This window comes from Longimonas haloalkaliphila, from assembly GCF_055379825.1.
In genome coordinates this window covers 2,560,829-2,618,499 of the sequence record NZ_AP043948.1, presented here as the reverse complement: position 1 = coordinate 2,618,499, position 57,671 = coordinate 2,560,829, and the positions used below count along the sequence as shown (strand labels likewise).

Here is a 57,671-nt window from a genome sequence, read left to right as displayed (position 1 = left end):
CGCGAACGGCGGCAGCTTCAATGTTGGTGCCACCGAGGTCAACGCCGATAATCAAAGGAGTAGCCATGAGTGTCGGGGGAGTAGGTGAAAAAGAGAAACGGGTGCCAGAAAAGGAAGCTGCTTGCTTCGATAATGGCAAAAGCAGGGAGAAAGAACAGTTATATGGTACGCACCACGGACGAAAAAAACATCCCGATCCTGCCCGCTTGGGCGTTTTGGGACCGTCGGGTGGTTCAGTCCGAATGTCGTTACGCCTTCATACGTGCAGGATCAACTGCGTCCTGCGGTATCGTATATGACAAAGTGGGGTAACGCTTCGTGCGTTACGGGGTAGCGTAGGGTGTGCGATGTCGAACGGCATCCGCCTGAGCAGCCCATGCCGTCGACTGAGGTAGATGGGACGGGTATCGCCCTCCATACTGCGCCTTGATAGATTACCTTCCGCATCCGCCAGACCCTGACCCCTTTGATGCCTGTCGACGATCTGCGAGAGTGAACTCCGCCCCCTGTGTTTTTCTTCAACATGTGCATTATGAACCTGCTTACGCCACTCGCGTCTGACGTGAGGGTGCCTGGCGCCGCTTCATGTGTATCCTCTTTTTTGTATTCGAAATAAGTCTGTATGTCCGACCCCAACACCGAGCCGCGCCAGTCCACACTTGCTATATTGAAGCGGCTATGGAGCGTGCTGGCTCCCTACAAGGCGCGGGTGCTGGCGCTTGTGGCGCTTATCAGCTTTACGGCTGCGCTTGAGTCTCTCGGGCCGCAGTTTGTGCGCTACGCCTTCGACACGGTCATCCCGGAAGGCGACATGACGCTCTTTCTGTGGTTCGGCGCCGCGTTCGCCGGGTTCTATCTCTTTCGGGCGATTATCGAGTATGCGGGCATGTACTGGAGCTTTGCGCTCACGCAGCACGTGGTGAGCGATGTGCGCATGGATGCGTACAACCATCTCATGAAGCTGCCGGTATCGCGCTTTGCCGACGAGCAGTCCGGGTCGCTCAGCTCACGGGTCGTGAGCGATCCGAATGCGCTGGAGGGGATGATTCAGGCGGCGGCGTCGCGGCTATCGGGGCAGCTGGTCGCGATTATCGTGGTGGCGGTCATTCTGGTGATCATGAACTGGAAGCTTGCGCTGGTGAACCTGGTGGTGCTGCCGCTGCTGGCGGTGATCACCTACTACTACCAGGAGCCGCTTCGTGAAGCCTCGCGCGACATCCGCGAAACGGTGGCGCGCCTCACCGCCACCTCGACCGAAGCCATCTCCAACATCCGCGTGGTCAAGGCCTTTGTGGGGGAAGATCAGGAGCGCAAGCGCTTTGGACGCCAGAACCAGGCCTACGTCGATCTCAACCTCGACCGCCGCAAAGACGTGGGCAAGATGGAGGGCCTTGTAAATATCACGGCGAACTACGGACTCGGCGCGCTGCTTCTGATCGGCGGCTGGATGGTGGTGGGGGAGACGCTCACCCTGGGCGAACTGACGGCGTTCATCATGTATCAGCGGCAGCTTCAGGGGCCGGTTAAGTCGGTGATGTTCTTCAACGATAAGCTGCAGTCGGGCATGGCGGCGCTGGAGCGTCTGTCGAACTTGATGGAGACCGAGCCCGAGTCGGGCGGATCCAAAACCGATGTGCCTGCTGGTACGATTGCACTCAACGACGTCCGTTTCACGTATCCCGATGCGAAAGAACCTGCGCTGCGCGGCGTATCGATGCAGATTCCACACGGTGAAACAGCCGCACTTGTGGGCTCCTCGGGGGCCGGGAAGAGCACCGTAGCCAACCTGATCGGCCGGTTCTGGGACCCGCAGGACGGGAGCGTCACGCTTGGCGGAGAAGACCTGCGCTCGTTCGATCTGAAGGCCCTGCGCCGCAAGATCGCGCTTGTGCCGCAGGATCCCACGCTGTTTTCGGGCACCGTCGCCTCCAACATCTGCTACGCCGAACCCGAGGCGACCGAGGCCGATGTGCGGCGCGCGGCGCGTATGGCAAACGCCCATGCGTTCATCGAGGGGCTGCCCGAGGGCTACGATACGCAGATCGGCGAGCGCGGCATCCGGCTCTCCGGCGGACAGAAACAGCGGGTGGCCATCGCCCGCGCCATTCTGAAGGAGGCGCAGGTCTTGCTCCTGGATGAGGCGACGTCGGACCTCGACAGCGAGTCAGAGGCCGTCATTCAGGATGCGCTCGACGGCCTCTTCGCCCGCGGCGACGGACTCACCTCCGTGGTGATTGCCCATCGCCTCAGCACCATCGAAGCCGCCGACACTATCCTCGTTATGGAAGACGGGCAGCTCGTTGAATCGGGCACGCACGACCGGCTCCTCGCGGAGAACGGACGCTACGCAGAGCTGTGGACGCTGCAGCACCGGCGCCACGACACCGTCTCGACCAAGCAGGCGTAGCGCGCTTCGGGGGGAGCGGATTGGTGTTGCAGACGTACGTATCTGCCGTACTTAATCAATAAACCGGTAGCACCCATTATGAACGGATGGATGTGGGGAAAAGTCCTTGGTATCTGGCTGCTGTGTGCTGTAGCGGCTGCGCTGAATGGAGGCGTGCGCGATGCCGTGCTTGCTCCATGGATTGGTGCACAATGGGCCCTGCCGCTGAGTGGAATCACGCTGTCGGTACTGATTATGCTCATTGCGTGGACGTTTGTGCCGCGTCTCGGACAGCTTCCCCCGCGTGTCTACTGGGTAATCGGCGGCCTGTGGCTACTCCTTACCGTCGGCTTTGAACTGATTTTAGGGCGCGCGACCGGGCAGTCGTGGAGCGAGCTGTTGGCTGTTTTGAATGTGATGGAAGGTAATCTCTACGGGCTCGTGCTCTTCGTTGTGTGCATCGCACCCTATGTAGCAGCACGGATTCGTGGGCTCGTTTAAGAGCAGGAGGTGCGCGGCCTCCGAATAACTCTTGCGTCCTGTCTACAGAAGCAGCTACATGTTAAAGGATATGTAAACTTTGAAAAGAGAGCTACTTACGCACGGTGCGTGTGTCCGCATATAAGGCACGCTTTGCGCATGTACAGATGAGCAACACGTCATAATATCATGCCGTGCGCCAGCATTTTGCCAACGCACAGGTTTTCAGCAGCGTCGTCTGGGTATCCATGTTATACTCCGCGTTGCGGCTTAACTGCGCGTTACTCTTCCTTAGAACCTCTTTGTACTTATGTTCTATGCTAATCTCTCCTCGTTTCTGTCCTTTCGAACGTTCCTGCTACCTGCAGCGCTTGCCTGTGCGCTTGTGCTTGTGGGATGCGACGACGACCCCGTCAGTCCCGGACCGGAACCCGAGCCTGACCCTGACCCTGAAGTGAACGCCTCGTTTACGGTTACGCCTGAAACTCCAGATGTCGGTTCGGAGGTAACACTCGACGGAAGCGGATCGTCGGGTCAGAATACCGGTGCGCTGTCCTTTGACTGGACGCTCACGACGCCCGAGGGCAGCAACGCCGTTGTCGACGATCCTTCAGCGGAAGTAACGACCTTCGAGGCGGATGTCGAAGGGACTTACGACGTGGCCCTCGAAGTCTCAGCCGGTGGAGCGGTAGATACCGCGACCGACGCGATTGAAGCCAGTTCATCCGTATCCATCGTAGAGATCTCTGACGACATCACCGCCAACCGGACGCTCTACTCCGACACGCTATACGTGGTTACCGACGAGGTGGACCTGCGGGCGCTCGTAACCGTGGAGCCGGGTACCACTATCGAGTTTGAGAACGCTACCGGATTTGAACTCCGATCCAGCGGCGGATTGGTTGCCGATGGTACCGAATCCGACCCCATTCTCATGACTGGCACTGAAGAAACACCGGGTTGGTGGAACGGCATCTACGTACGGTCCTCGCAGAACCCGAATAACGTGCTGAATCACGTTACCGTTGAATACGGCGGGGGCGATGATTTTGTGGGGGCTGAATCAGGAAACGTTATTGTGGCTACTGGAGCGAGCGATGGTGCTTCCATCAGCATCACCAACAGTACGCTGCGGCATAGCGGAAGCGATGGACTGTGGGTGCGAAGCAACGGAGACCTGCCGAACTTCGAAGGAAATACCCTTACGCAAAACGAGCAAGCCCCTGCTGCGGTGGGATACAACAATGTTCATCTCTTAGACGACGGCTCCACCTACACCGGCAACAGCAATGATTATGTGTATGCTCGCTCGGGCAACACCATTGAAACTACGAATGTGCAATGGGACAACCTGGACGTGCCGTACCGGGTTGGGACCAGCGAGATCGAAGTGCGCGACGTAGATTTTGTGATTGCACCCGGCACAACGCTTGAGTTTGAGGAAGATAGTCACGTTGAGCTTCGCTCAAACAGCGCGCTCATCGCCGACGGTAGCGAAGCGGCTCCCATTCTCTTTACCGGCACCGAAGAAACACCGGGTTGGTGGAACGGCATCTACGTACGGTCCTCGCAGAACCCGAATAACGTGCTGAATCACGTCACTGTTGAATACGGCGGGGGCGATGACTTCGTCGGGACTGAACCAGGAAACGTTATTGTGGCCACTGGCGCGAGCGATGGCGCTTCCATCAGCATCACCAACAGCGTATTGCGCCATAGCGCCACCGACGGACTCTGGGTACGGCGCAACGGAGATCTGCCCAGCTTTCAGAATAACATCCTGACAAGCAATGGGGCGGTGCCAGTTGACATCGCCTATAACAACGTACACCTGTTAGATAGCGGGTCGAACTATACGGGTAACACCAACGACTACGTTGTAGCGCGCGACCGGGGGGCACGGCTCGACAGCGAAAATGTAACCTGGGAACGCTTGAATGTCCCGTACCGGGTCGAAGCCAGCACGGTTGAGATACAGGACATTACCCTCACAATCGCGCCTGGCACAACGATTGAGTTTGAAGAGGATACCGGTATTGAGATTGGCACCGGTGGCGGTCTCATTGCCGATGGGACCGAAGGTAACCCGATCCTCTTTACGGGGACCGCGGAAACAGCGGGCTGGTGGAACGGCATTTTCGTGGAGTCACGAAACCCCGATAATCTGCTCGACGGAGTCACCGTTGAATACGGCGGCGGCGACGACTTCGTAGGCGCGCCTGCCGGGAACGTCATTATCGGCAGCGGAGCCAACGAAGGCGAGATGAGCGTGATCAACAGCCAGCTACGTAACAGCGCTGCGTTTGGCGTGTGGGTTAATAGCGCCAGCGATGCAAATGATGGTATTTGCGGCGTGAATAACTTCAACAATAATGCAGAAGCAGACTGCGAGGTGAATTAACGCCACCCTCCGTGTGAACAGCTGCGCGCCGTCCTGCGCAAAGGACATCGCCCCGACCAGCGAAAGCAAGCTGGTCGGGGTTTTTCTATGAGCTGCCGCCTGTGATCTACCGTCTGTCTTACTCACCGGGTGCATGGCCCCCGCGTTCTTTTCAGGTGCGACGTGCCCCCCGCGACCTGTGCAGGTCCGATTGTATTCGCCTCGCAGGGTACCGAGGACGCAAGGAATCCCCGGCTATAGATTTCCTTAGCCCGGAACCAGAAGCGAAGTGGACACCCCGAGTGGCCTGAGGATCCCCCCTCTCCACAAAAGTAAGGCAACTCCGGGGGGATGCTACCCTGTTAGCGTCCACTCCCGCGTGTCTATTCCTGCGATTAAGATATGAGGTTCTCATCTCATATCCGGGTTTCGCTGACAAGAATAATCTACCCTGTGTGAATCTATACAAACATAAATGCATACTACCTGGCAGGATATTAGTACATATTGTATTAATGCGTTGTTAATCTCTTGATGTCTTGTTTTACTTAACCCTCTGTAACGTCTATGCTGCGTACTATTGCACCATTGTTCAGTATGCTACTCATTGTCTTGCTGGCATTTCCGTCGAAGGCAGAGGCACAAGATAAGCGAGGGGCGAGAAGCGCTTCGATCTCAGTTTATGAATCGCCAGTTTACGATGATGAGCCTGTCACAGTTGTTTTTGAAGGGGCTGAGAGCGAGTACGACTGGATAGGAATCTACGCATCAGGCGTAACGCCCAGTCGGGACGCGTCAGCAGAGCTGTGGCTGTACGTCAACGGCTCGCGCACTGCTGGCAGGTACATGCCGCGCGGCACGATGCCGCTCCACAATCATAACCTGGAGCCGGGCAACTATGAGGTCTGGCTTCTCTCGAATGATGGTTACACACCGCTTACCACGTCTGCCTCGTTTGCAGTAAAATCTGCGGTCTCGGACCGTGGATCTGTAATTGTTCGGGGCGGAGAAAATCGAGAGCCTGAACTCCTTCCATTGATCAATGAGGCGCGCAGCGAGGCTCGCATGTGCGGCGAGGAGTACTACCAGGCCACAGGCCCCGTGGTATGGAACGAAGATCTGGCTATCGTTGCGCTCAATCACTCCAACGATATGACCACGAATATCTTCCGGGGCCATACCGGAAGCAATGGGGCGTCGCCTCATGAGCGTGTCCGAGAACAGACCCGGATGTTTGTCTCAACAGGCGAGATTCTCTCGTACTTTTACACAGATGTTGAAGGGGCCGTAGAAGGCTGGCTTAACAGTCCGGGACATTGCCGAATTATCATGGGTGATAACTTCACGCACGTGGGAGGGGCCATTCAGCATGGACCACGTTTCGACAACCCTAACAATGAGGGGGCATACCGGACCGCCGTTTTTGGCGGACTGCCCGGTGGACAAGCGGAGTTTGATGCTGAACCCTATGCCGAGTCTAACAACGAATCTAACAACAACCAGCAACAGATTCAGACACAGATGCCTGCTCCGCCGCCTGTACTCTCAGATCCGTTAGAGACGGCCTCCATCACCGTATACGGGCATGAGCAGTGCATGAACACCTCGGCGCTACGACGTGAGCTCGACGAGGAGAGTATCTCATATCAAATGCGTGACATCAATAAGGAGGATGCCTACAACCGCGAGATGTGGAACCGAATCCGTGAAAGCACGGGCGCTATGAACAGCGTGATGCTTCCTGTCGTGGATGTTGACGGTACTGTGGTCAGCGGTACGACGTCTATAGAGCGGCTCGAAAGGGCGCTTGAAGATGCAGAATAAGGACGTCTCCAGCAGTTGGAGACGTTAGCCGTAGACCTGTTCGCCGAGTAATTCTCGTTTGCTTTCCGCCACAGAGTTCCGCCAGAACATGTATCGATTCATCCAGATGTGCGTCTTTGTCCTTGCCAGCATGCTAACCACACTGACTATCACGCCAGGCGAAGCATCCGCATGCAGCTGTGCGCCACCCGTACCGCCACTTGAGTCAGCTCTGATGGCAGATGCGGTTTTCCTGGCTGAAATCAAAACGATTAAAGATGTCAACGAAGCAGACGATGGTCTCAATACGTCTTTCATGACCAGCCTCTGGGCGTGGCTGTCGGGCACATCCGTACAAGACGAGCGCCGTCCCGATCCGTCGCGTGATCTGCAGGTGGAGTTCACGGTTACAGAAGCCTACAAGGGCGTGGAGGGAGGAAATGGACATCTAACCACGAAAGCGTTATCGTCCTTGTGTGGTTATACCCGCTTTGAGGAAGGTAAATCTTTTCTGATCTACGGTTATGTAGATCGCGAGGGAGGATTAAGAACAAACCTGTGTACGCGTACAACCCCTGCATCAAACGCAGAGGAGGAGATAGATACCCTTCGTGCAGAGTACGTCGAGTAGCAAGATAAGAAGCATCGGTCTTTGCAATTGGCCGGTGTGTGTCGTGCTCACAACAAAGTGATGCAACACTACCATGATCTGGCACCACCGCTTGCGGCATAGAACATGCTCGCATCGTGCGCTGCCTGAAGAGAATATCTCCCATGATTATGAGAGTGAACGTGGCATCCGAGTGAAACTCATACTCGCTGCAGGGCTATGGATGCAGGTGTAGAGTCCTCGCTCATCCAGGTCTTGGCCTATCATGATCCAAAGCGCCTTGCTGGCTGCTCTTCCGCTGTTCATCATTGCCGTTCTGCTTGTCGGGTTTCTGTGGCCTTCTGGACGCACCATGCCTATCGCCTGGGCCACGGCCTCGATCGTTGCCTACTTCGCGTGGCAGATGCCACCTGCCTGGATCGCGGCGGCCTCGATCAGTGGGTTCATGACAGCCGTTGAGATTCTCTGGATCGTATTCGGGGCGCTTGTGCTTCTGTACACGCTGATGCGCTCGGGCGCAGTCGACCGCATCAATGCGGGCTTTGCGGCGATCAGCGAGGATCGCCGCGTGCAGGTTGTGGTGCTGGCGTTCTTCCTCGCTACGTTTCTGGAAGGGGTGGCCGGATTCGGAACGCCCGCCGCCGTGGTAGCGCCGCTCCTGCTCGCCCTCGGATTTCCAGCCCTTGCTGCCGTAGTCGCTGCACTGGTGGGCCACGCTATTGCGACGGTCTTTGGCGCGGTGGGTACCCCGGTTGTTGTCGGGTTTAGCGCGCCGCTGGGGGGATTCGAAGAGGCACTCGCCGCCGGCGGATGGACGGTCGCCGATTACGCAATGGCGGCGGGCGGATGGGCAGCGCTGCTCAATGGAATCGTGGGGGTATTCATGCCGCTCATCGCCGTAGGCCTAATCGTATACTTCTTTAGCCCAGCCGAGCAGTCGCCTGCAGCGGCCCTGTGGAGCGTAGCGCCGCTCTGTCTCTTTGCCGGAATTGCGTTTGTCATTCCGTACGTCGCTACCGCATGGTTCATCGGCCCCGAACTGCCTTCGCTCATCGGTGCGATGGTGGGCGGCGCCGTTGTGGTGGGGGCGCTGCGTGCCGGCTACTTCGCGCCGTCGGATACGTGGACCTTTCCGCCGCGTGCGGACTGGCCGCCGTACTGGATCGGCACGATCGAGCCCGGCGGCAACCGATCCGACGTTGCGCTCGACACCCAGCGCTCGATGTCGCTTGTGCGGGCCTGGGCGCCGTATCTGATTCTGGTGGCGCTGCTTGTCGGTACGCGTGTGATCGAGCCCGTTGGGGGCTGGCTCCGCACCACGCCCGGACTCACCCTGCTGTGGGATGACATTCTCAACACGACGCTTGCAGGGGCAGTCGAGTGGGCCTACGTGCCAGGGACCTGGCTGGCGATCAGTGCGCTGCTCGCGGTTCCCATTTTTGGCATGACACGCGAACAGATTGGCGGTGCCTGGCGCGAGGCGGCAGAAACGCTGGTCTCGCCCGCTGTAGCGCTTATCTTCGTGATCGCGATGGTCGAGATTATGCTTGAAACCGGCACCCACCCCGGGGCACCGCGCGGCAGCATGATCGTCGTGCTTGCCGAGGTCACAGCCAGCGCCATTGGACCGGCCTACACGATGGTCGCCCCGGCAGTGGGCGCGCTTGGCTCGTTCATTGCCGGCTCCATCACCGTGAGTAACATTACGTTCGTGGGATTCCAGTTCGAGGTCGCGCAGACGCTTGGGCTGCCCACGCAGCTTATCATTGCCGCTCAGGCCATGGGAGCCGCCATCGGCAACGTCGTGGCAATCCACAACGTGATTGCGGCGCTGGCTACAGTTGGGCTTGTAGGAGAAGCCGGGCGCGTCATCCGGCTCAACCTGCTTCCGCTTGCATATTACCTGCTGGCGGGGGGACTCGTGGTAACGCTCGCAGCGTATGTGGTAGCGCCGCAGGTGTTTTGAGTACAGGCACAGCGGGCGAACACCGTAAAACGGATATCTTTTCGATTTGCGCGACAAAAGGAGCGTTGGACTCCTGGCTCGTATCGCTACCGGGAGCGGTCTGAGCGCGACTCGTCATCCGGTGAGAGCTCATCATCTTCGTTGGCATGGCCGGGCATCTGTCGGCCAGTACCTTTCCACTGGTCGGGCTCTGCGCCCGAGGGGCCGGCAGAATTGTTCGCATCCCCCATAGATGGCCCTGTCGGATCGTTCATCGAGGCATCGTCGAACCCGGCAAAGCCCGATCCGCCATAGAAGCTGCCATACTGGACCTGCATAGAGCCTTCCTCCATCTTTTTCTGAAGGCGCTTCATGATGATCTTGCGCATGACGCGGCGTGAGGGCGGCACGAGCCCCAGAAAGCCGACCACGTCGGTCAGTACGCCGGGTGTAACGAGCAGGGCCCCTGCCACGAGGATGATAACGCCTTCGACGATCTCATCGCCGGGCAGTGCGCCGGTCTGTAGGCGGGCGTTCAGCTTTTTCCAGGTTGATGCGCCTTCGCGACGGGCCAGGTAGCCCCCTACGACGCCGGTTACCAGAATAAGCGCGACCGTAGGCCACAGGCTGATCAGCCGTTCTACCTGAATGAACAGCATGAACTCAACAGCGGGAAGGAGCAGAAAGAGCAGTATAATACGGGCAACCATAGCGCATACAAATCATCAGGTAGAGCAGGCGGCCGGCAGGAAGTGGACAACCATGTCACACTCAGGCCGCGCGTTTCCCCGAACACACAACCGGGGGTAGAGGATTCAACGCGAGCAGCGCATAGCCGGGTTTCGTGTTATGCGCGCGTGCATCTACAACAATATCAAAAGATTAGCGAGATATGAAGCGTATTGCAATCATCGGAGCCGGGGCGGCAGGACTCACCGCAGCCTGGCATCTGCGTACCTCCAACGCCGAGGTGAAGCTATTTGAGAAGAGCAGGGGGTACACCGGCCGCGCCGCTACGCGAAGCCACGGCGCAGTGCGCTACGACTTTGGCGCGAACTACCTGGCGGGGGTGTCGGGCCGGGTGCGTACGCTGATTACCGAGACCCTGCCCACCGACCGGCTGGCCACGATCGAGCGTCCGGTGTGGACGTTCAACGGCGAGGGGGTTGTCTCGCCGCCCAATGAAGAGACGGTGCCGCGGTGGACTTACGACGGCGGTATCAACACGCTGGGTAAGCTGATGGTGCAGGAGGGGGCGCTGGTGGTGGCACGGACCACGCGGATCCAGCATCTGGAAGCGGAAAAAGGCGGGTGGCAGCTTCACTCGACCGAGGGCGAGGTGCACGGACCGTTTGATGCTGTGCTCTGTACCGCGCCGGCTCCGCAGGCGGCTACGATCATGCAGCGCAGCGAAGCAACGGGGGGTGCGGAACGGCATCTGCAGGCCTGTGCGAAGGCGCTCAACGAGGCAGCCTATGCGCCGCAGTTTGCATACGTGCTTGGATGCGAAGCGCCTATTGATCGACTGAATGCCTTCTACGGGCTCCGCAACGTCTCCGGGGACCATCCGATTGCATGGATGAGCTTCGAGGAGGACAAGCCGGGCCGCGTGCCTACGGGGCAGTCGGTGCTGGTGGTGCAGATGAGTGCATCGTGGACCGCCCCACGCGTCGATACGGACCCGGCAGTGCACATTGAGGTGGTGCAGGAGCAGGTGGCCGGGGTGCTTGGCAAGGCGCTCCCGCCGATAGGCTGGACGGATGCGCACCGGTGGCGGTATGCCTTTCCGACTGTGCCGCCAGACGCCACGCCCCTCGACGCTGCCGCTGCATCCGGGCTGTACTTTGCCGGCGACTACCGGATCGGGGCCGGCCGTGTGGGGCGTGCCATGGAGAGCGGATGGGCGCAGGCCGAACGCATCGAGTCGCGCCACACCGCACCGGTTGCGTCGTAGCGCAGCCGCCGACCACGTGCTGGTTGCAGCGAGCTACGTATCAACTGTGCGCCCCTTCCAGCGAACGGCCCCGAACATGCCGTGGAGTCCGGCCCCTACCAGATAGGCGACCTGAAGAAGCGAGGCGGGAATGTAGGAGCGCATGAGGTCGCGATGGTCGACAGCGTGTGAGGCAGGAAGTACAAGGAGCAGGTCGGCCCCCATCTTCGCGAGTAGCCCCGTCATGACGGGTTGAGAGAGCACATTGGGATCGCTCAGGGCAATGGCGAAGGCTGCGAGCAAGACGGCGTGCACTACAAAAGTGCTGGCTGAGAGGAGCCAGGGCACCGGGTGGTACGACCGCGTGGCATGGGCCCAGCGCTTCCGCTGGCTCCAGAATGCACGCCACGACGAAGCCGGACGGGTCGTAACGGTAGCCGACGCATGCCACAGGTAGCGCGCATCGTCGGGCGTACGGTATGCGACATGCTGAAGCAACAGCTCATCGGCAGCCAGATGCGAAGAGAGTTGATCCTGCTCAAGCGTATCGATGAGCGAGCGATGCAGGCCCATATTCCCCCCGTTACAGATAGTGGGTAGTCCCACTCCGGCAGTGCCTGCACCGTAGGCATTTAAGCCCAGAAACTCCAGCGCTTGAAAGCGCTCAAACCACCGCTCATTGTCGATATCGTAGCGCACCGGGCCGCACACGACTGGCGTGCCTGACGAGCAGGCTGTAGCGAGCGTAGCGGCCCACTTGGGGGGAGGGATACAGTCGGCATCGACGACGAGAACAACCTCACCGACAGACTGCTCTATGCCATACGATACGGCCGTCTCCTTTCCGCGTCCGTACCGTAGCGGCAGACGAAGCGCCTCGTGGGGCGTATCCTGCTCCCATGCTTCGCTGCCTGCTACGGCAGCGGAGCGTAGCCGGCGGCGTGCGCGCGCGAGCGTAGCATCGGTGGAATGGTCATCCACTACAATAACTTGCAATTGCGTACCATTGGGCAGAACCTGCTCATGCAGGGCATCAAGGCAGGCGCCAATGGTTGAGGCCTCGTTGCGTGCAGGCACCACAACCGAGATGCACGCAGGAGCCGTATCGCCGGATACAGTTCGGGCGCTTCGCAGGCGTCCGTAAGCGAGAAGTGCCATGCCTACAACGTACAGGCCAAGGGGGAGGCCCACGAAGAGCCAGAGCGAGGAAGGCGTCATGCAGACGAGGAGGGTTGGTCATCGGATGCTGGAGACGTGGCATGCGCTGCCGGAACGGCGGCGTGCTCAAAGGAGAGGCCACGCACGAACAGCACACCTACGAGCGAGGGGGCTGCAATGTTGAGTGCAAATACAGCGAGGGCCGCGTTGAGCGCAGCGGCCGGGTCGGCACCGAACAGCGGCAGGAAAAACACCGCTGCGCCCTCGCGCACGCCGAGGTCCATGAGCGTAACCGCAGGCAGGAGGTACCGGATGTAGTACGCCAGAACGGATCCGGCGAAGGCGCCCGCAAATGCCACCTCGGGATCGAAAGCCTGCACGAGCACAGCCATCTGTGCAATAAAGACCAGGTACCGGAATGCCGACCAGGCAAACGAGGCTGCTACGGATCGCATGGAGAGACGCTCCAGGAACGAGAGATGCGCGCGCCAGGACATCCAGCGATCGGGGAGCCAGCGGGCGATGCCGAGCACCATACGTGGGGCGAGGAGCAGAGCGGTCACGCCTCCGGCAACCCCAATACCTGTAAGTAGAACGACCTCCCAGCCAATGCCCCATCCTACGTTTTCGGGCAGCGATCCGCTTCTCCACACATAGGCAAGAACCAGCGTACCGCCCCACAGCCCGATCACGAGATCGATCAGGCGTTGCAGAAGCACGGTGGCGGTAACCGACCATTTGTTGGGATACGTCACGCTGAAAGCGCGACCCGCGTACTCGCCAACTCGTGCGGGGGTAAAGAACCCGACAGCAAACCCGGCCATGACGGCGCGCCACATGACGCGGGCAGACATGCGCGGCATGAGGGGATGCATCAGCGCGGCCCATGCCCGGGCATTGCCCCACAGATTGGGCAGCACCATAGCCACTGCAAGGGCCAGGAGCCACAGACTGGCGGACCGTGCGGTGGCCCAGATTGCAGCGGGGTTGACGTACAGCACCAGGTAGCCCACGACAAGCACCGCCAGCAGCGCTTTCACCGCGGTGGTAACACGAGAACGAAAGGAGGCCATGGTAGAGCCGTGCTACCGGGCAAATACAAAATCAGGTGACCGTTGGTGAATGCATGTGCTGCAGAGAGTGCAGAGGGGGCTCACTGGCTCCTGCGCTCTTAGTACCTACTCGCCAGCAGTGATCGGCTGGTTTGCAGGAAGCACGGCAACACGTACGCGCCGGTTCTCACTACGTCCTTCGGCTGTTTCGTTGGTGGCGGTGGGCTGGTACTGCCCAAATCCAACAACCTCAAACCGGTTGGGCGAAAGCTCGTGGGTCCATTGCAGGTGGCGTACAACTGCAGAGGCGCGTGCGGCAGAGAGCTCCCAGTTGCTGGCAAAGATGCGGCTGAGCCGGTCGCCGATAGGCTTGTTGTCCGTGTACCCCTCAACGCGCACCACGCGATCCGAGAACTGTCCACGAAGCTTCTGGGCGACGTCTACGAGACGGTCGACGCCCTCCGAAGTAAGCTGAGCGCTGCCACTTTCAAAGAAGAGGTCGGTCGAGAGCACCTCTACAGTCTCACCACGGCGCTGCTCCTGGTCGGAGAGGCGGTTGCGGAGCTGTGAGTTCTCGCGCCGCAGCGCGGCGAGCTCGTTTTCAAGCGATTCGATCTCGCTCTGCAGAGCACTGACCTGCCCCTCCAGGCCTTCAAGCTCTGCAGGATCGATGCCGGGTTCGGACGATTGGCACCCGGTGCCTACGATGAGCAGAAAGACCGCTCCCAGAAGAGCAGTAGAGGTGCGCAGCGTGGAAAAAGAGCGCATAGTTGAGTAAGCGTTTAACGAAAGCATAGGAAGGTACGGCGTGTATTGCCGTTCAAGATGCGCACTGCAACCCGCTTTTGCAACACCTTTACGGGATAAAGGAGGATCGTTTCAATAGAAGTTGGAATGAGAGGCACAAGAGCCCGGATGTGTCGTTAAAATACAATAATCTGCTGAAATCCCAAACAGCACGCTCATCATGGCCAACCAGTCACGCCCTGTACGGCCCACCCACACCGAGTCGGGGCGTCCGCCTCTGCTGCAGACAAGCGATATTATGGATCGGCACATCGGTTCTGTGCTGGCGGCATTTGTCTTTCTTGGACTGTTTATCTTTACAGTGCCCGTGGCGCACATCTTGCCACTGCAGCCGACTACTGAGCTCACGGTGATCTGCCTGCTGTTTGCCGCGTGCCATCTGATGAACTGGCCGATGCTCACCTTGCGATGGCGGCTCTGGTTCCGTGGGGAGCTGTCGAACCGGGCCGCTCTGCTCACCTCGTTTCTGCTGATGGGGACGTTCGGCATCCCCTTCTACATCTTGTTCACGATCCTGATGACGACAACAGCCTAGCTGCTGCCACGCAAACTACTACAGGGACAGCGACCGGCGCTTGCGCGCGTGGAGGCTGCCCCTGTAGCAGGTGACATTTGCAGACAGACGGGGGGGCGCGGTCTGCTCCGGCGGTGCGTTTGGGCGAGGTGCGCTTAGGCGAACTGCGCTTCTTCGGTTGAGCCCTTCATGGCAGCCGTTTCGGATTGGCCGCCGGTGATCGTGTTCTTGATCTCATCGAAGTAGCCCGTGCCGACTTCGCGCTGGTGCTTCGTGGCGGTATAGCCGTCGACTTCGCTTGCGAACTCGGACTGCTGCAGCTCGGAGTAAGCGGCCATGCCGCGCTCGCTGTATCCTTTGGCCAGCGTGAACATGCTGTGGTTCAGGGCATGGAAGCCAGCCAGCGTGATGAACTGGAACGCATATCCCATCTTGCCCAGCTCCTGCTGGAAGGTGGCGATGGTGGCGTCGTCGAGGTGCGCCTTCCAGTTGAAAGAAGGAGAGCAGTTGTACGCCAGCATCTTGCCGGGATACTGCTCATGAATGGCATCGGCAAAGGTCTTGGCCTCCTCCAGATCGGGCTTCGACGTTTCAAACCAGAGCAAGTCGGCATACGGCGCATATGCCAGGCTGCGCGCGGTGGCCATCTCCAGTCCGCCTGAAATGCGGTGAAAGCCTTCGCTGGTACGCGTCTCGCTCGTGATAAACGGACGGTCGCGCTCGTCGACGTCGCTGGTGAGGAGCGTGGCGCTGTCAGCATCGGTGCGGGCTACAATGAGCGTGGGTACGCCCATCACGTCGGCAGCCAGGCGAGCGCTGGTAAGCACTTCCACAAACTGCTGCGTGGGGATAAGCACCTTGCCGCCCAGGTGGCCACACTTCTTCTCGGCAGCCAGCTGGTCTTCGTAGTGCACACCGGCGGCACCTGCTTCGATCATGGACTTCATGAGCTCGTAGGCGTGTAGCACGCCCCCATGTCCGGCTTCGGCATCGGCCATGATGGGGGCCATCCAGTAGGTGTCGTCGCCGTTGCCTTCAGCGTGATGCAGCTCGTCGGCCCGCTTCAGCGTGTTGTTGATGCGGCGCACCACATCGGGGGCACTGTTCGAAGCGTAGAGGCTCTGGTCGGGGTACATCTGGCGCGACAGGTTGGCGTCGGCCGCCACCTGCCAGCCGCTCAGGTAGATGGCCTTTAGTCCGGCCTTCACCTGCTGCATGGCCTGGTTGCCGGTGAGTGCGCCCAGGGCCGCCACGTAGTTTTCGTTGTGAAGGAGGTCCCACAGGCGGTCGGCGCCCCGCTCGGCGAGGGTATACGACATGTCGAAAGAGCCGCGCAGGCGAATTACGTCTTCGGCGGTGTAGGTGCGCTCGATGCCGTTCCAGCGCGGATTGCGGGCCCAGTCTTGCTTCAGCGCTTCGACGCGCGCTTCGTTGGTTGGAGCGTTTGAGTTTATCATAGGAGTACCTCGCGGTAAGGTGATGTCCATTTCTGGACAAGTCGATGATTGGTCGGTGGGGTTCGCTGCTCGGAACCAGAAGGGCTGACAGGCTCAGCCGGGCCGTAGGGAAGTGGGGCACAGAGCCCCTGCGCCTACACGCATGAATCTTCGCGCAGAAGCGCTTCCTTGTGTGCTTCGTCGCCAAAGCGTTCGGAGGCACACGTCAGAAACGCGCGGAACTGATCTTCGAGAAAGATATCCTCGGCGCAGGCACGTGCGGTCCGAAACGAGGCTTTCGTGGATTCAATCGCTTCATCGGAGGCGCCCTCCATGACGTCTTCGACTTCGGATTCAATGACTGCGATCTCCTCGTCAAAGATGTGGGTTACCAGCTCGGGCGTAACATCGGTGCCGTCGTCGAGCGTAACCCCGTGATGCAGCCACTGCCACACCTGGGCACGCGAGATCTCAAAGGTGGCGAGGTCTTCCATGCGGTTGTCCCACGCCACGCATCCATAATCATTCCCCCAGCCCTGCATGTACCCGATGGCCACGCGCACATTCACACGCACGCCGTCGAGGGTTTTTGGACTGGTGGATTTGGGAAGCAAGTCGGGCTGGTCGGGCAGATCGGGAATCACATCGAGCTGATGTGTGGCGCCTTTCTCTTCCAGCTTCTCGTTAAACGGCTTCATGGCCGGGCCGATGAAGTAGGGATGCGACACCCAGCAGCCGTCGTGGCCGATCGATGCCTCAAATTCCTTATCGGCAACAACCTTATCGACCTGCTGCTGACGCATCTCTTCGGTGCGTCCGGGCGTCTGCGGCGCCATACCGCCCATGCCAAAGGCGCCGTGGGTATGGCAGACACGGATAAGCTGCTTCACGTAGTTGGCCATCCACGAGCGGTTCATGCCGATGGAGTTCCGATCGGCCATAATACGGTCGTCATGTGCTTTAAGCACCTTGATATCGCTGAAGATCTTGTCCCAGCGACCGCCATTCAGCCCAGCAGCATGGGTGCGCATCTCGTAGAGGATTTCTTCCATCTGAAAGGCTGCCTCCAGCGTTTCAATCAGGAGCGTTGTCTTGATGGTACCGTCGTCGATACCCAACTCGGCCTCGATAAACGACAGCACCGTATTCCACCAGCGCGCCTCTTTGTAGTGTTCAACCTTCGGGATGTAGTACTTCGGCGTCTTGCCCTGATCAATGAGCGTCTGCGCCGTATGGTAGGCCGTTAGCACGAGGTCCAGCAGTCCGCCCGACACGGGAATATTGTTGACGAGCAGGTTCGATTCGTAGAGATGCAGACCGCGGACCCGTACCATCAGGAGTGGCATGTCGCTGGGATCGATGGCGTACTCCTTGACCGCGTTCCCGTCGGCGTCGGTTTTGGTGAAGCTAAGTGTGCCCTCGGCGGCTTCTCTCACGTTCTGCACGCCCTGCATCACGTTGGGCCAGGTGGGCTTCATCGCGTCCTCGAAGTCGAGCATCGCCGCATCGGCCCGGTGGCCGTCGTCGGTGCGGCTCAGCATATTGATCACCATCTTCGGATCGTTGACGGGCCCGGTGATTTCCACGCGGCGCTGTAGCAGATCCTCAGGAAGCGGATTCACCTGCCAGTTGGTGTGCGCGTCTGGGTGCTCCTCTTGGGGCAAGAAGCCAGGCACGGTGCCGTCGTCATACGCATCCTGACGGGTGCGGCGCGCCGCGAGTAGCGTCTGGCGCTCGTGCTCAAAGCGGCGGTGCGCCTTTGCCAGCAAGGCGACGACGTCATCAGTGAGAAGCGCCCTGGCCTGCGGCGTAAGCGCCGCGTCGTTGATTTCAACGCCGTCGGCGAGCTTGGTCCATGTAGTGGTTGACGGTTGAACGTCGAGCGATGCAGTAGTCATAAGCCCTGTATGGTTTGGCCCCGAGGATGTCGATCGTGAATGCACTATCATGAATACAAACTGCGAAACTACCTGTCAAGCGAAATTTCGCTAACAGAGGATATTCTTGACTCATCCTGAGGCGTATTCACGATTGGTTAAAGAAACTTCGCTGACAGCGAATAATTTGATTGCTGCTAATTTCCTCACTACTTGCCGACCTTCTTCTATGGCCATGCGTCCTGAAAACTTGCGCTTTATCCTCGGACTGAAGCTGCGTACGCTCCGGCAGGAGCAGAATGCTTCGCTGAGAGAGGTATCGGAGCGCTCGGGGCTGTCGGTCTCATATCTCAGCGAAATCGAGAAGGGGAAGAAGTATCCGAATCCGGATAAGCTGCTGGCGCTGGCCGAGGCGTTTAACGTGACGTACGACGACCTCGTATCGCTGAGCGTCGACGATAAGCTTGATCCGCTCAAAGAGATGTTCAGCTCGCCCTTCATCCAGGAGTTTCCGTTCGAGCTGTTTGGACTGGCGCCGCACGACGTATTCGCACTGGTGTCGGATGCGCCCTCGCGGGCCGGCGCGCTCATCCGTACCTTTCTGGAGGTGGGGCGCACCTACGACATGCAGGTAGAGCACTTCCTCTTCGCGGCACTGCGGTCCTACCAGCAGCTGCACGATAACTACTTTCCAGACCTCGAAGACGCTGCCGATACGTTTCGCCGCGCCCACGGCTGGTCGCCCGACGCACCGCTATCAGATACCACGCTGTGCCAGCTGCTAAAGGACGAGTTCAACTACACGATCGACGCCCAGACGCTGCCCGGTCATCCCGAACTGCACCCCTTTCGGTCGGTCTTCGTCAACGGAGGAGCCCCCACGCTCCACGTAAACGGCGATCTGATGCCGATCCAGCGCGCGTTTATCTATGCACGCGAGCTGGGCTACAACGTGCTCGGACTGGAAGAGCGGGCGCGCACGTCATCGTGGATCCGGGCGGAGTCGTTCGAGCAGGTGCTTAACAACTTCAAAGCATCGTACTTCGCGGGCGCGCTCATCTTGAATGAGTCCTCGCTCCTGGCAGCAATACGCACATGGTTTAACCAGCCTACGTGGGATGGCGGCGATTTCTTGCGTGAGCAGATGGACCGCTTCCAGGCGACTCCTGAGATGCTCTACTATCGCCTCACACAGCTCGTGCCGCACCACTTCGACCTGCAGGCGTTCTTCTTCCTGCGCTTTCACCACGAGCAAGAGTCGCCCGACTATCACCTCACCAAAATGCTGAACCTGTCCGGTATTCCGGTTCCCCACGGTATCGGACTTCGCGAGCATTACTGTCAGCGGTGGCCGGCCATACAACTCCTGAAAAACCTTTCCGCAGCGCAGTCGAACGGAAATCGCCCGCACAACCCCGATGCTCCTGCTGTTGTACGCGCTCAACGCTCGTACTTCATCAACACAGACGCCGAGTTCCTGACGCTGTCGACCGCACGTCCGCTTGCGCTGCAAGACACGACCAACTCATGCGTGTCGATCGGCTTTCTGATGGACGACGCCTTTCGTAATCAGGTGCAGTTCTCGCGCGATCCCAACATCCCCCGTGTCGACGTAAACCTGACCTGCGAGCGATGCCCGCTAACGAAGGCGCAGTGCCAGGAGCGCGTGGCTCCGCCCTCGCTCTATGACAAAGAGCAGCGTGAGCAGCGCCAGATCAAGGCCCTTCAGAACCTCACCGAATCGACGCTGGCTGAAAAATAAGCTACTCATCTGCCCCACTATCATGGCAGCCAGCTGTGAATGCAGTAGGAACATAGCAGCACGGGTATAGGGTGGGGGGATGTGAGACGCATGCCTTCGGCCAAGGGCTTTGAATCTGACAGAAAAGTCAGGCTGCCACGGTGGCAGAACAGAACGGCATAAGAGCCTGTTTGGGTTTTGGTTTGTAGGCGAGAGCGAGCGCCGCTGAAGCGAAAATTGGACCACGATGGCGGTTCGTAACCGGGGCTACGGGCCGACATTGGGGGCAATTTGCACCAGGGGCATGCCCTTCGGCCCCAGTCCAGCGCCGCCGCTCGGAGCCCAAATTAAGAAATCAAAACAGGCTCTAAGAAAATAGATGCGCCCACGTGTAGGGGCTGACGCATTGGCGCACATCTCTCAACAAACAGCTTCTCCTGAAGGGTTGTGTGCGATTTGTGTTAAGTGGGTGCGGGCTGTGTCGGGCGGTACCCCGATTGCTATACAGCCCACTGAAGCGCTCAGGGAGTCTGCTGGCCTTATATACGGTCTGCTGCCCGAAGCGCCATACAGTCCAATTATCTACCTCAAACACGTATCCCATCCTTATGTCTACGTTCAAACCTCTGGGCGACCGCGTTGCAATTCGCCCAATTCCTGCTGACGAGCAGACTGCCAGCGGACTGTTCATTCCCGATACGGCCAAAGAGAAGCCGCAGCAAGGCACCGTCGTCGCTGTCGGACCGGGTCGCACCGAAGATGGCAAGCACGTTGAGATGAGCGTGCACGAGGGCGACCGGGTGCTCTATGGCAAGTACGCAGGCACCGATGTCGTAATCGACGACGAGGAACTGCTCATCGTAAAGGAGTCTGACCTCCTGGGTCGTCTTACCAATTAAGCTGTTGGTAACACGCTACACTACGATCTTTTCTGAAGATCTATTTCAACCCCTAAGACACCGTATATCGAACTCCTATGTCTAAACAGATTGTTTTTGACGTTTCAGCACGCAACGCGCTCAAGCGCGGCGTAGATACCCTCGCCAATGCCGTAAAGGTCACGCTCGGACCTAAAGGCCGAAATGTACTCATTGAGAAATCCTTCGGTGCGCCTACTGTCACCAAAGACGGGGTAACCGTTGCTAAGGAAATCGAACTCGAGAATCGCCTCGAAAATATCGGCGCACAGATGCTCAAAGAGGTGGCTTCGAAGACCTCGGACGTAGCCGGCGACGGTACGACCACAGCGACCGTACTCGCACAGGCCATCATGACGCAGGGTCTGAAGAGCGTAACCGCCGGGTCGAACCCGATGGACCTGAAGCGTGGCATCGAGCAGGCCATCCACGAGGTAGTCGCTGAGCTGGGCGTTCTCAGCCGCGAAGTAGACGGCAAGCAAGACATTAGCCAGGTCGCTACGATTTCGGCCAACAACGACACCGTTATCGGCGAGCTCATTGCAGATGCATTCGAGCGCGTTGGCAAAGACGGCGTCATCACGGTAGAGGAAGCCAAAGGCCTCGACACCGAGCTGGATGTCGTGGAAGGCATGCAGTTCGATCGCGGCTACCTGTCGCCCTATTTCGTGACCGATTCCGACAACATGGTCGCAAACCTCGAAGACGCGCGGATCCTGATTCACGACAAGAAGATCTCGTCGATGAACGATCTGCTGCCAATCCTGGAGAAGGTCGCGCAGACGAGCAATCCGCTGCTCATCATCGCGGAGAACATCGAAGGCGAAGCCCTCGCTACGCTCGTGGTGAACAAGCTGCGCGGCACGCTGAAAGTCGCCGCTGTGAAGGCGCCCGGCTTCGGCGATCGCCGTAAGGCCATGCTCGAAGACCTTGCGGTTCTCACGGGTGGCACAGTGATCAGCGAGGAGAAGGGTTACCGCCTTGAAAATGCTACGCTCGACTACCTGGGCACAGCCAGCCGCGTTACGATCGACAAAGATACGACGACCGTCGTCGACGGCGCAGGCGAAGAGTCGCAGATCAAAGCGCGTGTAAACCAGATCCGCCAGCAGGTCGAAAGCGCGACCTCGGACTACGACCGCGACAAGCTGCAGGAGCGCCTTGCGAAGCTCTCTGGCGGCGTAGCGGTGCTCAAGGTCGGTGCAGCTACCGAGCCGGAGCTTAAAGAGAAGAAAGCTCGCGTTGAAGATGCGCTCCACGCCACGCGTGCCGCCATCGAAGAAGGCGTGCTGCCCGGCGGTGGCGTTGCGTACCTGCGTGCGCTGCACGCCCTCGACAACCTCGACGTGGAGAATCAGGATCAGGAGATCGGCATCTCGATCGTGCGCCGCGCGCTCGAAGAGCCGCTCCGCCAGATCGCCTCGAACGCCGGTCTTGAGGGCTCGCTCGTCGTTGAGCACGTGAAAGAAGGCGAAGGCGACTTCGGCTACAACGCGCGCACCGATATCTACGGCCCGCTGCTTGAGCAGGGCGTCCTCGACCCGACGAAGGTGGCGCGCAGTGCCCTCGAAAACGCGGGATCGGTTGCCGGACTGCTGCTCACGACCGAGTCAGTTATCGTGAACCGCCCGTCAAAGAACAAAGGCGGCAACGGCATGCCAGACATGGGCGACATGGACTTTTAGGATGAACAGCCCAAGTGCCAGCTAGCACGACTTAAAAACGGAGCGCCTCCGAGAGGAAGCGCTCCGTTTTTTGTGCCGGGGTGTCAGATAGTTCATACAATAAAGCCCCTACAGATCATTGCTGTAGGGGCTTTGTTGTTATGCGGGGGCTGTACATGCTGACCGTAAGCCAGAGGTACAATCAGTGGAGACTTGGTCCGCTTCGGTGTGTGAGGAAGGTCGTCAGTTCAAGCAGACGACGCCAAACGGCGAGGAAAATACAGGCATGAAGGAAGCGGGCTTCAACCTTGAGTCGCTGTCCTCAAAAGGGGCATCGGATGGAAGATCAGCGGGGTGTTCCTCAGACGATCCATTGGCTACCGCCGAGAGCTCGGGCAGCTGCTCCTCGGTGGGGGCAAAGGTGCCGCGGGCTTCTGCGATGATATCGCTGTCGGCGTCAAGCAGAAGCGAGGTGACAACAGCACGCGGGGGTTCTGTAAGGATAACCTGGGCCATGGCCTGAATAGGGCCGCTGTAGCCGGGGCGCTTCACATCGATCTCAAACTGCTCGGCACTAACCACATGCTCTTTCTGGAGCGATCCAGCAGCCAGCCGGGCGGCGTCGGTGAGCAGCTGTTCGGCAGCGGTCGTGCCTGGCAGTTCGTTACCCATATCGCCGTGAAGCACAGCGCGTCCAAACGAGACGGTAGCCTGCGTGGATGCCGCATGCGAACGTCCGTATAGCTTTTCCAGTCGTCTAAAGTGGTTGTTCATAGAAGTCTACGCTGTATGTTGAATAAAACAACCGAAGCGGGGTAAGACCTGAGAGCTATCAGAAGCTCTCACGTGTTGCCGCATTTCGTTTATTAGGAATTGCCAAAGTGATGCCACCGAATATAGCTACGTGATTCTGTCAGCGTAGCATACAAGTTCGCGAAGTGAACGTAACGAAACAAGAACTGCGGCTGCCAAAGCCGCAGCGCCTGTCAGAACGTCAGTGGTCGGCGCACCGAAGTGACAGGGCCAAGGGCAGGCCCCGCTCCTCGGGTTCTTGTAGAGATGCACAACAAAGATGCAGGATAAGAGCGACGGAGCTGGGGGCCGCCCCCGTCAGGGCATCAACGCCAGTTCTGCTCTGCGCGCGACCTACTCGCCGGAGCTGTACGGGGCCGGTGCATCGGCGCGGAGAGGCTCGTCGAGGAGACGCCCCCACATGGCGTCGTAAGGGTGGACGGCGGTGACGGCTGTTCCGTTGCGTACAACCTCACGGCCCTCGTTTGCCCACATGAAGATAGAGCCGCGCACGTTCACAGCTCGGGTGAACCCGCGCTCCCGCAGGTGCGCTACAACGTCGGCAGAGCGGTGCCCAACCGAGCAATACACCGCGATGGGCTGATCAGAAGAGAGCGTGTCGAGCAGGGCCGTGTCGGGGTTGTTCGGGTCGTACAGATGCGCACCTGCGATATGGCTCACGGCATACTCCTCCGGAGAGCGCGCATCGAGCAGCACGGGGTGCTCCGAGGCCGGACGCTGCAGGCGCTCGGCCAGCTCATCCGTTGTGATGGTGGGCACCGGGCCGTGGGCGCGCTCAATCATGCGATCGACCGCCTGCCAGCGCGCATCGGGCGGACTCTGCGTCCACCACGCCCAGGCGCCGCCGGCAAGTCCGATAAGGAGAATACCAGCGCCGACGCCGATCCACATCCACCGTGAACCGGGAGTGTTGCGTAGGCGATCCCAGACTGCGCTAAGAGACGTTTTCATCTGTACGCGAACATATCGTGGGGAGGATGTAGGCGTTCGCATAAACCCAGACCAACCCCCGTAGATTCATGGAGCGTACGTGCAGGCGGGACGGCGGCGGATCTTTTCGGGGCTGGATTCCTACGAATCTCCCGCTTTCGTTTCTGTCATCCATAACGGCTAATCTTCTGTGAGTGACAACCGCGCCTTGCCGCCTGCTACCAACTTCATCCGCGAAATTATCAACGACGACCTGCGTGCAGATACGCACGACGGCCGGGTTGTTACGCGGTTTCCGCCCGAGCCCAACGGCTACCTGCATCTGGGCCATGCCAAGTCGATCTGCCTCAACTTCGGCATCGCGGAAGACTATGCCGACGTGGCCGATACGCAGTGCCACTTGCGCTTCGACGACACCAACCCGGAGACCGAGAGCGAGGAGTACGCTGAGGCGATCAAGGACGCGGTGCACTGGCTTGGTTACGACTGGGGCGAGCACTGCTACCATGCGGCCGACTACTTCGAGCAGTTCTACGAGTATGCGGTACAGCTGGTAAAACAGGGGGATGCGTACGTAGACAGTCAGACGGAAGAAGAGATTCGCGAAAACCGAGGCACGGTCAACAAGCCCGGCACGCCGAGTCCGTACCGCGACCGTTCGGTAGAGGAGAACCTGGACCTGCTGCAGCGCATGCGTGACGGCGAGTTCGCCGATGGGGCCCATGTGCTGCGCGCCAAGATCGACATGGCGTCGCCGCACATGATCATGCGCGACCCGCCGCTTTTTCGCATCAAGCACGCGCACCACTACCGGCGCGAGGACGACTGGTGCCTCTACCCGATGTACGACTTTGCACATCCCCTCGAAGATGCGATTGAGGACGTTACGCATTCGCTGTGCACGCTGGAGTTCGACAACAACCGCCGCGTGTATGACTGGCTTCTGGAGCGCTGCTTGCCCGAGGAGAAGCTCGCGGCACGCCCGCACCAGTACGAGTTCTCGCGGCTCAACGTGGGCTACACAGTCATGAGTAAGCGGAAGCTCCTGCAGCTGGTTGAGCGCGGCGACGTAGACGGCTGGGACGACCCGCGTCTGCCTACGCTGGCCGGACTGCGGCGGCGGGGCGTGCTGCCGGCCGCCATTCGGGCGTTTTGCGACGATGTGGGCGTAACGCGCACCGAAAGCCGCGTAGAGATCAGCCGCTTCGAGCACGCCATCCGCGACACGCTCAACGACCGCGCCCCGCGCGTGATGGCGGTCATCGATCCGCTGAAGGTGGTGCTAACCAACTACGAGGCCGATGCCACCGAGTGGATGGAGCTCCCGTCGTGGCCACGCGACATCGACCGGGAGGGAAGCCGGTCGGTGCCGTTCTCGCGCACGCTCTACATTGAGCGCGACGACTTCCGTGAGAATCCCCCTGAGGGCTTCCACCGCCTGGCGCCGGGGCGCACGGTGCGGCTACGCAACAGCTACGTGATTACCTGCGAGCGGGTGGTGCGCGACGACGACGGTTCGATCCTTGAACTGCACTGCACCTACGACCCCGACACCAGAGGCAACGTGGATCCGGCCGAGGGGCCTGCGCCGCAGGGGGTGATTCACTGGGTGGATGCGCAGGCAGGGCTCTCGTTTGAAGCGCGTCTCTACGACCGCCTGTTCACCGTGCCGGCGCCCGATGGCGGCGAGGAGGACTTCAAAACGCACCTGAACCCCGATTCACTGCAGGTGCACACCGGCATCATCGAGCCCAGCGTACTTGACGACCCAGCCGAACAGCGCTACCAGTTTGAACGGGTGGGGTACTTCTGGCAGGACCCGGACGACTCGTCGGAAGATGCGCTCGTGTTCAACCAGATTGTGCCGCTGCGTGACCGCTGGACCGAAGATGCGGATGCGGTAGACCTGGAGGCGGAGCGCAAGGCCAAAGAAGAAGCCAAGCGCGAGCAGCGCGAGCGCTCCATGGCCGCACAGCGCGACCCGGTCGACCGGCTCTCTGAGGCTGAACGGGCCGTGTACAAGCAGTACCGTAGCGACTTTGGGCTTACGCGCGACGGCGCCGCCCTGCTGGCGGGCGACGAGCCGCTGCGTGCGTTTTTCCACAACGTGATGGATCGGTACGAGGCGCCGCAGGCGGTAGCAAACTGGATCGTAAATGAGCTGCAGGCCGCCCGCAAAGACCAGTCGCTCGCCGACCTCCCGTTCGATGCCGGGCAGTTTGCCGAGCTGGTGCGTCTGGTCGACACCGATGTGATCACCAATCGCGCCGCGCGTGACGTCTTCGGGCGCATGATGTCTGAAGGTGGCGACCCTGAGGCGATCGTCGAGGCCGAGGGGCTGCAGCAGATCGACGACGCAGGGGCCCTGCGCGAGGCGGCCCGGCAGGTGGCCGACGAGAACCCCGACGAGGCCGCGCGCTTCCGCGACGGCGAGCAGCAGCTCATGGGCTTCTTCATGGGACAGATCATGCGTGCTACCAACGGCTCCGCCGATCCGCAGGAGGCGCAGGCGGCCCTGCGCGAGGTGCTGTCGGACGCGTAACAGGTTGCTTTGCCTGTGTACCATGAACCCTCATGGCGCTTCATGGTATATGCACGCGGACCTGATCAAAATATTCGGCGTGCCATGCCAATCGACACACTGAAAGCTTCAAAGCGGCTCAAGGCACTTGGCTTCACCGAGGAACAAGCTGAGGGCGTTGCTGAACTCCTAAATGAAACGGATGCGGCCTCTGCGACCAAGGACGATCTCTACGCGCTGGAGAGTCGTCTTGATGAGCGCTTCGAGCGCATCGATGAGCAATTCGAGCGCATTGATGACCGATTCGACCGCATTGATGAGCGGTTTGACCGCATTGATGAGCGGTTTGAGCATGTCGATAAACGATTTGGGCGCGTCGATGAACGGTTTGAACAGATTGATTCGCGCTTCAAACAGATTGATGACCGGTTTGACGCGCTTCAAGCAGGTATCAACGAGCGCTTTGAACTTCAGTCCACTCGTATTGATGAGCGCTTCAATGCCCAGCACGCCGAATTCAAAAACTACGTTACCTCGCGTGTGGCATGGGCTGCAGGACTGCTTGCACTGTATATCACGCTTGCGAACTACCTGATGGGATAGACGGCTTCTGTATCTCCAGGTAGCTCCTAAACACACCCCGCCCCGACGGAGGCTCTCCTCCATCGGGGCGGTTGCTTGTTAAGGAGGCGATGCGCATCGCCTCGGACCGAATAAGAACGTCAGCGCACGACCGTGACGCGCTGTGTTTCGCGTACGGAGCTGCCCTGTGTGCGCACGAAATACATGCCGCTGGCCAGTCCGCTGGTGTCGAGCGTTAGGCGCAGCACCTCATTCGGCTGCGCAGGGCCTGCATGCAGCGTCTGCACGCGCTGTCCGAGCACGTTGTAGACCGCGACGGTGATGTCATCCTGCTGGTCGAGCTGCACGGTGAACGACGTGGTAGCACCTGCAGTAACCGGATTGGAGCCGGTCATGCGCATGACCTCGCCCTGACGCACCTGCACAGTGATCGCTTCGTGGATCTCATCCGTGCCGTCCAGGTCAATCTGGCGGAGGCGGAAGGTGTGCGTGCCGGCTGCCAGCGCATCGGTGGTGAAGCGGTAGGACTGCGGCTCGTCGGTTGTACCGCGGCCTTCTACAAAGCCGAGGCTGGAGAAAGCGCTGGACTGCGGCGCCTGGTGCTGGATGTCAAACCCGGCGTTGTTGGTCTCCGACAGCGTCTCCCACTGCAGCTGCGCCCGGTCGCCGCTCAACTGCGCGGTGAAAGAAGCGAGTTCGACCGGAATCGGGTTGGCAGGGTCGGGCGTCACCGATAGATTGTTGAAAGAAAATTCAGGCCGGGCTCCGCTACCGGTATTATCGTCAGTAACAAGTGCAAGGGTGATGAAGCTGCCCTGGTCGAGCGACGTCTCGATAAAAGCGCCTTGCTCATTGCGTTCCCACTCCGTTGGGGATTGCGCGTTCTCGTCAATTTCAAAGGTCAACCCGGTCTCTCGAAAGCTGCTCGCTCGCTCTCCGTCAGTCAAGCAACCACCACCTGTCAGATACTTTAACTCAATGATCTGACCCCGATCTTGATCATTATACACCCACAGGTCATATTCGACATTGAAACCGTCGATGATTGTACTTCCTGTGTCGTTTTGATAGCAGACGTAGATTGTACCCGGAGTCATATCGCTCCCTCCAGGCTGCAGCCCCATAGTATAGATGCCGGGCTCTACCTCAAAGGCATACATTCCCCCTGTACCGACCTGGCCGTCACTAAGCCCGCGAGCAAAGTCACCAGACGTGTTCGTGTTTCCAAAGCCGGTATCACCGTCACTCATGCCAAACATGGCAAAGGCATTCGAATTCAGCTGCCCGGGATCCGGACTCGGGCTGAATCCTTCCCCACGAAAGTCCTGAAAATCCTCAACATCTGGCGTATTAGGGGTCGTGAGCACTTTTTGCCCCTGCACCACAGCCGGACTCAGGCTCCACGCCATCAGTCCGAACATAAGTAGCGCGCTTAGTATCACTTTTCGCATATAAACCACCTCGGTATGTAATATGACTAAGTTATGAACGTGGATCTAAGATGCAGATTATCCGCACAGGATGCAAGAGAGCTTCTGTTATCCATCCATTACCTGTTGACATGCGATGCCCTACTGGCCTGCCTTTGATACCCGTGCCGTTCACGAAGAGGAGATCATGGATGACTTCTCGGTTGTCGACGATCGTCTCGAAACTGCGCTGCGCGACATCCGCATCACCAACCGGTTGCTGGGGGGGTACGGGCCGTCCCATCGGGCGCTGCGAGGGCTCATGGACCCGGCACGTCCGTATCACATCCTTGATCTGGGCAGTGGCAGTGCCGACTATCCGGCCCATCTGGTGCGGTGGGCGGATGCGGAGGGGCTCGACGTGCGCGTCGATGCGCTTGAAGCCAATCCGGTTACCGCCGACCATGCCCGTGCGTATCTCGACCAGGCGCTCCCAGACCGTCTCAGATCCCGCGTGCGGGTGATCACCGACGACGTGTTCACCTACGCGCCCGATCATGGCACACGCTACGACCTGGCCCATGCCGGACTCTTCCTGCATCACTTTCCGGATGGGGAACTCATCGCGCTGCTGAAGCGCATGCGCACGCTCTGTCCGCACGGGCTCGTGATCAACGACCTGCACCGACACCCGGTCGCTTACGCGAGCATCTGGCTGCTGGCACGGCTCCTGCCTACGTCGCCCATGTACCAGCACGATGCACCGCTCTCCGTGCGGCGCGCCTTCACACAAGACGAGCTGATGCGTGTCGTGCACAGGGCCGGCTACGCATCCGCCAAAATTACCTGGCACTGGGCCTTTCGGTGGGTTGTGCAGGCCCACCCTACGCGCCCGACACTGCCGTAGACGTCGCCAAAGCGGCAGTTGAAAGCCTTCGTAACGATGTCGACGGTAGGGAAAGAGGGGATGCTTTATCGGGTATAGTCGTATGTTGTGAATGCTAACACATGTAGTATACACAGCACATCAATGCACGATGTGTCAATAAATGCGAAGTGAGACAGTAGACCAAACCATGACCGATGTAGCTGTAGTTGGCGGAGGGCTGGCCGGATTGAGCGTTGCGGCGCAGATGGCACAGGCCGGACACGCCGTTGAGGTGTTTGAAGCGGGTACGTATCCGCGCCACAAGCTGTGCGGTGAGTTCCTTTCGCCCGAAGCACAGGCCTCGCTCGACCGCCTGGGCGTACGTGAGAAGCTGGAAGCGCACAACCCGCCGCGGATCGCCGAGTCGGTGGTCACCGCACCAGGAGGAGCCACCGACACGGTGGCGCTTCCGGCGGCAGCCTGGGGAATTAGCCGCTACGTGCTCGACGCACTCCTGGCTGATCATGCGCGTGCCATGGGAGCTACGGTGCACACGGGCTGTCGGGTATCGGGCATTGAGGGCACGCTCGACACCGGGTTTATGGTGACGCATGCCGGGGGCACCACCACAGCCCGCGCGGTTGTGGGGGCGTGGGGCAAGCATGGCATCCCCGACCGTACGCTGGGCCGCACCGATCTGACGCAGCCCGACCCGGTGGTTGCGTTCAAGGCACACTACGAGGGCGTTATCCCTGATGTGATCGACATTCATGCCTTCCCAGGTGGATACTGCGGGTGCTCGCCGGTCGAAGAGGGACGCTTCAACGTCTGCTGGATCGGGCGACGCGATCGACTCAAAGAAGCGGGGTCGCCCGAAGTGATGCTCCGCACGGCCGCCGAGGCCAACCCCCATCTGGCCGCCCGGCTGTCGCAGGGCACGCGCTGCACCGACTTTTGCGCGGTGAGTCAGGTCACGCTCGATACAAAGGGCCCGCTCCATCAAGACGTATGCATGGTCGGCGACACTGCCGCTATGATCGCGCCGCTCTGTGGCGATGGCATGGCGATGGCGCTGCACGCGGCCGACCTGCTCGCGCCGCCGCTGCACGCATTTCTGTCGGGAAGGGCCGCGCCTGCTACGCTGCGCACGCAGTACGCCACGCGCTGGCACGACGCCTTCGACCGGCGCCTACAATGGGGACGCCTGGTGCATGGCATCGCGTTCCGGCCCGGCGTAGCACAGGCCGTCACGAAGGCGCTTCGCCTTCTTCCGCCGCTGCATCGCTGGATGTTTCGCCAGACACGTGGCCCGCTGCCCGCGTAAGACGATCCATCAGCGCGCGTCCCAGTCCCACCGGCTCGACCGGCTCGCACACGATGCGCGTAAAGCCTTCGCTGTCGAACTGCCGCAAGGTTGCATACAGCCGCGACGCATAGTCCGACAGATTGCGGCAGAGCACGACACGCCCCCACGTGCCTGCGCGCTTCGGACGATTCAGGCCGAGGTAGCCTGCGTCGCGAGCCGGAGCGGCCGCCTCAGCACCGACAACCTCAACAGCAGCATCAGGCGCGTAGTGGCGATGCCGCGTACCCGGACTGCGCTGCTTCTGCTCTACCGAGTCGGCCAGTTGAAGAGCAGGCACCACGCGCTGCGCCTCCTCAAACGAAATCGCCCCCGGGCGCAGCATCACAGGGGGCTGGGTGGTCGTGTCGATCACTGTCGACTCAATGCCCCGGGGCGACTGCGGGCCAATCAGAATGCCACGGATACGTCCGTCCAGGTCGTGGCGTACGGCCTCCCAGGTCGTTGGGCTGGGGCGCCCCGACCGGTTGGCTGAGGGGGCAGCCACCGGCACCGCGCAGGCCGAAAGAAACGCCTGAGCCACCGGCAGCGACGGAATACGCACGCCCACCGTGTCGAGTCCGGCAGTCGTTACATCGGGTACGGCGTCACGTTTGTGTACCACACAGGTAAGCGGGCCGGGACTGAACGCCTCGAAAAGTGCCCAGGCGGCTGGCGACAGGTCGCGGGCCACACGGTCGATCTGATCAATCGAATGCAAGTGCACGATCAGCGGGTTGTCATCCGGGCGGCCCTTGGCCTCGAAAATCTTCGCAATCGCATCAGCATTCATCGCGTCGGCCCCGAGCCCGTACACCGTCTCTGTAGGAAAGGCCACGCAGTCGCCCAGGCGCAGCCAGCGGGCTGCCTTGATCGGGTCGTCGGTGCGTTGGGTCTTCATAAAATCGGTGGGGGACAATAGAAAACGTCGCGAACTCCAGAGCAGGCTGTGCATCAAAGATAGCATACAGCAGCCCTTGTTTCGTATGACACGTATGGGCTGCACCGTCCGTTCTGTTCGTATGCTCTCATCGATCAACCGCTGGTACACCCATGTCCGAATCCCCACACGAGGCGTCTGAGCAAGCAAACAACCCTGATGCGGCATCGCCCGATGATGCCGCCGAGCAAAATGAAGAAAATGGAACCGCTTCCTCTCAAAATGCAGAACCGAGTCAGGAAGCCAATGAAGACACGTCGACCTCCAACAAGTCGGCTTCCGACACAGAAGACAGCGGCCCCTCTCTCGCCGAGGCCTTTACCGAGGCTGCGCAAGAAGCGCTTGAGAAACGACTGCAGTGGGTCGCGGTGCTCCGCAAGGCCGTACAGCGACTGGGTGAAGACCGATCGGTGCCAGCTGTAATTGCCGATGATGTGGCAACGCTCTTCCGCATGCTGCAGGCCTGGCGTAAAGGGCGCTACCCCAACTTCCCGTGGCGCTCGGTGGGTGTGCTTACGCTGGCGGTGCTCTACTTTGCCTTCCTGCGCGGCCCCAAAGGCAAGTCGCTTGCTGGAATCGGGATCGTCGACGATGCCGCCGTGCTGGCGTTTGTTGTGCGTACCGCTCACAAAGAGCTCAACCGCTTCCGCACCTGGGAGCGCAACCAGTAAGCTACCTCTTGCACGCCCCCCACCGATCTCCCCAATTGCTTATGGAAGCAGCAGACTCCCCGCTCTGGTATCTCCTTATCCTCGCGCTCGGCATCGGCACCGGGCTTGTCATTGCCTGGATGCGCCGCAGCCGCAACGATTAGCGTGCGCTTCATGCGTTACGGGCGAAGCTGCGCTGTCATTGAGCTGCCGGTTCGTGTCATCAACGAATCTGGCTACGGTGGCAGTTGCGCCTCGCCTCCGCTATGTTTACAGGACATCCTTTAAGTAATCCCTGTGCAGTTGATGTATTGAAAGGGATACGGGCATACCGTGTCCTGTTGCTACGCCGCCTCGTGCATCAGCGGCGCCAATGCTCACCTGCCTACTCGCGCTCTTTTTGACCAGTCTCCCCCCTTATGATCGCCTTGTCACAACGCGTATTCGCCGTACTCCTCCTCGCCACCGCACTCGTCTGGGGTGGGGGCATGGGGGCTGAGGCGCATGCGCAGGATCTTCCGCTCGCCATCGACACCCCGGTTGAAGGGGTCACCAGCTACAACCCCGACATTCCCACGCCACAAGAGGTGATCGGCCACGAAATTGGCACGCGCCACACGCGCTCGGCCCAGGCCGTGGCGTACTTCGAAGCCGTGGCCGAAGTCAGCGACCGCGTACAGGTGCAGCACCATGGTACCACGTACGACAATCGCACCCTCGTGCATGCCGTCGTAGCGCCCCCTGAAGACCTTGCGCGCATCGACGAAATCAAAGCGCAGAACCAGGCGCTCTCGTCCGATCCTGAGTCCGTGTCCGACGCCGACCTGGCCGACCTGCCTACGGTTGTCTACATGGGCTACTCCGTACACGGCGACGAGGCCAGCGGCACCGAGGCCAGCATTCTGCTGCTCTACCATCTGGCTGCCGGCAACGGACCGGCCATCGACGCGGTGCTTGACAACGTGGTTACCATCATCGATCCGGTGTTCAACCCTGACGGGCGCGACCGCTTCGTGAACTGGGTCAACGGCAACCGGGGCGGTGCGCCCACCATCGACGGCCAAGATCGCGAGCACAACCAGCCTTGGCCCGGCGGGCGTACCAACCACTACTGGTTCGACCTGAACCGCGACTGGATGCCCGTGCAGCACCCGTCGTCGCAGGCACGCATCGCCCTCTATCAGGACTGGCGCCCGCAGGTGCTCACCGACTTCCACGAGATGGGGTCGGAAGACACCTACTTCTTTCAGCCCGGCATTCCCAGCCGCACCAACCCCAACACGCCCGACATCAACCAGGAGCTAACGGCTGAGCTGGCCGAGTACCACGCTGACTTCCTCGACGACATCGGGTCGCTCTACTATACCCGCGAGCGCTTCGACGATTTCTACTACGGCAAGGGCTCGACCTATCCAGACGTGCAGGGGACGGTCGGTATTCTCTTTGAGCAGGCGTCCTCGCGTGCGCTCCTTAACGATACCCGCACCGGCGTGATGAACTACGCCTACACCGTGCGCAACCAGTTTTTGGCGTCGCTCTCTACGCTCCAGGGCTCCTCTGAAATTCGCGAAGATCTGCTGCGCTACCAGCGCGACTTCTTCGCCAACCGCTCCGAGAACCTGAGTGATGCTCCTATGACGGGCTATCTCATCGACATGGAGCGCTACCCGCAGCGGGCGCAGGCGCTCGGACAACTCCTGTTGCAGCATCGCGTGGAGCTCTTCGATCTCGGGCAGACCGTCGAATCGGACGGGCGTACCTACCGTCCGGGTGCTGCCTACTGGGTGCCGCTCGACCAGGAGCAAGGGCAGTTCGTGAAGGGCGTGATGGAGCGCCAGACCACGTTCCAGGATTCGCTCTTCTACGACGTATCCACCTGGACGCTGCCGCTCGCCTTCGGCACAGACCACAGCGAACTCACGTCGACGCCTTCGGGCGTGCGGGGCGAGCGCATCGATGCAATGCCGTACACAGGCGGCGCAGTCACGGGCGGACAGGCCGAGGTGGCTTACGTGATGCCGTGGGGACGCTACTTTGCTCCGCGTGCGCTCTACCAGCTCCAAGATGCGGACATCACGACGCGTATGATGCCGTCTCCGTTTGAGGCGCTGGTCAACGGAAGCACACGCACGTTCGATCGCGGCGCGATCATCATTCCGCTGCAGCAGCACAACGCTTCAGAGGCCGACGTGCATGAAGCGGTACAGGCAGCGGCTGAGGCTCACCACGTAGAGATTGTCGCGATCAACCGCGGCCTTACACCCACCGGCCCAGACCTTGGCTCAAGCAGCGCATCGGTGCTTGAGAAGCCCGAAGTCGCGGTCGTCTCTGGAACGACCGGTCGCTCGCGATGGGGCGGTGCCAGCGCGGCCAATGCTGGGGAGGTATGGCACCTGCTCAGTGAGCGTTTCGACATTCCCGTGTCAATGATCGACATCAGTTACATGGAGAGCCTCGATCTCTCCGAATACAATACGCTGGTGCTGGCCGGCGGCTCCTATAACGGGATGGATGCCGACCAGGTCAAAGACTGGGTGCGCGAGGGCGGACACCTCATTGCATCGCACACTGGGGCACACTGGGCGACGGCCCATGAGCTGGTCGAGCTCGAAGCCAAAACGCTCGATCTGGACTCGCTCGTTGCCGGGCAGGACTACGCCGACCTTGGCGATGCACGCGGCGCTCATCGCATCGGCGGGTCGATCTTTGAAGCGACGCTCGACACCACGCACCCGCTCACGTTCGGCTACGACGAAACGATTCCTGTCTTTCGTCGCGGAACGCGGTTCTACGAGCCCCACGAGCGTCCTGGACGCACGGTGGCGACTTACACCGACAGCCCGCTCCTCAGCGGCTACATCTCGGAACCGGTCGATGAGATCGCGCGTGAGAGCGCGGCCATCGTGTCCGACCGCCACGGAAGCGGACAGGTTACGCTGATCATGGACAACCCGAACTTCCGTGCCTTCTGGTACGGCACCAACGGGCTGTTCCTGAACGCGCTGTTCTTTGGATCTGCGCTGTAAGGCGATAAAACGAGATCGGTGCGCCATGTGCTGCACGTGATGAACTATAGGTGCGGCAGCATACGCGCCGTTTGCATGACCGCAGGGCCCTCTGTAACAGGAGGGTTCTGCTCTTTTTCTGGGGGGACACTGCTGAAGCAGGCACGAGCGTGCGCATCCCACTGGTTCTACCCTGGTAGCGGACCCACCACGCTCTTGAACCCGCCCTGCTGGCTTTCGTAGGAGCCGCGCAATGACGCCAGTACGTTTTGACTAATCTCCTTAGATATGTTCTCTGACGATACAGTTCAGGCCCTTGAAGCGGCAGTAACCACCTGCGACGCCGCCCGCCGCGACCTGGAGGCGGCCCTTACCCGCGCCGAGAAATCCGACGGCGATGCTGATTACGACGAAGCGCTGCAGGCCATCGCCACCGCTATTCAGGAGTGGGGCGCCGGACAAGAACAGTTCGCTGAAGCCGTGGAGGCCTCGAACGCGCCCGACATTCCGATGGCGGCGCTGCTCCTCAAAAACGAAACGGGCACCGACGCCATGAACGCCCGGCGCGGCGTGCCCGGCGTCTCGGTCGACGGCACCGACCAGCCGTTCGACGTCGACCTCTCCGGCATGCGGGGCAGCGCCCTCACCGATGCGATCACGACGTATGTAGAAGAGGCGTAGCGGAGCTGCTTCGGACTCATGATTGGGGCGGATCGAGGGCCTCGATCGTTAGAGCCTGGTGTGTTGGTTTGCAGGCGGGAGCGAGCGCCGGTGGGGCTTCCCGTCTCCGGTTACAGGTCCATTCCCACCATCCGTAGCATTGAGCCGCTACCACAGAATCTAAGTGTTCTTTTCTTAGAGTTAGGCAAAGAACGGTAGTACGATTCCGCTTTCTCCGGCCACGGCATCCCTCGTGAGGGGCTCGTCGTAGGCCTCGGTGACCTCCGCGAATGTATACTCTCCATTCCCGAGAGAACGCTGATCAATACCTGCCTGCGTCTGGTTGTCCTCCCCTGCATAGATGGCCTGGGGGGCGCCTCCGCTTTGAGCACCTGTAATCCAGGGTTTCAAGGACACCCCCTGTACGGCCCGAAGTCGCCGCACCTCGGCCGCATGGCGAGCCTCTACGGAATGAATCTGGAGAGCGGCGGTCAACAGGTCATTCCCCGCCAGGGTGGGGGCCTGCCCCTTGTATGCGCGGACGCCCGTGTCCTCGAATGCCTGCGAGAGCAAGAGGAACGTAGAATAGTCGTTGAACGGGTCGAAGCTTCCGCCCGCTGTAAAGTCGAAGTCCGAGTCGCTGAACGAAACCGGGGTCCCTCCAAGGTTCTGAATGGTATCTCCCAGAAGCTGGACGTGCGCAGTTTCGTGCTTTGAGATCTGCCCGTAAACGGCACGGCTCCCGTCTGCAGGAATCAGGCCGTCGGCGTCCAGTCCCTGCTGATAGTACGAGTCCTCAAGATATTCGAGCGTGAGGGCATAGTTGAGGACATCGACGATTGCGCCAGTTGACTGTGCAGAGGCGGGCTGGGATCGGCCAAGTAGAGCCAGGGGCATTGAGGCTGCAGCCATGCACAGGCCTGTAGCTTTAAGTTGATTGAGGACGTCTCTACGAGACACGGGTTCTTCGGCATCGGTGGACAGAAAATCAAACAAACGCATGAGATCGACGGATCGGTTGAGCGAAGGCGCGAACAGAAAGGGAGGACCTACCCGAGATTGATGACTTCGAGCGGGGTGGTGACGAGCCCCGTGTCGGCGACGGCGGACAGCACATCGGGCGGAGCGGTTGCCAGGTCAAGCCCGCTGTCCGGGTCAACGACATCGTCGCCTGCAAAGTCGGCCGACCCTGGGTTGATGAGCGAGCGGATCGACGCTGCGTGACGCGCTTCGACGGAAACGATCTTGCCAGCCACAGCCACCAGATCCGGATTCTCCAGATAAATCCCAGCACCGTTGTAGGCAGAGACACCCGTGTCTTCGAGCAGTTGGGCTATATCAAGCACCTCGCCACGACTACTAAAGTCGATGCTACTGAAGTTAAGTAGGCCCACAAAAGAATCTTCGAATATGTCATTGCGAGGAGCGCCAGCGACGCGGCAATCTTGTGCCTTCTAAGCAGAATAAACCGCTCTAACGGGCGCATGAGATCGCCGCGTCGGTCGCACGCTCCCTCCTCGCGATGACAAGGTGTAAATGTATTTTTGCTGACTTACTTAACTTCCAGGTTCGGAATGAGGTTGCCCCCCAATGCGGGAATAGCAGCGGCCAGGAAGTCGCGGTGGATGCTTTCGTGCGCGGCAAGGTCGCGGAAGTACTGCCCTTCAACCGAACTGGAATCTCCGTAGAAGTTGCTGGTGGCTTCGACGTAGAAGGCCGCCTCAAGTTGCTCCAGGGCATAGGCGTAGTTCAGAACGCCAAAGTCGTTTGAGAAATCAAGAGACACAGTCTCGGGGTCGGGCTCCGAACTACCGCCAGTGTCGCACCCGGTGAGGGTGAGTGCAGCCAGCCCGGCAGCACCTCCCACTTGTTGTAAGAACCGGCGACGGGAGGCGCTTTTTGAGAAGGAAACGTCAGACGTAGAAGACATAGTGGGGGCAGTCGTTTGGTGGAGATAGGGGGAAAGCAGTCAAGAGACGTCTATTCCCCTGAAACGTCGGAAGACAACCTACACGCGCCCTTCCCAACCGGAAAAGAACCTTTGGACCGCCTGGAGGTGGGATTTAGGCTCTTTCCCCCCAATATGTCTCTGCTGGTTGATCTGACGTTGATCGCCTCGCTACACCATCGTCCTGATGTCTTCTTGCGGTTGTCGGTCGTTGAGCAGGGATGGGCCTACTGCCGTCAAACGGCGGAGGGGCCGTCAAGACGTTGCGAACTGTTTACGCGAATTAGACCCAGCAAGCCGCATCATTCTGTTTTACAGCACGGCCGCTACGGAGGCCGTCGGACGCTGGAATGACGATTAGCCCCTCTATGAGAATCACAACACGGAATCCAAAAGAGGGACCAGAAGACACCAAATATAGACGGCTGCTCTGCCGCTTCTTGTCGTTGTTCTTTTGATAGGATAAGCGGCTCATCAAGAAAGCCCACTGTGGAAAGTCCACTGTTGAACGACGAATGGTCGCCACCGACCTTCCAGGCGAGCCGCGCGAACAGACTCAGCGGGATAGCCCCTTCTCTTCGACCGACTCGGCTGCCGGGATTACGCCCGCTTCGACTGGCGCCTGGACGGCGACAGCAATCCCTATCTTATGGAGGCCCCAACCCGAGGTGGTCCTGGGACAGCCATCTTGTGGAGGCAGCCGCGTTTGACGGAACGTCCTATCCAGAGGGTCTGGCCCAGATTCCAAACGCAGCGTATCGCCGCATCCATTCAGCCGTGCAGAGTAATTTCAGTTCTGGAACGGTGCCCCTACAGCCGCCGGCGGGATTTCAACGTGTGCCAGGTACTACCTCAGAGGTAAGAGAACGGGTTCGGACGAACACTTGCGTACCCGACTTTTCAAACCGTAATTTCCGTCTGTATTCGGCCTCCGACCGCAGGAGCGTGTCCCCCCAAACTTTCTCGACGCTATGAAACAAGCAGTATTTACATCGACGTATCCGCCCCGGAAATGCGGGATTGGGACGTTCACAAACCACCTGCGCGACGGCCTCCTCCAACAGGATGGGTGGGCGGCAGACGTGATCGCGATGGAGGGAGAAGCGCCTGTTGAGTCCTACCCCGGAGAGGTAATGAGCACCATTCGGCGCAATGACCTTTCCGACTACATGACTGCCGCCGAGCGAGTTAATGCAAGCGGCGCGGCTCTCGTCAGCGTGCAGCATGAGTTCGGTATTTTTGGGGGACCGGAAGGACTCTACTTGATCGAGTTTCTCGCCCGGCTTACCATTCCAGTCGTGACGACCCTTCACACGGTGCTTCCGGAGCCGTCGCTGCCGTACCACCGGGCGCTTTGCGCCGTGGCCTACCAGTCGGATCATCTCGTGGTCATTACGGAGGCTGCCCGTCGGCTTCTTGATGATGTGTACGGGATCGACCCCGCAACCGTCATGGTCATTCCCCACGGCGTGCCCGACATGCCGTTCGAACCGTCGACGTCGCACAAAAAGGCGCTCGGGTTCTCCGGACGAACCGTTCTACTCACGTTCGGTCTCCTCAATCCTGGGAAGGGCATTGAGTTCATGCTGAACGCGTTGCCGACCATCGTCCGCGATCACCCGGAGGTCCTCTACGTGGTACTCGGGGCCACACACCCGGAGGTGCGACGCCAATATGGAGAAGTCTATCGGGAGGGGCTCAAGAAGCAAGTGGAGGCTCTCGGTCTGACTGACCACGTCCAATTTGTAAACCGGTTCGTGAGCCAGGCGGAGCTCCTGCAGCACCTGCGTGCCTGCGACGTATACGTTACGCCGTATCCGGGCCGCGATCAGGTGTCGAGTGGAACGCTGGCCTACGCCCTCAGTGCGGGGACGGCCATCGTGTCCACGCCGTACCTCTACGCCGAGGAGATGCTGGCCGGCGCCGCCGGCCGGCTGGTGCCCTACGGCGATACCGAGACGCTAACGTCGACCCTACGGGACCTCGTCGCCGACGAGGAGGAGCGGGCGCTCTTGAGCCGGCGGGCCTACGAGGTCGGACAGTCGATGACGTGGCCGAAGGTGGGCCGCCGCTACGCCGACCTGTTCGACGTGGTCATGGTGAAGGGACGTTCGGTCGAGACACGTCCGCAACGCCCGACCCTGCCAACGATTTCGCTTGGCCACTTGAGGGATCTGACCGATGATACCGGTCTCTTTCAGCACGCCCCCTTTGGGGTGCCCGACCGGCATCACGGCTACTGCACCGACGACGTGGGCCGGGCGCTTGTGGTGTTGCTTCGGCATTACCACGAGACAGACGACCCTTCCGTGCTTCCGCTTGTACGGACGTACCTGAGCTTCCTCCAGCATGCGCAACACGACGACGGGTCGTTCCGCAACTTCATGACCTACAATCGCCAGTTTGTAGACGAGACCCCGGGCGAGGACACAATCGGCCGCGCGCTATGGGGGCTGGGCGCAGCGACTGCATGGGCCCCAACGCCCGCTCTGCGCCAGATCGCTCGTCAGATGACGGAGCGTGCACGCTCCGTGGATCTTCGCTATCCCCACGCCCTTGCTTATGGAATCTGCGGACTCGCCCTCTACCTCCGGAGCCACGGCGGGGCCTCGCAAACACGCAGTCGTCTCACAGAGTGGGCCGAGCAGCTCGCTGGGCACTACCGCGCGGCCCGAGGTCCCGGATGGCCCTGGTTCCACGACGCACTTACCTATGGCAACGCCCTTCTGCCGCTCGCAATGCTGGAGGCTCACCTTGCCACCGGCCGCCCCGAGTTCCTGGAAATTGGCAAAGAAACGCTCGACTTCGTTCTGGAGGTGACCTTCTGCAAGGATGGATACTTCGACTTTGTGGGCAGCGCAGGCTGGTATCCGCGCGATGGGTCCCCGGCCCGTTTCGCGCAGCAGTCCATCGAAGCGGGCTACACCGCAGAGGCTTGCGCTGTGGCCTTTGATGTGACAGGGGCAAAACGATACCGCGAATTCATGCGGGCCGCCGTTGACTGGTTCAGCGGTCGCAACCGGCTGGGCACCGCGCTCTACGATCCGACGACGGGTGCCTGCAGCGACGGACTGGAGCTCTACGGAGCCAGCTTTAACCAGGGGGCCGAGTCGGTCATCGCGTGTCTTCTCGGCCTCCAGGCCGCGGGGGCCCCACGCCAAACTGACCGGTCTCCCACCATTCCTTCCCGAGCGCGGGACACGCGCTATTACACTCCACTCCGATCTACACAAACCGACCATGGTCCAATACGAACCTGAATTTCGCCTCCAGCAGGGAGTGACTGAGCTTTTTCACCGCTCGGAGCACAATCCCATCCTTACGGCGGGCCATTGGCCCTATCCGTGTAACAGCGTCTTCAACCCGGCCGCCGTCCCGTTGGATACCGGTGAGACGCTCCTCCTTGTGCGGGTGGAGGATCTACGGGGCTTCTCGCACCTGACGGCGGCCCGCAGCGCCGATGGCGTGACCGACTGGCATATCGACGAGGCGCCAACCCTTCTCCCGGATCCGGTGAACCGCCCCGAAGAGCTCTGGGGCCTGGAGGATCCGCGAGCGGTGTGGGTTGAGGAGCTCGGCACCTACGTCGTTACATACACGGCTTTCTCCGAAGACGGGCCTCTTGTGGCCATGGCCCAAACTACCGACTTCGTCGAGTTCCACTGCCAGGGGCCGGTCATGCCGCCAGAAGACAAGAACGCAGCCCTCTTCCCGCGTCGCATCGACGGACGGTGGCTGCTTCTACACCGCCCAGCCTCGGCCTACGCGTCGAACCGGCCTCACATCTGGGCCAGCCGGTCGAATGACCTTGAGTACTGGAGCGATCCACGGCCCTTGTTGGGCGCGCGGGACGGGGGGTGGTGGGACCATGCTCGTATCGGCATTGCTGCCCCTCCGCTGGAGACGCCCGAGGGATGGCTGCTCTTCTACCACGGAGTGCGCGATACCGTTGCGGGCAGCATCTATCGGGTCGGACTCACGCTGCTGGACTTGGACGACCCGTTCCGAGTCATCCGGCGGAGCGGCTCTTGGCTCTTGAGTCCTACTGCGCCCTATGAGCGAGATGGAGACGTGCCCAACGTGGTCTTCCCCTGTGGTGCAATTCACGATGTGGAGGCCGACCGGCTGCGCCTCTACTACGGGGCCGCCGATACGTCCGTGGCGTTGGCAACGTGCTCGATGTCCGATCTCCTGCTCTGGCTGAAAGAGCACGAGGCGTAACCTGTCCCCCAGACGAGTTGGAGTTGAACCGTCCGGTCGCGCACGACGGGGGTGCGATCTGAGCACCTTGGGCCCCCTCAATCAATAACGTCCGTTCTGTGCTCGCGGTTGAGGCGGCCCACGACGTCCACCAGACGCTCGTTTCCTCCTGCCCTCAGACCCGCTGGGTCCAGAGATCTCAAGTGTGCAAAACAAATCGCGAGCCCCAGGAGACGGAAGGTAGGATCCGTCCTCTGGGGCTCGCGCGCACACACTTGATGTAAGGTCAACACGACCTTAGAGAGGGTCTACAGAGTTCATATGATTGCGATACAGAGTTTTCTGGTGCGAATTGGGGTGGCGCTCCGATAGATATCATGGACGGGCATCCTGAGAAGAACCGGTACAAGGCACCCGAAATGGGCGACGTCGCAGCGCACGGAAATCCTCGTGGATAGTCGCTTACACCATTCAGCCGTTCTTTCTTCGCATTCCCACCACCGTAAGCACCCCGCCCAAGACGACGAGAATGCCCGACGTGACCGGTGTGATCGGTAGCGAGCGCTCTTCCTCCCGCTCGACCTGTAATGGGCCCACGTCAATGATTTGCTCAGAGGTGGTATACGAAACGCCCGTGAGCAGAAAGCCCGCGATTCCGGCAATGATGAGAATTACACCCAGGATGCGCATAGGGATCACTCGTTGGGAAAAAGACAATTACGGGATCACCGGAGGCTCGAATGACGGGCGCAGCGGCGATTTGCGTGCCGCAGTGGATTTGCGGCAGGCTTGATGAAGGCAGAATTACAGGTTTCCAGTGAGGAACATAATCAAGAGAATCACCAGAACGAGTCCGACGAGACCGCCGCCTCCGGCCAGTGCATTATTTCCACGGCTGCTCCTTCAACTACGGCCAGAATCAAAATGACGACGGGGACCAACACGATAGGACGCATGACAGGAGTGTTTCTTGAATGTGTCTGTGAAGCCGCGTGTGTGTACACGTGGCGATTGATCATTATGTCGACATCCCCCCAGCAGGAACGCGCCTGAAAAGACCCCGCCCTCGCTATGAACCGGCTGTGGACGAGTCCGGCCCTCGGCAGCAACGATCCTGCGCGGAGGCGATCCTTGTGGAGTGCCATCTTGGGACTGGAGATACATTCTGCCCGAAGTCCCCTGGTATTTCACTTACAGAGAAATGCTCGCTCTCCGGCTTTAGGTCGGAGGGTAGCAATACGTGTGCATTGCTGCGATCAATACGTCTCTGACGTCCACGGTCGGTCACGTACCGGTGGGTTTGGGTGGGGGGAAGGAAGCCGCTAAAACCTGTAGCCAGCCTCCTTCGTGAGCGCATCCAGTTCTTTCGTCTCATGGGTCTTCCAACAAGGGGGCTCCGGTCGGCTATGGAGCGTTCTACTCCGGACATTGACCCCACATTGACCCCGCTGTGTGTGCTTTTACAATGTGGCCAACACCGCAGTCAGCCCTCCCCCATTTATGGACCGTCCGGCAGTGGGGTATCGGACCGACATGCGGTAGGGCAGAGCGACCGATCAAGATTTGACGCGGGTATTTCTTCCTGGAATGTCGATCGATATTCCCGTTCCCAGGTCCGTGACGGCTTCTCGCGATCTTGGAAGAACTTGGTCGGGTTTTGGTTTGAAGGCGAGCGCCGGTGGTACGAAACGAGAATCACAATGGTGGTTCGTAGTAGCACCAGGAGTATGACTTATGGCCCCAGTCCAGCGGAGCTGCTTGGACCCGATACCAGCAGTCGAGATGCTTCAACCGTCTTGCTGGAAGCGGCTTCCGCTTAGCGCTCGCTTGCGCGTTTACTTTTCAGACGCGGCCTAAAACGCATATCCGAAGCTGATTCCGCCGCTGGGGGCAGCTATCAGGCGATCTGCGTATCCCACAAACGGGGTAAACCCAATACGAAAGAGGAAGCCGTGCTCGCGGGGCTGATGCCGGTATCCAATCGTAAACGAAGCCAAGACCGTGTCCGACCAACCGGAATAGGTGCCATCCAACAGCAAGGTGGCTCCCGCTCCGAGTTCAAGCGCGCCCTCGGTGTCGGATACAAAGGTCAACTGCATGGGCACCAGATGCGTTCGATCATCGTCGCCAAATGTGAAAGAAGAGCCCAACGTAGCATAGCCTCCGCGAAGGTGCCAGCGCCCAGCCAGGTGGCGGTCGTAGTTTATGCTGTAGAGCAGCCCGGCGCCGAGCAGTTCAACATGCACGGTGTTACGAGTACGCTCTGATGATGCCGGGTCGTCTGTTGCGTCTGGCGCTGTAGCCGTCTGTTGGGCATAGCCTGGGGCAGACAGTGCGACGAGCCCAAGCAGCCCGATGACAGCAAGAAATGCTGTGAGTGAGTTTGACATGGCGAGACGTTAATCTGTGGGCACTGGTTAAACACCAAATGATAAGGGGATTGAAGATCGCAGTTTTGTCTTGTTCGAACCCCCTCTCCCTACAGGTTTCTCCCCCTTAGCCAAGGGGGAGATGTCGAAGACAGAGGGGGTTTGAGCGAGTTGCGATGATGTAACCCACATGTCAATCACTTAACATCTTACCGCTACCAATCTGTGCAAGATGCACCGGGATTGATTGGTCCATTGCAGTGTAGTCATCTCGATGCTGCACGGCAACATCGCAGGGTAATGTAGGGTGCTCAGCCTGCTTGGGGAATGCGCAGTCGCCTACGCATCCCCAAACACACGCTGCTATGCCCCTTACCACGCCTGCTCAGTACGCTCCGGGCCCACGCTGCGCTCAATGTAGTAGAGGATGCGGCGGTACTCATCCGTCCAGCTGCTGGGTTCGGTAAAGCCGTGCGGCTCGACCGGGTAGGTGGCTAGCTCCCAGTCGGTCTTACCCAGCTCGATGAGACGCTGGCTGAGGCGAAAGATGTCCTGCGGCTGCACGTTGGCATCGACCTGGCCGTGCGCCATGAGCAGCGGGTCCTCTAGCCCTTCGGCAAAGTAGATCGGCGAAGAGCGCTCAAACGCGACGGGGTCGACCACCGGCGTGTTCAGTATATTCGAGGTGTACGGGTGGTTGTAGTGCGCCCAGTCGGTTACGGAGCGCAGGGCGGCGCCGCCGCCAAACGCATCGGCTTCGTTGAAGAGCGCCATCAGCGTGATGAATCCGCCATAGGAGCCGCCGTAGATGAACTGCCGCTCGGGGTTGATGCCGCGCGTGTCTTCGAGATGGGCTGAGGCATCCACGTAGTCCTGTAGGTCGCGTCCACCCATGTGGCGGTAGATGGCGGTGCGCCAGTCGCGCCCGTAGCCCGCGGAGCCGCGATAATCCAGGTTCACCACGGTGTAGCCCTGCTGCATCAGCAGGTTGTGAAACATGAACTCGCGGAAGTAATTGCTCCAGCCGTTGTGCACGTTCTGCAGGTAACCCGCGCCATGCACAAAGTGCACCGCCGCGCCGTTGGGATCGTCCGGCTCAAAGATCTGCATGGGCACGTCGGTGCCATCGCCAGCCTCAAAGGTAGTGAGTTCACCCGTGCTCCAGTCGATGGACTGCCATTCATTGGTAGGCGAGGTGGTGATGCGGCGCTCGCCGCTGTCGTCGCGGATGTACACTTCGGGCGGCTGTGTGATGTACTCGTAGAGCAGGCCCAGCGTCGTGTCGTCGGGATGCGGAGCGGCGGCGTACTGCCCGTCTTGTCCGCTGGTAATGCGCGTGCGCTCGCCTCCATCGACAGGCATACGGTACCAGTGGCGGTTGTGAGGCGAGTCTTCGGTGCTGGCGAAGAGCCAGATGGATCCGTCTTGCGTGAGCTGTGGATCAAACACCTCGAAGTCGCCTTCGGTGAGCGCCGTTTTCTCGCCGGATTCGACGTTGATCGTGTAGAGGTGGCTGTAGCCGGTTTCTTCGCTCTGAAAATAGAGCGTTTCGCCGTCGGGCATCCAGCCGAGCGTGCTGGCACCGCCGTACCACGAGATGCCCGGCCCTGCGATCCATGCGTTGTCGTGCTGGCGATCGAGCGAAGTCACCGATCCGTCTTCGGGATTCAGACGCGCCAGCCAGCGGTCTTTGTTATCGGCGGCGCGGACGTCGAGCACGGCCAGCGAGCCATCCTCGTTCCAGTATGGACCGAACGCGCGCAGCGTACGCGTAGAGTCGACGCCGTCGATGGTGTCGGGGTCGGCGATGTTGGGCATGGGCCACTCGTCGGCGCCGGGCAGCGTACTGAGATCGACGGTGTAGGTGGTGTCGCGTTCCGCATCCGCCAGGTGCAGGGTGTACCCGCTGGGGGCGCGGCCCACTTTGGCGCGGGCGTTAATGACCTCAGCAAAGCCTGTTTCGGTCACGTAGTCGATGATCTGGGTGTTCTCGACGTTCTCTGCATCGGAGGTACCCACGGCGGTGAAGCGCTCGGACGGATCCATTGAAACGTGCACCACGCTCTCCTCGCCTACGTAGAGCGTAGGTGGGTCAGGGTCAGCGGCCTCATCTTCTGCGCGGGCGGTTTCGGCACGCTCTTCGTGCTCTTGACGCTCGCGGAGCGTCTCGAACAGCTCGGTCTGCTGCTCTTTCAGGTACTGCTCCTGTGAAGAGGGCGCCTCTTCAGTTGGTTCGGTTGCTGCTCGCACATCGGTAAGCTGCTGCATGGCGCCATGCTCAAGATGAATGGCGAACAGGTTGAGTCCATCCCGAAAAACGACGCGCGACCCGTCGGGTGAAAAGCGCGGCTGCGAGAGCGAACTGGAGGTGCGGGTAAGGCGCGTTGTGGTGTCGTCATCCCGTCTATAGAGATAGACATCGCCATTATGGAGAAACACCTTGCGGGTGAAGTCGGACGTGTAGGTATGGGTGCCGTGTTGCCATCCCGAGAAGAACGGGGTTGGGGCGCGGCGCTCCTCCGCATCCACCTTGACCGGTTCGCTGCCATCAACAGGCACCGCGTAGAGCGAGTCGCTGGGGAATTCGCCCTGCGGGTTCCAGTCGAAATAGAGCGCCGATCCGTTTTCGTGCCAGCGCGCATTGCTGGGCCAGCTCCCGATCCACGTGTCAGGGTCTTGCATGATCTGTTGCACGGAGAGGCCATGATCTTCATCAGGCGTCTGCGCGTGGAGCGGCTGGGAGGCAGCAGCGAACAGTGCCGAGAGGAGTACTACGATAGCGGGTAGCAGAAGGCGCATAAGAGGCATGCGTTGTTCAAGGGGATACAAGCGGAGCTGGCGCGGAGTTGGTAATGTAACAAGCAGATGGCAGGAATGCAGCGGAATTGCTGCATTGGTTTTCGGCATCCATGACATGGTTGTACGGATTGACGCGTTGCCAGGGGCTGTACCTTGCGTTTTCTTTGCACGTACCACCTTGCGAAAAGCCAAAAGATGGCCGGTATACAGACACGCCGGCAGAAAATGGCCTACTGAGCAGGATATGTCAGAGCTGTGAGTACGTCATAATCACGATGAGTTCGGTGTTGGGAGTAAGCGTCCAGGATGTGTCGTTCGCGGGGTTCAAGTGCACGGTGCTGGTACCGGACCGGTGGTCACGGATCCCGATAAGCGTGGCGCCGCATTCGGTGACGGTATGCTGCAAGGCGCGGGTTGAGTGCGTGGCACCGCGCTCGATGCCGTATCGGTGCGGCGCATGGAAGTAGATCTCAGCGCCACTGGGTCCAAACAGCTCGCCGAACACGATGCCTAATTCCCGTTGCAGGGCTACGTGAGCGAGCATGCGACTCATGATGGCAGGCGTTACAATAACCTCGCCGGTCCGACCCTCAAGCAGGCGGGCGTTGCTCGCATCCACAAGTTCAATGATCAGGTCAGGGGTGGAGGAGGACTCGGCAAGGTGTTTTTGGAGAAGCATGTAGCCAAGCAAGGTGCGGGCGTCGGTCTCTTCGCTGGATTGAAAGCGGTCGCTTCCCAGAAAAAGAATGGTGTCGAACGTGGTAGGATGAACCGATTCGAGCATGGCTTCGCGGGTGTAGTCGGCCTCTACGTGGGTTATACGCAGTCGATCTGTTTCAGGCAGTGAGGCCAGGTGGGCGTTGCGTTGACGGGCAGATACGGTAGACACGATTGTGATATCGAACTGCTCGCGCGTGTAGCTCCTGTACTCATGAAAGAGGGGCTCGGCGCGTTGGCTCCATCCCAGACATAGAATGCGCTGCGTCTTGCCTGTGCGGTCTGAGGGTGTGGTGGGAGCAGAGGGGGACAGCGAAGGGAGGGGAGATGCCTCATGAGAGGAAGGAGCCGTCGGTGTGGTGAACTCGTGCGCTGTCGCGATGAGTACCAGGCGGTCGCCCGGCTCAAATGTGAACTCGGGGGGAGGGTTCAGGTGAGCGTGTTTGGAAGGGAAGGTGCCTCGTACAGCGCCCAAGAGCGTTGCCTGAGGAAACCACGCGGCCGCCTCCTGGAACGAGAGTCCGTCGACGGCTGCATGGGTTTGTAGGTAGATCTCGTTTCCATACTCACGCGAAAGCAGTTCGCTATAAACGGCAGATAGGCCGGGGTGGCGCGTCGTCTGAGCGACGAGCCGGGCGATGGTACGGCCGCTCTCGACGACTTCCAGGTTCGTGCCGCTGATAGCTTGCGCAACGGGGATGGTATCTGGGCGCACCAGTTCGGTCACGATCATTGGCGAGGGAGAGTCGCTGCGTGCTGTCATGCGGGCCAGCGTCATAAGCGTCTTTACGGTGCGCGTATCTGCGTGGGCGGTGTCGGTCGACTGGCGGTCGGCCCCTGGCAGAATAACGGTGGCGGCGTTTAGGGCATCCACCCGGGCGAGATGATCAGCTGTTAGCGGGGTGCCGGAACGCAAGATAATATCGTTCACATCCCACTCGGTCCCAATGTGTTCAGCAAGTTCAAGCCGCCGGTGAGCGGTAACCTCCTCAGCCAGAATGACAAGCTGAAAGTTCCGCAGCCCCCGCCGCTTCAGAAAGCGGTGCATGCGCCCACGTGCAACGACCAACTCGCGAACCACATCGAGCGTGCTGCCCGTCCAGCCCAAGATAACGACATGGCCGCGCATTACAATGGGCGTGAGCCCGCGTTCGAGCGTCGTCATCTTATTTGTAAGCCACTGGGTCATGATCGCGACGAGTGAGCCAAGGAAAAGCACGTAGCCCGCAACCGTAACCGCTGTTGAGATAACGCGCAGCAAGAGGCCTTCGTCGTCGCCCAGATAGCCAGGATCGGAAAGCCGTAGAAACGCCCACCAGATGGCTTCGCCAGGGCCCGAGAAGGCGTCTGTCGCAATCCATACCGCGCATCCGGCCGTAATGGAAATTCCGACGACGAGAAGCGCTGCTATTGCAAGCTGATGAAGCCACCCGCGCTGAAGCCAGCGCTCGATACGAAACGTAAGGGACGAAATAAGGCGCTTCGGGGTCATACACGGCGATGCATCAAGAAAGGGCAAACAGCTACAGTCGTATTGTGAACATACGATATCTTAGCCTCACATGCATGTGTGCGCGTCTCGCAATTTTAACTTCTGGTAGTGCTGTTTGTATACTGAAATAAGCTGGGGGTGCCCACAGTAAGGGCTGAAAAGATACCCTTTGAACCTGAACCGGATGGCACCGGCGTAGGGAAGCACCGTCGTTTGCGATGCAGAAGCGCTGCATCGCGGCCTGGGCACTGCTGGCTGATGCGTTATTGTCATCTCATTCAGACCAGCACACGCTATGAATACGTTTCGTTTAGGACTCGAATGGTTCTTAAATCCCGATCACGCTCCGCTCCTCATTGCGCAAGAGCATGGGTGGTTTGCGGAGGCGAACCTCGATCTTGAGATCGTTGAGCCCGACGCCCACATGGACGCCGTTGAAGCTATTGAAGACGGCAAGCTCGACGTAGCTATCACTGAGCCACTTCATCTTGTCGAAGATCGTGCGGAGGGGGCGCCCGTTGTGGGATTCGCCCGCTTTCTGCATACCAATGGTGGTGTCATGTATCTGAAAGGGCAGAGCATTGAGCGTCCGCGAGACATGGTGGGGGCTCGTATTCAGTATCCGGGTGCTCCAGGCCCTGGCGGTCCTGCAATCGTACAGACAATGATTGAGCACGATGGGGGTACCGTCGACCCGGATGGGTTTACTCCTGTCAACAACAGCTTCTACCATACCGACGCGCTGGCCGACGACAAGGCAGATGTAGCCACGCTTGTATTCTACAACTTCGAACTGGTCGAGGCAGAGCACCGCGGTCTTGACGCTGGCTTTTTTGCACTCAAGGACTGGGGTATCCCCGACTTCTGCCAGCTTATCATGATCACCACCCCACAGCATCTGCAGGCGCGTCGTGATGCGTTTGCACGGTTTGTACGCGTGCTGCGCCGAGGCATCGATTTCTTGCACCAGCAGCCCGAGTCTGCAGCTGATATCTACCGCCACCGTGCCGACGTGGAGCCTGGCGATACACTTACGCCCAAAACCTTCGCGGCTACGCTTCCGTGCTTCACATATGACTTCGGAATGACAACCGACTACTACGCAGCACTTGAGAGCTGGATGTTCGAACGTGGCTTGATTACCAAGCGTCCGGGTGCAAACGCCTACTGGACGAACGACCTGGCGCTACCTGTAGCATCTTCCGAAGCGGTCGAACGGTGATCATCAGGCACAAATGCCTGCTTCGGAGATTGATCGTGCAAGGCGCGCGCATGCGAGGCGCGCATGTGGGGCACCGTACATGTGGCGTCGTACATACCGCACCGCGTTTCCCGTGGCAGAAGTGCGATGTAACGAAAGCAGCGCTGAGTGCGTCTTTATACGTGAATGCGACAGACGCACGTGTCCGCCTGTATCTTACACTGTTTCGTGTCAACCTCTATGTCTACCCCCTCACGCCTAACTGGCGCAGCGTTCCTTCTTGCTGGTCTGCTCAGCATGCCCCTGTCGGCTGCTGGTCAGGGGGCTCCTGAAGCATCTATGGCCGAAGAAGCTGGAGCAGGAACGATGGATCTCTTCGCCTGGCCCGATCGCGAGCAGGTAGCAGAATGGCAGGAGGAACTCGAGGCCCGCTGGCTGCCGCAGTTTGACCGGATCCGTGTCGACTATGAATACGCATTGCGCGATACCGTCGTCGACTGGCAGTTTGAGCTTGCATGGTCGCCCGGCGACTGGGTACATGCGGGAGAAGAGGGCATTCGTCCGCTCAGTGACGTCGCAGGCCCCGGCCGACTGGAGCAGATCTACTTGATTGCAGAGGCGGTGGTCGACGGCTCGCCTCGCGCTACCACGCTCTTTGCATTCGAAGAGATGGATGTGGGGCCGCGTCCCGAAACCGTCTCGCTGAATTGGAGCAACGTGCCGCTGCAGGAGCTCTTTGACGGGCTGGATGCGGAAGAGGCTCGTGCGCTGCTGGCTGAACAGCCTGCCTTCGAGATTGTGGATGTAGAGCGCGTACAGGTGTGGCCGCCCGAGGTGCCGCGCACTGCTGAACGAAGCGACCGGAGAGAACAAGAGACGCGGCAAGAGCGGCAGCCCCGTGCAGACCCTGCGCCACCGCGCACCCGCCGTACCTCGTCTGTCTTCGTAATCCGCACCGGCTACGTCTTCGGAGGTGCGCGCACCCGCACCGTGGCACGTCCACCCACGGCCACGCCGGTGCCGGAGGACGACCGCACCACGCGAGGCGGGCGCGGCGATGTGCAGGCCGGGGCGGACGAGGAGCCGCGTAGCGACCGCCGGCGCAGCCGCTCCGACGACGATGACGACGACGCGCCCAGTCTGGGGCCGGCGGCGATGGGTGCTGCAGCCGTTGTCGGACTCGGAGCCTTCGTGGGCGGAAGTATCGGCGTATCGGGCTCGTCGAACACGCCAATCGGACTCACGAGTGGGTGGACGGGTACGAGCAGAGGCGTATGGCTGCAGGCAGAAATTAGCGGAGCTGTGCTCACCGGCGAAGGAACGGAGCGCCTCGGCGTGCAACTGCGCGGATTCACCGACGTAGGGGCCGGAGCGCTTCAGCCAGCACTGGGGCTTGGATTGCTCTTCGAGCAGGAGCGTGGCGAAATCGCTTCGCGGCCGATCGTATCACCCGGGCTGGTGTGGAATCAGCATCAGGTGGCATTAATGGTCGGATTTGATGTTGTGAACAGTGCACCGCAGATAGGCATCGTGTATAACTTCCGAGCAGGCGATTGAACAGTGTCGATTTGAGCGTAAGAAAGAGGGCCGCTCAATTCTAAGGGGTAGACGTGCTGAGAGAACTGGCGGAGCGAAGGAAGGGCTCGCTCCAGGAAATCCCTTTTCCTGGATAGCGATCACTTCGGATGGACCCACGACAAAAAAAGCACGCCGGCTTGCAACAGGCAAACCAGCGTGCTTATCATGCAGCAGCACAGGAGAAGAGCCTGTGCCTGAAACAAGGGGAAGCGCTACGGCTTCTCGGTGGCTACAAAGTCAGCCCGCTCACCCGTAGGTGTGCTAATCACATTTGTGACGTCAACGGTGAACGATTTTTCGCGCTCGCGGCTACGGTCATAGAGGATACCAGTAAAGGTGGCGTCGCTATCGCCTTCGGCCAGGGTCTCGATGTCTTCCGCGTTCTCTGCGAAGAACACCCCTTTGTAAGCTTTGCCGTACACGGTCTTTTCGGAGTACGCAAACCCCTCCCCGTCCATATCGTCCAGTTGGGCGTCGTGCAAGTCGTACAGGCTCATGGGTGTGTGGTCGGTTGAATGACGAAATACAAATGCGATCAACAGCATCAGGGGCGTAACCACACGCCCCAATACCCCGGTCAATTCATGCGGAATGAATATGTCGGGGTTCACACTAAGGATGCCATGTTGTAGTGTACCATGTTCACCCACTCATCGTTTCCTACTACTATCTGTGTCTATGTCTGACCCCGCCGACTTTGCGCCTGAGCGGGTGCGCGCTGCCCAAGCGGGTGACGAACAGGCCCGCGACGCGCTGCTTACGGCGCTGGAGCCCATCTTGCGCGGCTACTTCATCAAACGCATCGGCCGAGGGCCCGACGTCGACGATCTGGTGCAGAACACGCTGCTTCGCGTGCACAACGGAATTGACGATCTGCGCAAGCCTGGAAGCTTCAAGTCGTTTGCAATGAAGGGTGCGCTGTATGAGCTGCAGGACTTCTACCGGGGGCGCTACGACATGAAAGAGAACCTGTTCGACCCCGAGAAGCCGCTTCAGCGCACCACACAGGCTAACGATAGTCTGCCGGGGGTAGACGTAGAGCGGGCGCTGGAGGCACTCTCCCCGAAAGCTCGTCGCATCATCGAGCTGCGGGAATATGGCTATCGGTACCGTGAAATCGCACAGATGATCGACACGACTGAAGCGGCCATTAAGATGCAGGTAAAGCGTGCGTTTGAGAAGATGCGTGATGCCCTGGCCAGCATCCTCGCATTTCTGATGGTGGCTGGATAACCGTTGGTACGCTCTTGATGGGCGCTGCGCTATCGTTTTCGTGCTGCGCTTCCGGCTTACTCTGACGTACGGTTGTAAACCGTGAGATCGACGGTGACGCTTGGGTGTAGACTTTCCTGCACCGGGCACCCGTACGCAGCTCGCTGCAGCCGCTTAAACGTATCATCATCGTATGAGCGAGGCAGATATACCTCTACCTGAAGACGATCAATACGACGCGGATTGCTTGTCATCTTTTTGGCGATGTCGACATGCATCCCGCTAAGGTCAACCTCCAGACGGTCGGCTGCAATGCCCATCATCGTGGCTACACACGTGCCGAGTCCGGTAGCAACAAGATCGGTAGGTGAAAATGCCGCCCCGCGTCCATGGTTGTCGACCGGGGCATCTGTGGTGATCGTATCGCCCGACGGGCCGTGGATGGCGGAGCATCGGAGCCTGCCTTCATAGGTGGCGGTAATGCGAACCATGGTCATCTGCGTGATCAATTTAGGGGAAGAGCAGTCTACGTCTCGGTGTGGGGCGCTGCGTTTCGTCTGCGCAGCTGCGAACCACTGCTGAAACTACGTAGGAGCGGGCAACCCCGTACGCATCCGCCAATATACCAAAGGACACCCCAATCGCCAAACGCGTGGGCTGTACGGGATAGACCCGGCACATAGACCGGGCACGGATAGCATGCGAGGCCCTCCAATACGAGTTGCGGCGGGCCCTGCGTTAAGACCCCCCTACGTTTAGACAATCCCCGACAGGCAGCATATAAAACACGTTTATACCTTGTCATCGTGAGGAGGAAGCCGCGAGGAGGAAGCCTGCGGACCGACGTGGCGATCGCATGCGCCAGTTAGACCCGGTTTATCTTGCTTATAAGACCCAAGACTAAGAGCCCAAGACGGCGTCGTCGCTGGCGCTCCTCGCAGTGACAGACTCGAAGATTCTTTTGTGGACCTTCTTAGTAACGCGTCCGAAGGGATACGTGCATTCTGTGTATTACAAGCTTTCCACGCTCATGAGATTATCTGTTTTCTTTGTAATTGCTGGGCTCTGGTGCAGCGTACCGGTGGTCCACGCACAGACAGCCGACGAAGACTGGCTGACTCGGGTGCAGAATCGTTACGCAGCCTTAAGCGGACTGCAAGCGCAGTACCAGCAGTCGGTCGATTCGCCTATCGACGGTGGGAGCATGGAGCGTGGCGGCATGTTGTATGCAACGCCAAACGCGTTTCGGGTCGAGGGAAGCGGTCAAACGGTCGTGTCCAATCAAGCAACGACGTGGGTCTACAACCGAGTGCGCGGACAGGTCATCATATCAGAACCTGGAGAGCAAGACCCAGATCTGGCAACGCCCACCACCCTGTTTTCGCGCTTCAGCGACGCATTTCGGCTGGAAGCGAGCGAAGAAGTCAGCGACGGTCGCATTCGCCTGACGCTGCAGGCTGAAGATCCACAGGCCGAGTATGAGACGCTCATTCTGTGGGTGCGCTCCAACGATACGACGATCACAGCGCTGGAACTCACCGACTTTAGCGGGACGCACATCCGCATTGAGCTAAGCGAGATCGTGCTCAACCCTGAGATGTCCGAAGAGCTGTTCACGTTCGATCCGCCCGAGTACGCTGAGATTGTTGACCTGCGCGAAGATCGGTAGCGCATAGTTGGCAGCGACTCGTTTTGCCTGATCCGTTCTACAGGATCCGTTCTATGGGATCCGTTCTGTTTGCTCCTTCTGCATCTACTGTTACCTATGACTACGCAACGCCTGCGCACGTGGCTTTTCAACGGGGGGAGCATGGTACTGGCGGCGGCGCTGCTCTATCTGGCGTTTCGCGGAATTCAATGGGAGGCGTTGGTTGACGCGTTTCGCCACGCGAACTACTGGTGGCTAGTACCGCTGACGGCGCTGGTGCTGGGGAGCAACGTGCTGCGTGTGATTCGCTGGCAGCTGCTTCTTCGCATGCTACCCGACCGTGCCCACCGCTCTGGGGAGGCGGAACCCAAGCAGATTGGGTTCATGACTGCGTTTGCGTCTACCATGATCGGGTATATGGCCAACTATGTTGCTCCTCGTGCCGGTGAGTTTGCGCGCACGGGGCACCTGGCGCTTAAGGAGCACCTGCGGTTTAGCAGTGTGTTTGGTACCGTCGTGGTAGAGCGGATGCTCGACACCGCCGTGCTGGCTGTAGCGCTCATCACCGGGCTCTGGTACGTACGAGGGCGGATCGGCGAATTTCTCGACGCGGCGCCGGTTCAGCTTCCCCCGTGGATGGGAGATCTTGCGTTCTGGGGGGCGCTCGCCGCCGTTTTCGCTGCGCTACTTGCCATGATAGGATCCTGGCTGTTTCCCGATGCTACCCGGCGAATACGCGCCTGGTACCGATTGGTCGTTCGGCCGGTGCTGCATCATTTCTGGGATGGCATCGACACCCTGCGCAGAACGAAACACCCGTGGGCACTGGTCGCCACAACCCTGGGGATGTGGGGAGGATATCTGCTGATGGCATACATCCCGTTTCGGATGCTGCATATCGCCGCGCCCTACGGCATCGGACTTGCGGACGCGTGGGCGCTCATGGCTATCGGAGCACTCGGTCTCCTCGTCCCCGCACCGGGTGGACTCGGATCCTTCCACTATATTACAATTCTTGCATTGGGCGTGCTCTACGGGATGCCTGAGGCGCCCGCCGCTTCATATGCTGTTCTTACCCATGCTGCACAGCTGGTCTTCTACACTGGAGCAGGGGTGCTCTGCATCTTAGCTTACGGCACCGGCCTCCGCGAGCTGAAAGAAGCCTCCTCACGTGCTGCAGAGGCTGCTGATACCACAGGGACAGTACGAGCAGAGTCGTAAACATAGACTCTGGCTCAGACGCATGTAGGCTGTGAGTGCGTAATAATGCACCGGTCTAACATGCGCAAATATGGTCACAGTGTGTTATTGGTGTGCTACCAATAAGTAGTATGGTCGCACAGGTCGATTCTATTTTGTCGGTGCATAACGTCTAAATTGTGAAAGTCTGACTAACTAATAATATGTAAGCGCTTCCTTTGCTTAGAAGACGCATGAAGCGGTTGCATATTTTGAGCGAAGTATGCAGATTTACGTTGTGTTAACAGCACAAACAAAACTAACCGTATGATTTACACAGACGTCGCTCTATGAAATTACATTGGTATATCGGCCTTTTTATTCTCTTGCTGGGGCTCACCCCGGCTGTCTCTCACGCCCAGGACGAAACCGGGACCATCGTTGGGCAAGTCGTTTCGAATGATGGCGACCCCATGCCCGGGGTGAATGTAGTGATCGCATCCCTGAACCGGGGGGCGGCTACGGATGCAGAAGGCCGATACCGATTGGAGAACGTCGCTACAGGCACGCACGAGATCCGAGCGCAGTTTGTGGGCTTTCGCGCACAAACCGCTTCGGTGACAGTCGAGGCCGGCGAAGAAGTCGTACAAGACTTCACGCTGCGCGAAGACCTGATGCAGATGGATGAACTCGTTATCACAGGGCAAGGGCAGAGCGTCGAACGGCGTAAGCTGTCGGCTGATGTGGGCGTGATCTCGGCCTCCGAAATTGAGGAAGCTCCCGTGGCCTCCGTCGATCAGCTGCTGCAAGGGCGTGTGCCCGGCTCCTCGGTGCGCATGCAGTCCGCTCAGCCGGGCCAGGGCGCGCTCATCAACTTCCGGGGCATCACCAGTGCCTTCGCAAGC

46 protein-coding genes and 1 riboswitch (2 of these 47 running past the window's edge) are annotated in these 57,671 nt (G+C 59.8%); of the genes, 26 read left to right on the top strand and 20 right to left on the bottom strand.

Features of this window, described 5'->3' with window-relative positions; genetic code table 11:
- A protein-coding gene (locus ACZ48V_RS10155) for an ROK family protein (protein WP_464538782.1) crosses the window boundary here: on the bottom strand, positions 1–67 show its 5' portion. The gene continues 914 nt to the left of window position 1, outside the view; 67 of the gene's 981 nt are visible here — the first part of the coding sequence; the start codon lies at positions 65–67; its stop codon lies off the left edge, out of view.
- A gap of 555 nt (positions 68–622) precedes the next feature.
- Between ACZ48V_RS10155 and ACZ48V_RS10150 the strand changes: the two genes are divergently transcribed.
- From ACZ48V_RS10150 to ACZ48V_RS10125, 6 genes are all read left to right on the top strand, one after another.
- Positions 623–2,407 carry an ABC transporter ATP-binding protein gene (locus ACZ48V_RS10150; protein ID WP_464538780.1) on the top strand — a complete coding sequence of 595 codons (1,785 nt, stop codon included), beginning with the start codon at positions 623–625 and terminating at the stop codon, positions 2,405–2,407.
- 78 nt (positions 2,408–2,485) lie between these two features.
- Positions 2,486–2,887 carry a hypothetical protein gene (locus tag ACZ48V_RS10145; RefSeq protein ID WP_464538778.1) on the top strand — a complete coding sequence of 134 codons (402 nt, stop codon included), beginning with the start codon at positions 2,486–2,488 and terminating at the stop codon, positions 2,885–2,887.
- A 289-nt stretch (positions 2,888–3,176) separates the two neighbouring features.
- A complete protein-coding gene (locus ACZ48V_RS10140) occupies positions 3,177–5,267 on the top strand; it encodes a hypothetical protein (protein WP_464538776.1) in 2,091 nt (696 codons plus the stop codon).
- A gap of 546 nt (positions 5,268–5,813) precedes the next feature.
- A complete protein-coding gene (locus ACZ48V_RS10135; RefSeq protein ID WP_464538774.1) occupies positions 5,814–7,070 on the top strand; it encodes a CAP domain-containing protein in 1,257 nt (418 codons plus the stop codon).
- Between the two features lie 88 nt (positions 7,071–7,158).
- Positions 7,159–7,680, top strand: a complete 522-nt coding sequence (locus tag ACZ48V_RS10130) for a hypothetical protein (protein WP_464538772.1) — start codon at positions 7,159–7,161, stop codon at positions 7,678–7,680.
- A gap of 244 nt (positions 7,681–7,924) precedes the next feature.
- The gene (locus ACZ48V_RS10125; protein WP_464538770.1) at positions 7,925–9,625 is read left to right on the top strand and encodes an L-lactate permease; all 1,701 of its coding nucleotides are present in this window, start codon (positions 7,925–7,927) and stop codon (positions 9,623–9,625) included.
- A gap of 86 nt (positions 9,626–9,711) precedes the next feature.
- Here ACZ48V_RS10125 and ACZ48V_RS10120 read toward each other — a convergent pair whose 3' ends face one another.
- Entirely contained in the window at positions 9,712–10,314 is a 603-nt protein-coding gene (locus ACZ48V_RS10120; RefSeq protein WP_464538768.1) for an FxsA family protein, read from the bottom strand.
- 182 nt (positions 10,315–10,496) lie between these two features.
- Here ACZ48V_RS10120 and ACZ48V_RS10115 point away from each other — a divergent pair, with 182 nt between their 5' ends.
- Positions 10,497–11,558 carry an NAD(P)/FAD-dependent oxidoreductase gene (locus ACZ48V_RS10115; RefSeq protein ID WP_464538766.1) on the top strand — a complete coding sequence of 354 codons (1,062 nt, stop codon included), beginning with the start codon at positions 10,497–10,499 and terminating at the stop codon, positions 11,556–11,558.
- A 33-nt stretch (positions 11,559–11,591) separates the two neighbouring features.
- Here the strand turns inward: ACZ48V_RS10115 and ACZ48V_RS10110 are convergent, their stop codons facing one another.
- The 3 genes from ACZ48V_RS10110 to ACZ48V_RS10100 all read right to left on the bottom strand — a co-directional run bounded on the left by ACZ48V_RS10110 (position 11,592) and on the right by ACZ48V_RS10100 (position 14,515).
- Positions 11,592–12,755 (bottom strand): glycosyltransferase, encoded by a 1,164-nt coding sequence (locus ACZ48V_RS10110; protein ID WP_464538764.1) that lies wholly within the window; start codon positions 12,753–12,755, stop codon positions 11,592–11,594.
- Positions 12,752–13,768, bottom strand: a complete 1,017-nt coding sequence (locus ACZ48V_RS10105) for a lysylphosphatidylglycerol synthase transmembrane domain-containing protein (protein WP_464538762.1) — start codon at positions 13,766–13,768, stop codon at positions 12,752–12,754. Before ACZ48V_RS10105 ends, ACZ48V_RS10110 begins: the two co-directional genes overlap by 4 nt.
- Before the next feature lie 105 nt (positions 13,769–13,873).
- Positions 13,874–14,515: an OmpA family protein gene (locus tag ACZ48V_RS10100; RefSeq protein WP_464538760.1), complete on the bottom strand. Its 642-nt coding sequence runs from the start codon at positions 14,513–14,515 to the stop codon at positions 13,874–13,876.
- Positions 14,516–14,714: 199 nt separating this feature from the next.
- Here ACZ48V_RS10100 and ACZ48V_RS10095 point away from each other — a divergent pair, with 199 nt between their 5' ends.
- Positions 14,715–15,089: a hypothetical protein gene (locus ACZ48V_RS10095; protein ID WP_464538758.1), complete on the top strand. Its 375-nt coding sequence runs from the start codon at positions 14,715–14,717 to the stop codon at positions 15,087–15,089.
- A gap of 134 nt (positions 15,090–15,223) precedes the next feature.
- Here ACZ48V_RS10095 and aceA read toward each other — a convergent pair whose 3' ends face one another.
- Complete coding sequence (gene aceA / locus ACZ48V_RS10090; protein WP_464538756.1) at positions 15,224–16,525, bottom strand: isocitrate lyase; 1,302 nt, start codon at positions 16,523–16,525, stop codon at positions 15,224–15,226.
- Positions 16,526–16,659: 134 nt separating this feature from the next.
- Positions 16,660–18,402, bottom strand: coding sequence for a malate synthase (locus ACZ48V_RS10085; RefSeq protein ID WP_464538755.1), 1,743 nt, complete (start codon positions 18,400–18,402; stop codon positions 16,660–16,662).
- 208 nt (positions 18,403–18,610) lie between these two features.
- On the opposite strand from ACZ48V_RS10085, the gene ACZ48V_RS10080 reads away from it, so the two are divergent.
- The 3 genes from ACZ48V_RS10080 to groL all read left to right on the top strand — a co-directional run bounded on the left by ACZ48V_RS10080 (position 18,611) and on the right by groL (position 22,724).
- Complete coding sequence (locus tag ACZ48V_RS10080; RefSeq protein ID WP_464538753.1) at positions 18,611–20,143, top strand: helix-turn-helix domain-containing protein; 1,533 nt, start codon at positions 18,611–18,613, stop codon at positions 20,141–20,143.
- A 587-nt stretch (positions 20,144–20,730) separates the two neighbouring features.
- Complete coding sequence (locus ACZ48V_RS10075; RefSeq protein WP_464538751.1) at positions 20,731–21,021, top strand: co-chaperone GroES; 291 nt, start codon at positions 20,731–20,733, stop codon at positions 21,019–21,021.
- A 77-nt stretch (positions 21,022–21,098) separates the two neighbouring features.
- Positions 21,099–22,724 (top strand): chaperonin GroEL, encoded by a 1,626-nt coding sequence (gene groL, locus ACZ48V_RS10070; RefSeq protein WP_464538749.1) that lies wholly within the window; start codon positions 21,099–21,101, stop codon positions 22,722–22,724.
- Positions 22,725–22,946: 222 nt separating this feature from the next.
- Here the strand turns inward: groL and ACZ48V_RS10065 are convergent, their stop codons facing one another.
- Positions 22,947–23,477, bottom strand: a complete 531-nt coding sequence (locus ACZ48V_RS10065) for a hypothetical protein (RefSeq protein ID WP_464538747.1) — start codon at positions 23,475–23,477, stop codon at positions 22,947–22,949.
- Between the two features lie 372 nt (positions 23,478–23,849).
- A complete protein-coding gene (locus ACZ48V_RS10060; RefSeq protein WP_464538745.1) occupies positions 23,850–24,467 on the bottom strand; it encodes a rhodanese-like domain-containing protein in 618 nt (205 codons plus the stop codon).
- A gap of 169 nt (positions 24,468–24,636) precedes the next feature.
- On the opposite strand from ACZ48V_RS10060, the gene ACZ48V_RS10055 reads away from it, so the two are divergent.
- Complete coding sequence (locus ACZ48V_RS10055; RefSeq protein WP_464538743.1) at positions 24,637–26,988, top strand: glutamine--tRNA ligase/YqeY domain fusion protein; 2,352 nt, start codon at positions 24,637–24,639, stop codon at positions 26,986–26,988.
- An 84-nt stretch (positions 26,989–27,072) separates the two neighbouring features.
- Positions 27,073–27,570, top strand: a complete 498-nt coding sequence (locus ACZ48V_RS10050; RefSeq protein ID WP_464538741.1) for a hypothetical protein — start codon at positions 27,073–27,075, stop codon at positions 27,568–27,570.
- 119 nt (positions 27,571–27,689) lie between these two features.
- On the opposite strand, the gene ACZ48V_RS10045 is transcribed toward ACZ48V_RS10050, so the two are convergent.
- The gene (locus tag ACZ48V_RS10045) at positions 27,690–29,000 is read right to left on the bottom strand and encodes a T9SS type A sorting domain-containing protein (RefSeq protein ID WP_464538739.1); all 1,311 of its coding nucleotides are present in this window, start codon (positions 28,998–29,000) and stop codon (positions 27,690–27,692) included.
- 115 nt (positions 29,001–29,115) lie between these two features.
- Here ACZ48V_RS10045 and ACZ48V_RS10040 point away from each other — a divergent pair, with 115 nt between their 5' ends.
- Complete coding sequence (locus ACZ48V_RS10040) at positions 29,116–29,865, top strand: methyltransferase domain-containing protein (RefSeq protein WP_464538737.1); 750 nt, start codon at positions 29,116–29,118, stop codon at positions 29,863–29,865.
- A gap of 169 nt (positions 29,866–30,034) precedes the next feature.
- Positions 30,035–31,150, top strand: coding sequence for an NAD(P)/FAD-dependent oxidoreductase (locus tag ACZ48V_RS10035; RefSeq protein ID WP_464538735.1), 1,116 nt, complete (start codon positions 30,035–30,037; stop codon positions 31,148–31,150).
- Here the strand turns inward: ACZ48V_RS10035 and ACZ48V_RS10030 are convergent.
- The gene (locus ACZ48V_RS10030; RefSeq protein WP_464538733.1) at positions 31,074–32,069 is read right to left on the bottom strand and encodes an L-threonylcarbamoyladenylate synthase; all 996 of its coding nucleotides are present in this window, start codon (positions 32,067–32,069) and stop codon (positions 31,074–31,076) included. The genes ACZ48V_RS10035 and ACZ48V_RS10030 overlap by 77 nt on opposite strands.
- A 152-nt stretch (positions 32,070–32,221) precedes the next feature.
- Here ACZ48V_RS10030 and ACZ48V_RS10025 point away from each other — a divergent pair, with 152 nt between their 5' ends.
- The 3 genes from ACZ48V_RS10025 to ACZ48V_RS10015 all read left to right on the top strand — a co-directional run bounded on the left by ACZ48V_RS10025 (position 32,222) and on the right by ACZ48V_RS10015 (position 36,444).
- A complete protein-coding gene (locus tag ACZ48V_RS10025) occupies positions 32,222–32,779 on the top strand; it encodes a YkvA family protein (protein ID WP_464538731.1) in 558 nt (185 codons plus the stop codon).
- 398 nt (positions 32,780–33,177) lie between these two features.
- Positions 33,178–35,784, top strand: coding sequence for a M14 family metallopeptidase (locus ACZ48V_RS10020; RefSeq protein ID WP_464538729.1), 2,607 nt, complete (start codon positions 33,178–33,180; stop codon positions 35,782–35,784).
- A 267-nt stretch (positions 35,785–36,051) separates the two neighbouring features.
- On the top strand, positions 36,052–36,444 hold the full coding sequence (locus ACZ48V_RS10015; RefSeq protein WP_464538727.1) for a hypothetical protein: 393 nt from the start codon (positions 36,052–36,054) through the stop codon (positions 36,442–36,444).
- 180 nt (positions 36,445–36,624) lie between these two features.
- On the opposite strand, the gene ACZ48V_RS10010 is transcribed toward ACZ48V_RS10015, so the two are convergent.
- The 3 genes from ACZ48V_RS10010 to ACZ48V_RS10000 all read right to left on the bottom strand — a co-directional run bounded on the left by ACZ48V_RS10010 (position 36,625) and on the right by ACZ48V_RS10000 (position 38,353).
- Complete coding sequence (locus tag ACZ48V_RS10010; protein WP_464538725.1) at positions 36,625–37,335, bottom strand: ferritin-like domain-containing protein; 711 nt, start codon at positions 37,333–37,335, stop codon at positions 36,625–36,627.
- 137 nt (positions 37,336–37,472) lie between these two features.
- Positions 37,473–37,817 (bottom strand): ferritin-like domain-containing protein, encoded by a 345-nt coding sequence (locus ACZ48V_RS10005; protein ID WP_464538723.1) that lies wholly within the window; start codon positions 37,815–37,817, stop codon positions 37,473–37,475.
- Between the two features lie 158 nt (positions 37,818–37,975).
- Positions 37,976–38,353: a ferritin-like domain-containing protein gene (locus tag ACZ48V_RS10000; RefSeq protein WP_464538721.1), complete on the bottom strand. Its 378-nt coding sequence runs from the start codon at positions 38,351–38,353 to the stop codon at positions 37,976–37,978.
- Positions 38,354–39,342: 989 nt separating this feature from the next.
- Here ACZ48V_RS10000 and ACZ48V_RS09995 point away from each other — a divergent pair.
- Both ACZ48V_RS09995 and ACZ48V_RS09990 read left to right on the top strand, forming a co-directional pair.
- Positions 39,343–41,631, top strand: a complete 2,289-nt coding sequence (locus ACZ48V_RS09995; protein ID WP_464538719.1) for a glycosyltransferase family 4 protein — start codon at positions 39,343–39,345, stop codon at positions 41,629–41,631.
- Positions 41,612–42,592, top strand: coding sequence for a glycoside hydrolase family 130 protein (locus tag ACZ48V_RS09990; protein WP_464538718.1), 981 nt, complete (start codon positions 41,612–41,614; stop codon positions 42,590–42,592). Before ACZ48V_RS09995 ends, ACZ48V_RS09990 begins: the two co-directional genes overlap by 20 nt.
- 450 nt (positions 42,593–43,042) lie before the next feature.
- Here the strand turns inward: ACZ48V_RS09990 and ACZ48V_RS09985 are convergent, their stop codons facing one another.
- From ACZ48V_RS09985 to ACZ48V_RS09970, 4 genes are all read right to left on the bottom strand, one after another.
- Entirely contained in the window at positions 43,043–43,261 is a 219-nt protein-coding gene (locus tag ACZ48V_RS09985; protein ID WP_464538716.1) for a hypothetical protein, read from the bottom strand.
- Between the two features lie 1,163 nt (positions 43,262–44,424).
- Positions 44,425–44,961, bottom strand: coding sequence for a hypothetical protein (locus ACZ48V_RS09980; protein ID WP_464538714.1), 537 nt, complete (start codon positions 44,959–44,961; stop codon positions 44,425–44,427).
- Between the two features lie 351 nt (positions 44,962–45,312).
- Entirely contained in the window at positions 45,313–47,739 is a 2,427-nt protein-coding gene (locus ACZ48V_RS09975; protein WP_464538712.1) for a prolyl oligopeptidase family serine peptidase, read from the bottom strand.
- Between the two features lie 247 nt (positions 47,740–47,986).
- Complete coding sequence (locus ACZ48V_RS09970) at positions 47,987–49,948, bottom strand: CASTOR/POLLUX-related putative ion channel (RefSeq protein ID WP_464538710.1); 1,962 nt, start codon at positions 49,946–49,948, stop codon at positions 47,987–47,989.
- A gap of 124 nt (positions 49,949–50,072) precedes the next feature.
- Positions 50,073–50,167, top strand: a riboswitch (TPP riboswitch).
- A gap of 76 nt (positions 50,168–50,243) precedes the next feature.
- Between ACZ48V_RS09970 and ACZ48V_RS09965 the strand changes: the two genes are divergently transcribed.
- Positions 50,244–51,170, top strand: coding sequence for an ABC transporter substrate-binding protein (locus tag ACZ48V_RS09965; protein WP_464538708.1), 927 nt, complete (start codon positions 50,244–50,246; stop codon positions 51,168–51,170).
- A gap of 219 nt (positions 51,171–51,389) precedes the next feature.
- A complete protein-coding gene (locus ACZ48V_RS09960; RefSeq protein ID WP_464538704.1) occupies positions 51,390–52,706 on the top strand; it encodes a hypothetical protein in 1,317 nt (438 codons plus the stop codon).
- A gap of 233 nt (positions 52,707–52,939) precedes the next feature.
- Here ACZ48V_RS09960 and ACZ48V_RS09955 read toward each other — a convergent pair whose 3' ends face one another.
- Entirely contained in the window at positions 52,940–53,224 is a 285-nt protein-coding gene (locus tag ACZ48V_RS09955) for a hypothetical protein (RefSeq protein ID WP_353563026.1), read from the bottom strand.
- A gap of 181 nt (positions 53,225–53,405) precedes the next feature.
- On the opposite strand from ACZ48V_RS09955, the gene ACZ48V_RS09950 reads away from it, so the two are divergent.
- Complete coding sequence (locus ACZ48V_RS09950) at positions 53,406–53,960, top strand: RNA polymerase sigma factor (RefSeq protein WP_464538702.1); 555 nt, start codon at positions 53,406–53,408, stop codon at positions 53,958–53,960.
- 56 nt (positions 53,961–54,016) lie between these two features.
- Here ACZ48V_RS09950 and ACZ48V_RS09945 read toward each other — a convergent pair whose 3' ends face one another.
- Positions 54,017–54,430 (bottom strand): OsmC family protein, encoded by a 414-nt coding sequence (locus ACZ48V_RS09945; protein ID WP_464538700.1) that lies wholly within the window; start codon positions 54,428–54,430, stop codon positions 54,017–54,019.
- Between the two features lie 539 nt (positions 54,431–54,969).
- Here ACZ48V_RS09945 and ACZ48V_RS09940 point away from each other — a divergent pair.
- From ACZ48V_RS09940 to ACZ48V_RS09930, 3 genes are all read left to right on the top strand, one after another.
- A complete protein-coding gene (locus tag ACZ48V_RS09940) occupies positions 54,970–55,608 on the top strand; it encodes a LolA family protein (RefSeq protein WP_464538699.1) in 639 nt (212 codons plus the stop codon).
- 96 nt (positions 55,609–55,704) lie between these two features.
- Positions 55,705–56,808 (top strand): lysylphosphatidylglycerol synthase transmembrane domain-containing protein, encoded by a 1,104-nt coding sequence (locus ACZ48V_RS09935; protein WP_464538697.1) that lies wholly within the window; start codon positions 55,705–55,707, stop codon positions 56,806–56,808.
- Between the two features lie 308 nt (positions 56,809–57,116).
- Positions 57,117–57,671, top strand: partial view of a SusC/RagA family TonB-linked outer membrane protein gene (locus ACZ48V_RS09930; protein WP_464538695.1) — the 5' portion only. Its footprint extends 2,337 nt past the window's final position; 555 of the gene's 2,892 nt are visible here — the first part of the coding sequence; its start codon is at positions 57,117–57,119; its stop codon lies off the right edge, out of view.

Coding starts and splice junctions, on each gene's coding strand:
- ACZ48V_RS09965 (WP_464538708.1), top strand. CDS start 50,244: ATGAATACGTTTCGTTTAGGACTCGAATGGTTCTTAAATCCCGATCAC.
- ACZ48V_RS09955 (WP_353563026.1), bottom strand. CDS start 53,224: ATGAGCCTGTACGACTTGCACGACGCCCAACTGGACGATATGGACGGG.
- ACZ48V_RS09970 (WP_464538710.1), bottom strand. CDS start 49,948: ATGACCCCGAAGCGCCTTATTTCGTCCCTTACGTTTCGTATCGAGCGC.
- ACZ48V_RS10135 (WP_464538774.1), top strand. CDS start 5,814: ATGCTGCGTACTATTGCACCATTGTTCAGTATGCTACTCATTGTCTTG.
- ACZ48V_RS09940 (WP_464538699.1), top strand. CDS start 54,970: ATGAGATTATCTGTTTTCTTTGTAATTGCTGGGCTCTGGTGCAGCGTA.
- ACZ48V_RS10010 (WP_464538725.1), bottom strand. CDS start 37,335: ATGGCTGCAGCCTCAATGCCCCTGGCTCTACTTGGCCGATCCCAGCCC.
- ACZ48V_RS09985 (WP_464538716.1), bottom strand. CDS start 43,261: ATGCGCATCCTGGGTGTAATTCTCATCATTGCCGGAATCGCGGGCTTT.
- ACZ48V_RS10120 (WP_464538768.1), bottom strand. CDS start 10,314: ATGGTTGCCCGTATTATACTGCTCTTTCTGCTCCTTCCCGCTGTTGAG.
- ACZ48V_RS10020 (WP_464538729.1), top strand. CDS start 33,178: ATGATCGCCTTGTCACAACGCGTATTCGCCGTACTCCTCCTCGCCACC.
- ACZ48V_RS10100 (WP_464538760.1), bottom strand. CDS start 14,515: ATGCGCTCTTTTTCCACGCTGCGCACCTCTACTGCTCTTCTGGGAGCG.
- ACZ48V_RS10000 (WP_464538721.1), bottom strand. CDS start 38,353: ATGTCTTCTACGTCTGACGTTTCCTTCTCAAAAAGCGCCTCCCGTCGC.
- ACZ48V_RS09990 (WP_464538718.1), top strand. CDS start 41,612: ATGGTCCAATACGAACCTGAATTTCGCCTCCAGCAGGGAGTGACTGAG.
- aceA (WP_464538756.1), bottom strand. CDS start 16,525: ATGATAAACTCAAACGCTCCAACCAACGAAGCGCGCGTCGAAGCGCTG.
- ACZ48V_RS10035 (WP_464538735.1), top strand. CDS start 30,035: ATGACCGATGTAGCTGTAGTTGGCGGAGGGCTGGCCGGATTGAGCGTT.
- ACZ48V_RS10080 (WP_464538753.1), top strand. CDS start 18,611: ATGGCCATGCGTCCTGAAAACTTGCGCTTTATCCTCGGACTGAAGCTG.
- ACZ48V_RS10060 (WP_464538745.1), bottom strand. CDS start 24,467: ATGAAAACGTCTCTTAGCGCAGTCTGGGATCGCCTACGCAACACTCCC.
- ACZ48V_RS10115 (WP_464538766.1), top strand. CDS start 10,497: ATGAAGCGTATTGCAATCATCGGAGCCGGGGCGGCAGGACTCACCGCA.
- ACZ48V_RS09935 (WP_464538697.1), top strand. CDS start 55,705: ATGACTACGCAACGCCTGCGCACGTGGCTTTTCAACGGGGGGAGCATG.
- groL (WP_464538749.1), top strand. CDS start 21,099: ATGTCTAAACAGATTGTTTTTGACGTTTCAGCACGCAACGCGCTCAAG.
- ACZ48V_RS09945 (WP_464538700.1), bottom strand. CDS start 54,430: ATGGTTCGCATTACCGCCACCTATGAAGGCAGGCTCCGATGCTCCGCC.
- ACZ48V_RS10075 (WP_464538751.1), top strand. CDS start 20,731: ATGTCTACGTTCAAACCTCTGGGCGACCGCGTTGCAATTCGCCCAATT.
- ACZ48V_RS10025 (WP_464538731.1), top strand. CDS start 32,222: ATGTCCGAATCCCCACACGAGGCGTCTGAGCAAGCAAACAACCCTGAT.
- ACZ48V_RS09975 (WP_464538712.1), bottom strand. CDS start 47,739: ATGCGCCTTCTGCTACCCGCTATCGTAGTACTCCTCTCGGCACTGTTC.
- ACZ48V_RS09995 (WP_464538719.1), top strand. CDS start 39,343: ATGAAACAAGCAGTATTTACATCGACGTATCCGCCCCGGAAATGCGGG.
- ACZ48V_RS10085 (WP_464538755.1), bottom strand. CDS start 18,402: ATGACTACTGCATCGCTCGACGTTCAACCGTCAACCACTACATGGACC.
- ACZ48V_RS10045 (WP_464538739.1), bottom strand. CDS start 29,000: ATGCGAAAAGTGATACTAAGCGCGCTACTTATGTTCGGACTGATGGCG.
- ACZ48V_RS10110 (WP_464538764.1), bottom strand. CDS start 12,755: ATGACGCCTTCCTCGCTCTGGCTCTTCGTGGGCCTCCCCCTTGGCCTG.
- ACZ48V_RS10125 (WP_464538770.1), top strand. CDS start 7,925: ATGATCCAAAGCGCCTTGCTGGCTGCTCTTCCGCTGTTCATCATTGCC.
- ACZ48V_RS10050 (WP_464538741.1), top strand. CDS start 27,073: ATGCCAATCGACACACTGAAAGCTTCAAAGCGGCTCAAGGCACTTGGC.
- ACZ48V_RS10030 (WP_464538733.1), bottom strand. CDS start 32,069: ATGAAGACCCAACGCACCGACGACCCGATCAAGGCAGCCCGCTGGCTG.
- ACZ48V_RS10150 (WP_464538780.1), top strand. CDS start 623: ATGTCCGACCCCAACACCGAGCCGCGCCAGTCCACACTTGCTATATTG.
- ACZ48V_RS10140 (WP_464538776.1), top strand. CDS start 3,177: ATGTTCTATGCTAATCTCTCCTCGTTTCTGTCCTTTCGAACGTTCCTG.
- ACZ48V_RS10095 (WP_464538758.1), top strand. CDS start 14,715: ATGGCCAACCAGTCACGCCCTGTACGGCCCACCCACACCGAGTCGGGG.
- ACZ48V_RS10105 (WP_464538762.1), bottom strand. CDS start 13,768: ATGGCCTCCTTTCGTTCTCGTGTTACCACCGCGGTGAAAGCGCTGCTG.
- ACZ48V_RS10015 (WP_464538727.1), top strand. CDS start 36,052: ATGTTCTCTGACGATACAGTTCAGGCCCTTGAAGCGGCAGTAACCACC.
- ACZ48V_RS09980 (WP_464538714.1), bottom strand. CDS start 44,961: ATGTCAAACTCACTCACAGCATTTCTTGCTGTCATCGGGCTGCTTGGG.
- ACZ48V_RS10065 (WP_464538747.1), bottom strand. CDS start 23,477: ATGAACAACCACTTTAGACGACTGGAAAAGCTATACGGACGTTCGCAT.
- ACZ48V_RS09950 (WP_464538702.1), top strand. CDS start 53,406: ATGTCTGACCCCGCCGACTTTGCGCCTGAGCGGGTGCGCGCTGCCCAA.
- ACZ48V_RS10040 (WP_464538737.1), top strand. CDS start 29,116: ATGCCCTACTGGCCTGCCTTTGATACCCGTGCCGTTCACGAAGAGGAG.
- ACZ48V_RS10130 (WP_464538772.1), top strand. CDS start 7,159: ATGTATCGATTCATCCAGATGTGCGTCTTTGTCCTTGCCAGCATGCTA.
- ACZ48V_RS10145 (WP_464538778.1), top strand. CDS start 2,486: ATGAACGGATGGATGTGGGGAAAAGTCCTTGGTATCTGGCTGCTGTGT.
- ACZ48V_RS09960 (WP_464538704.1), top strand. CDS start 51,390: ATGTCTACCCCCTCACGCCTAACTGGCGCAGCGTTCCTTCTTGCTGGT.